The 54,984-nt window shown below is 73.6% G+C and carries 57 protein-coding genes, 2 tRNA genes, 1 other RNA gene, 2 pseudogenes and 1 riboswitch (2 of these 63 only partly in view); of the genes and pseudogenes, 40 read left to right on the top strand and 22 right to left on the bottom strand.

Annotated elements, in window-relative coordinates; translation table 11 throughout:
• The 4 genes from ACVJO7_RS14770 to ACVJO7_RS14755 form a co-directional block, all read right to left on the bottom strand.
• Positions 1 to 387: the 5' end (the start) of a prephenate dehydrogenase gene (locus tag ACVJO7_RS14770; RefSeq protein ID WP_491673348.1), read on the bottom strand. It extends 564 nt beyond the left edge of the window; the window shows 387 of its 951 coding nt (coding positions 1-387); the start codon lies at positions 385 to 387; its stop codon lies beyond the left edge, outside the window.
• A gap of 35 nt (positions 388 to 422) precedes the next feature.
• A complete protein-coding gene (locus ACVJO7_RS14765; protein WP_491673347.1) occupies positions 423 to 1,001 on the bottom strand; it encodes a hypothetical protein in 579 nt (192 codons plus the stop codon).
• Entirely contained in the window at positions 998 to 2,329 is a 1,332-nt protein-coding gene (locus ACVJO7_RS14760) for an amidase (protein WP_491673346.1), read from the bottom strand. The genes ACVJO7_RS14765 and ACVJO7_RS14760 overlap by 4 nt, the downstream gene beginning before the upstream one ends.
• A gap of 408 nt (positions 2,330 to 2,737) precedes the next feature.
• Positions 2,738 to 3,949: a M20 metallopeptidase family protein gene (locus ACVJO7_RS14755; protein WP_491673345.1), complete on the bottom strand. Its 1,212-nt coding sequence runs from the start codon at positions 3,947 to 3,949 to the stop codon at positions 2,738 to 2,740.
• Positions 3,950 to 4,060: 111 nt separating this feature from the next.
• On the opposite strand from ACVJO7_RS14755, the gene ACVJO7_RS14750 reads away from it, so the two are divergent.
• The 4 genes from ACVJO7_RS14750 to ACVJO7_RS14735 all read left to right on the top strand — a co-directional run bounded on the left by ACVJO7_RS14750 (position 4,061) and on the right by ACVJO7_RS14735 (position 5,987).
• Positions 4,061 to 4,576 (top strand): tRNA adenosine deaminase-associated protein, encoded by a 516-nt coding sequence (locus ACVJO7_RS14750; RefSeq protein ID WP_344023117.1) that lies wholly within the window; start codon positions 4,061 to 4,063, stop codon positions 4,574 to 4,576.
• A 2-nt stretch (positions 4,577 to 4,578) separates the two neighbouring features.
• Complete coding sequence (locus tag ACVJO7_RS14745; protein ID WP_491673344.1) at positions 4,579 to 5,040, top strand: nucleoside deaminase; 462 nt, start codon at positions 4,579 to 4,581, stop codon at positions 5,038 to 5,040.
• 44 nt (positions 5,041 to 5,084) lie between these two features.
• Positions 5,085 to 5,172 (top strand) — tRNA-Ser (locus ACVJO7_RS14740).
• Between the two features lie 497 nt (positions 5,173 to 5,669).
• A complete protein-coding gene (locus tag ACVJO7_RS14735) occupies positions 5,670 to 5,987 on the top strand; it encodes a helix-turn-helix domain-containing protein (protein WP_491673343.1) in 318 nt (105 codons plus the stop codon).
• A gap of 17 nt (positions 5,988 to 6,004) precedes the next feature.
• On the opposite strand, the gene ACVJO7_RS14730 is transcribed toward ACVJO7_RS14735, so the two are convergent.
• From ACVJO7_RS14730 to ACVJO7_RS14710, 5 genes are all read right to left on the bottom strand, one after another.
• Positions 6,005 to 7,507 carry a class I adenylate-forming enzyme family protein gene (locus tag ACVJO7_RS14730; protein ID WP_491673342.1) on the bottom strand — a complete coding sequence of 501 codons (1,503 nt, stop codon included), beginning with the start codon at positions 7,505 to 7,507 and terminating at the stop codon, positions 6,005 to 6,007.
• Positions 7,508 to 7,535: 28 nt separating this feature from the next.
• Complete coding sequence (locus ACVJO7_RS14725; protein ID WP_491673341.1) at positions 7,536 to 8,489, bottom strand: MBL fold metallo-hydrolase; 954 nt, start codon at positions 8,487 to 8,489, stop codon at positions 7,536 to 7,538.
• Between the two features lie 26 nt (positions 8,490 to 8,515).
• Complete coding sequence (locus ACVJO7_RS14720) at positions 8,516 to 8,728, bottom strand: ferredoxin (RefSeq protein WP_491673340.1); 213 nt, start codon at positions 8,726 to 8,728, stop codon at positions 8,516 to 8,518.
• Positions 8,725 to 9,927, bottom strand: coding sequence for a cytochrome P450 (locus ACVJO7_RS14715; protein ID WP_491673339.1), 1,203 nt, complete (start codon positions 9,925 to 9,927; stop codon positions 8,725 to 8,727). Before ACVJO7_RS14715 ends, ACVJO7_RS14720 begins: the two co-directional genes overlap by 4 nt.
• 120 nt (positions 9,928 to 10,047) lie before the next feature.
• On the bottom strand, positions 10,048 to 10,971 hold the full coding sequence (locus tag ACVJO7_RS14710; RefSeq protein WP_491673338.1) for a fumarylacetoacetate hydrolase family protein: 924 nt from the start codon (positions 10,969 to 10,971) through the stop codon (positions 10,048 to 10,050).
• A 179-nt stretch (positions 10,972 to 11,150) separates the two neighbouring features.
• Here ACVJO7_RS14710 and ACVJO7_RS14705 point away from each other — a divergent pair, with 179 nt between their 5' ends.
• The 7 genes from ACVJO7_RS14705 (at position 11,151) to ACVJO7_RS14675 (ending at position 19,068) form a co-directional block, all read left to right on the top strand.
• The gene (locus ACVJO7_RS14705) at positions 11,151 to 11,765 is read left to right on the top strand and encodes a TetR/AcrR family transcriptional regulator (protein ID WP_344023152.1); all 615 of its coding nucleotides are present in this window, start codon (positions 11,151 to 11,153) and stop codon (positions 11,763 to 11,765) included.
• A gap of 131 nt (positions 11,766 to 11,896) precedes the next feature.
• A complete protein-coding gene (locus ACVJO7_RS14700; RefSeq protein ID WP_491673337.1) occupies positions 11,897 to 12,265 on the top strand; it encodes a hypothetical protein in 369 nt (122 codons plus the stop codon).
• Between the two features lie 317 nt (positions 12,266 to 12,582).
• Positions 12,583 to 14,907 carry a molybdopterin cofactor-binding domain-containing protein gene (locus tag ACVJO7_RS14695; protein ID WP_491673336.1) on the top strand — a complete coding sequence of 775 codons (2,325 nt, stop codon included), beginning with the start codon at positions 12,583 to 12,585 and terminating at the stop codon, positions 14,905 to 14,907.
• A 31-nt stretch (positions 14,908 to 14,938) separates the two neighbouring features.
• Positions 14,939 to 15,409, top strand: a complete 471-nt coding sequence (locus ACVJO7_RS14690) for a (2Fe-2S)-binding protein (protein ID WP_491673335.1) — start codon at positions 14,939 to 14,941, stop codon at positions 15,407 to 15,409.
• A gap of 404 nt (positions 15,410 to 15,813) precedes the next feature.
• Positions 15,814 to 18,168: a molybdopterin cofactor-binding domain-containing protein gene (locus ACVJO7_RS14685; protein ID WP_491673334.1), complete on the top strand. Its 2,355-nt coding sequence runs from the start codon at positions 15,814 to 15,816 to the stop codon at positions 18,166 to 18,168.
• 16 nt (positions 18,169 to 18,184) lie between these two features.
• Positions 18,185 to 18,655, top strand: a complete 471-nt coding sequence (locus ACVJO7_RS14680) for a (2Fe-2S)-binding protein (protein WP_491673333.1) — start codon at positions 18,185 to 18,187, stop codon at positions 18,653 to 18,655.
• Positions 18,656 to 18,741: 86 nt separating this feature from the next.
• Complete coding sequence (locus tag ACVJO7_RS14675; protein WP_491673332.1) at positions 18,742 to 19,068, top strand: hypothetical protein; 327 nt, start codon at positions 18,742 to 18,744, stop codon at positions 19,066 to 19,068.
• A gap of 115 nt (positions 19,069 to 19,183) precedes the next feature.
• On the opposite strand, the gene ACVJO7_RS14670 is transcribed toward ACVJO7_RS14675, so the two are convergent.
• Complete coding sequence (locus ACVJO7_RS14670) at positions 19,184 to 19,498, bottom strand: DMT family transporter (RefSeq protein ID WP_344023166.1); 315 nt, start codon at positions 19,496 to 19,498, stop codon at positions 19,184 to 19,186.
• A 19-nt stretch (positions 19,499 to 19,517) separates the two neighbouring features.
• Positions 19,518 to 19,581, bottom strand: a riboswitch (guanidine-III (ykkC-III) riboswitch).
• A 95-nt stretch (positions 19,582 to 19,676) separates the two neighbouring features.
• Here ACVJO7_RS14670 and ACVJO7_RS14665 point away from each other — a divergent pair.
• From ACVJO7_RS14665 to ACVJO7_RS14645, 5 genes are read left to right on the top strand one after another with little or no spacing between them, the layout of a single operon-like run.
• A complete protein-coding gene (locus tag ACVJO7_RS14665; RefSeq protein ID WP_491673331.1) occupies positions 19,677 to 20,447 on the top strand; it encodes a hypothetical protein in 771 nt (256 codons plus the stop codon).
• Positions 20,448 to 20,470: 23 nt separating this feature from the next.
• On the top strand, positions 20,471 to 21,493 hold the full coding sequence (locus tag ACVJO7_RS14660) for an iron-siderophore ABC transporter substrate-binding protein (RefSeq protein ID WP_491673330.1): 1,023 nt from the start codon (positions 20,471 to 20,473) through the stop codon (positions 21,491 to 21,493).
• A 52-nt stretch (positions 21,494 to 21,545) separates the two neighbouring features.
• On the top strand, positions 21,546 to 22,490 hold the full coding sequence (locus ACVJO7_RS14655; RefSeq protein WP_491673329.1) for a metal ABC transporter substrate-binding protein: 945 nt from the start codon (positions 21,546 to 21,548) through the stop codon (positions 22,488 to 22,490).
• Positions 22,487 to 23,224, top strand: coding sequence for a metal ABC transporter ATP-binding protein (locus tag ACVJO7_RS14650; protein WP_344023174.1), 738 nt, complete (start codon positions 22,487 to 22,489; stop codon positions 23,222 to 23,224). Before ACVJO7_RS14655 ends, ACVJO7_RS14650 begins: the two co-directional genes overlap by 4 nt.
• Entirely contained in the window at positions 23,221 to 24,081 is an 861-nt protein-coding gene (locus tag ACVJO7_RS14645; protein ID WP_491673328.1) for a metal ABC transporter permease, read from the top strand. The genes ACVJO7_RS14650 and ACVJO7_RS14645 overlap by 4 nt, the downstream gene beginning before the upstream one ends.
• Before the next feature lie 16 nt (positions 24,082 to 24,097).
• On the opposite strand, the gene ACVJO7_RS14640 is transcribed toward ACVJO7_RS14645, so the two are convergent.
• Together ACVJO7_RS14640 and ACVJO7_RS14635 are read right to left on the bottom strand one after the other, a co-directional pair.
• The gene (locus ACVJO7_RS14640) at positions 24,098 to 24,454 is read right to left on the bottom strand and encodes an STAS domain-containing protein (protein WP_491673327.1); all 357 of its coding nucleotides are present in this window, start codon (positions 24,452 to 24,454) and stop codon (positions 24,098 to 24,100) included.
• Between the two features lie 213 nt (positions 24,455 to 24,667).
• On the bottom strand, positions 24,668 to 25,015 hold the full coding sequence (locus ACVJO7_RS14635) for a hypothetical protein (RefSeq protein WP_491673326.1): 348 nt from the start codon (positions 25,013 to 25,015) through the stop codon (positions 24,668 to 24,670).
• 312 nt (positions 25,016 to 25,327) lie between these two features.
• Between ACVJO7_RS14635 and ACVJO7_RS14630 the strand changes: the two are divergent.
• The 5 genes and pseudogenes from ACVJO7_RS14630 (at position 25,328) to ACVJO7_RS14610 (ending at position 27,131) form a co-directional block, all read left to right on the top strand.
• Positions 25,328 to 25,791, top strand: a pseudogene (locus tag ACVJO7_RS14630) (helix-turn-helix transcriptional regulator).
• 10 nt (positions 25,792 to 25,801) lie between these two features.
• The gene (locus tag ACVJO7_RS14625; RefSeq protein ID WP_491673325.1) at positions 25,802 to 26,212 is read left to right on the top strand and encodes a VOC family protein; all 411 of its coding nucleotides are present in this window, start codon (positions 25,802 to 25,804) and stop codon (positions 26,210 to 26,212) included.
• A gap of 40 nt (positions 26,213 to 26,252) precedes the next feature.
• Positions 26,253 to 26,783, top strand: coding sequence for a DUF6886 family protein (locus tag ACVJO7_RS14620; RefSeq protein WP_491673324.1), 531 nt, complete (start codon positions 26,253 to 26,255; stop codon positions 26,781 to 26,783).
• A 16-nt stretch (positions 26,784 to 26,799) separates the two neighbouring features.
• Positions 26,800 to 26,910 (top strand): annotated as a pseudogene (locus tag ACVJO7_RS14615) (VOC family protein); the annotation flags it as partial.
• A gap of 89 nt (positions 26,911 to 26,999) precedes the next feature.
• Entirely contained in the window at positions 27,000 to 27,131 is a 132-nt protein-coding gene (locus ACVJO7_RS14610; RefSeq protein WP_491673323.1) for a VOC family protein, read from the top strand.
• A 36-nt stretch (positions 27,132 to 27,167) separates the two neighbouring features.
• Here ACVJO7_RS14610 and ACVJO7_RS14605 read toward each other — a convergent pair whose 3' ends face one another.
• On the bottom strand, positions 27,168 to 28,040 hold the full coding sequence (locus tag ACVJO7_RS14605; RefSeq protein ID WP_491673322.1) for a bifunctional 5,10-methylenetetrahydrofolate dehydrogenase/5,10-methenyltetrahydrofolate cyclohydrolase: 873 nt from the start codon (positions 28,038 to 28,040) through the stop codon (positions 27,168 to 27,170).
• A gap of 208 nt (positions 28,041 to 28,248) precedes the next feature.
• On the opposite strand from ACVJO7_RS14605, the gene ACVJO7_RS14600 reads away from it, so the two are divergent.
• On the top strand, positions 28,249 to 28,713 hold the full coding sequence (locus ACVJO7_RS14600) for a hypothetical protein (RefSeq protein WP_491673321.1): 465 nt from the start codon (positions 28,249 to 28,251) through the stop codon (positions 28,711 to 28,713).
• Positions 28,710 to 29,045 (top strand): winged helix-turn-helix domain-containing protein, encoded by a 336-nt coding sequence (locus ACVJO7_RS14595; RefSeq protein ID WP_491673320.1) that lies wholly within the window; start codon positions 28,710 to 28,712, stop codon positions 29,043 to 29,045. The genes ACVJO7_RS14600 and ACVJO7_RS14595 overlap by 4 nt, the downstream gene beginning before the upstream one ends.
• Before the next feature lie 19 nt (positions 29,046 to 29,064).
• Here the strand turns inward: ACVJO7_RS14595 and ACVJO7_RS14590 are convergent, their stop codons facing one another.
• The 3 genes from ACVJO7_RS14590 to ACVJO7_RS14580 all read right to left on the bottom strand — a co-directional run bounded on the left by ACVJO7_RS14590 (position 29,065) and on the right by ACVJO7_RS14580 (position 29,984).
• Entirely contained in the window at positions 29,065 to 29,247 is a 183-nt protein-coding gene (locus tag ACVJO7_RS14590; protein ID WP_491673319.1) for a DapH/DapD/GlmU-related protein, read from the bottom strand.
• 44 nt (positions 29,248 to 29,291) lie between these two features.
• Positions 29,292 to 29,567 carry an LbetaH domain-containing protein gene (locus ACVJO7_RS14585; protein ID WP_491673318.1) on the bottom strand — a complete coding sequence of 92 codons (276 nt, stop codon included), beginning with the start codon at positions 29,565 to 29,567 and terminating at the stop codon, positions 29,292 to 29,294.
• A gap of 329 nt (positions 29,568 to 29,896) precedes the next feature.
• Positions 29,897 to 29,984: transfer RNA gene (locus ACVJO7_RS14580), tRNA-Ser, on the bottom strand.
• 79 nt (positions 29,985 to 30,063) lie between these two features.
• Between ACVJO7_RS14580 and ffs the strand changes: the two genes are divergently transcribed.
• Positions 30,064 to 30,158, top strand: an RNA gene (ffs, locus tag ACVJO7_RS14575) — signal recognition particle sRNA small type.
• Positions 30,159 to 30,228: 70 nt separating this feature from the next.
• Positions 30,229 to 32,841, top strand: coding sequence for a DNA polymerase III subunit gamma and tau (locus ACVJO7_RS14570; protein ID WP_491673317.1), 2,613 nt, complete (start codon positions 30,229 to 30,231; stop codon positions 32,839 to 32,841).
• Positions 32,842 to 32,851: 10 nt separating this feature from the next.
• Here the strand turns inward: ACVJO7_RS14570 and ACVJO7_RS14565 are convergent, their stop codons facing one another.
• Positions 32,852 to 33,631: an N-acetylmuramoyl-L-alanine amidase gene (locus ACVJO7_RS14565; protein ID WP_491673316.1), complete on the bottom strand. Its 780-nt coding sequence runs from the start codon at positions 33,629 to 33,631 to the stop codon at positions 32,852 to 32,854.
• A 128-nt stretch (positions 33,632 to 33,759) separates the two neighbouring features.
• Here ACVJO7_RS14565 and ACVJO7_RS14560 point away from each other — a divergent pair, with 128 nt between their 5' ends.
• Both ACVJO7_RS14560 and recR read left to right on the top strand, forming a co-directional pair.
• The gene (locus ACVJO7_RS14560; RefSeq protein ID WP_344023306.1) at positions 33,760 to 34,074 is read left to right on the top strand and encodes a YbaB/EbfC family nucleoid-associated protein; all 315 of its coding nucleotides are present in this window, start codon (positions 33,760 to 33,762) and stop codon (positions 34,072 to 34,074) included.
• Position 34,075: 1 nt separating this feature from the next.
• The gene (gene recR, locus ACVJO7_RS14555) at positions 34,076 to 34,693 is read left to right on the top strand and encodes a recombination mediator RecR (RefSeq protein ID WP_491673315.1); all 618 of its coding nucleotides are present in this window, start codon (positions 34,076 to 34,078) and stop codon (positions 34,691 to 34,693) included.
• Positions 34,694 to 34,887: 194 nt separating this feature from the next.
• On the opposite strand, the gene ACVJO7_RS14550 is transcribed toward recR, so the two are convergent.
• A complete protein-coding gene (locus ACVJO7_RS14550) occupies positions 34,888 to 35,091 on the bottom strand; it encodes a hypothetical protein (RefSeq protein ID WP_491673314.1) in 204 nt (67 codons plus the stop codon).
• Positions 35,092 to 35,432: 341 nt separating this feature from the next.
• On the opposite strand from ACVJO7_RS14550, the gene ACVJO7_RS14545 reads away from it, so the two are divergent.
• The 7 genes from ACVJO7_RS14545 to ACVJO7_RS14515 all read left to right on the top strand — a co-directional run bounded on the left by ACVJO7_RS14545 (position 35,433) and on the right by ACVJO7_RS14515 (position 43,189).
• A complete protein-coding gene (locus ACVJO7_RS14545; protein ID WP_344023207.1) occupies positions 35,433 to 36,329 on the top strand; it encodes a helix-turn-helix domain-containing protein in 897 nt (298 codons plus the stop codon).
• Positions 36,330 to 36,396: 67 nt separating this feature from the next.
• A complete protein-coding gene (locus ACVJO7_RS14540; protein ID WP_491673313.1) occupies positions 36,397 to 37,314 on the top strand; it encodes an ABC transporter substrate-binding protein in 918 nt (305 codons plus the stop codon).
• A gap of 132 nt (positions 37,315 to 37,446) precedes the next feature.
• A complete protein-coding gene (locus tag ACVJO7_RS14535; RefSeq protein WP_491673312.1) occupies positions 37,447 to 39,111 on the top strand; it encodes an ABC transporter substrate-binding protein in 1,665 nt (554 codons plus the stop codon).
• Positions 39,112 to 39,184: 73 nt separating this feature from the next.
• Positions 39,185 to 40,189, top strand: a complete 1,005-nt coding sequence (locus ACVJO7_RS14530; protein WP_491673311.1) for an ABC transporter permease — start codon at positions 39,185 to 39,187, stop codon at positions 40,187 to 40,189.
• A complete protein-coding gene (locus tag ACVJO7_RS14525; protein ID WP_491673310.1) occupies positions 40,186 to 41,109 on the top strand; it encodes an ABC transporter permease in 924 nt (307 codons plus the stop codon). The genes ACVJO7_RS14530 and ACVJO7_RS14525 overlap by 4 nt, the downstream gene beginning before the upstream one ends.
• Complete coding sequence (locus ACVJO7_RS14520) at positions 41,106 to 42,098, top strand: ABC transporter ATP-binding protein (protein ID WP_491673309.1); 993 nt, start codon at positions 41,106 to 41,108, stop codon at positions 42,096 to 42,098. The genes ACVJO7_RS14525 and ACVJO7_RS14520 overlap by 4 nt, the downstream gene beginning before the upstream one ends.
• A complete protein-coding gene (locus ACVJO7_RS14515; RefSeq protein ID WP_491673308.1) occupies positions 42,095 to 43,189 on the top strand; it encodes an ABC transporter ATP-binding protein in 1,095 nt (364 codons plus the stop codon). The genes ACVJO7_RS14520 and ACVJO7_RS14515 overlap by 4 nt, the downstream gene beginning before the upstream one ends.
• 3 nt (positions 43,190 to 43,192) lie before the next feature.
• Here ACVJO7_RS14515 and leuA read toward each other — a convergent pair whose 3' ends face one another.
• Entirely contained in the window at positions 43,193 to 44,989 is a 1,797-nt protein-coding gene (gene leuA / locus ACVJO7_RS14510) for a 2-isopropylmalate synthase (protein WP_358480610.1), read from the bottom strand.
• Positions 44,990 to 45,323: 334 nt separating this feature from the next.
• Here leuA and ACVJO7_RS14505 point away from each other — a divergent pair, with 334 nt between their 5' ends.
• The 4 genes from ACVJO7_RS14505 to ACVJO7_RS14490 all read left to right on the top strand — a co-directional run bounded on the left by ACVJO7_RS14505 (position 45,324) and on the right by ACVJO7_RS14490 (position 48,923).
• The gene (locus ACVJO7_RS14505) at positions 45,324 to 45,629 is read left to right on the top strand and encodes a hypothetical protein (protein ID WP_344023222.1); all 306 of its coding nucleotides are present in this window, start codon (positions 45,324 to 45,326) and stop codon (positions 45,627 to 45,629) included.
• A gap of 169 nt (positions 45,630 to 45,798) precedes the next feature.
• Entirely contained in the window at positions 45,799 to 46,326 is a 528-nt protein-coding gene (locus ACVJO7_RS14500; RefSeq protein WP_491673307.1) for a CGNR zinc finger domain-containing protein, read from the top strand.
• Positions 46,327 to 46,577: 251 nt separating this feature from the next.
• Positions 46,578 to 47,843 (top strand): aspartate kinase, encoded by a 1,266-nt coding sequence (locus ACVJO7_RS14495; protein ID WP_344023226.1) that lies wholly within the window; start codon positions 46,578 to 46,580, stop codon positions 47,841 to 47,843.
• Positions 47,844 to 47,849: 6 nt separating this feature from the next.
• Positions 47,850 to 48,923 (top strand): aspartate-semialdehyde dehydrogenase, encoded by a 1,074-nt coding sequence (locus ACVJO7_RS14490; protein ID WP_491673306.1) that lies wholly within the window; start codon positions 47,850 to 47,852, stop codon positions 48,921 to 48,923.
• 76 nt (positions 48,924 to 48,999) lie between these two features.
• On the opposite strand, the gene ACVJO7_RS14485 is transcribed toward ACVJO7_RS14490, so the two are convergent.
• Both ACVJO7_RS14485 and ACVJO7_RS14480 read right to left on the bottom strand, forming a co-directional pair.
• A complete protein-coding gene (locus tag ACVJO7_RS14485; RefSeq protein ID WP_491673305.1) occupies positions 49,000 to 50,031 on the bottom strand; it encodes an endonuclease/exonuclease/phosphatase family protein in 1,032 nt (343 codons plus the stop codon).
• Between the two features lie 77 nt (positions 50,032 to 50,108).
• On the bottom strand, positions 50,109 to 51,371 hold the full coding sequence (locus ACVJO7_RS14480; protein ID WP_491673304.1) for an MFS transporter: 1,263 nt from the start codon (positions 51,369 to 51,371) through the stop codon (positions 50,109 to 50,111).
• Between the two features lie 111 nt (positions 51,372 to 51,482).
• Here ACVJO7_RS14480 and ACVJO7_RS14475 point away from each other — a divergent pair, with 111 nt between their 5' ends.
• Both ACVJO7_RS14475 and arsC read left to right on the top strand, forming a co-directional pair.
• Positions 51,483 to 52,934, top strand: a complete 1,452-nt coding sequence (locus tag ACVJO7_RS14475) for a catalase (RefSeq protein WP_491673303.1) — start codon at positions 51,483 to 51,485, stop codon at positions 52,932 to 52,934.
• Positions 52,935 to 52,943: 9 nt separating this feature from the next.
• Positions 52,944 to 53,294 carry an arsenate reductase (glutaredoxin) gene (gene arsC / locus ACVJO7_RS14470; protein WP_491673302.1) on the top strand — a complete coding sequence of 117 codons (351 nt, stop codon included), beginning with the start codon at positions 52,944 to 52,946 and terminating at the stop codon, positions 53,292 to 53,294.
• Positions 53,295 to 53,340: 46 nt separating this feature from the next.
• On the opposite strand, the gene ACVJO7_RS14465 is transcribed toward arsC, so the two are convergent.
• Positions 53,341 to 54,984, bottom strand: the 3' portion of a protein-coding gene (locus ACVJO7_RS14465; RefSeq protein WP_491673301.1) for a S9 family peptidase. Its footprint extends 207 nt past the window's final position; only the last 1,644 of its 1,851 coding nucleotides appear in the window; its start codon lies off the right edge, out of view; the stop codon is at positions 53,341 to 53,343.

Raw genomic sequence — 54,984 nt, 5'->3', positions numbered from 1 at the left:
GGCCGCCCAGCCGGACTCCGCGGTCCCGGCCATCGGGTGGCCGCCCACGTAGCGGGCGCGCGGCGCGAACTCGGCGACCGCGTCGGCGACGGCGACCTTCACGCTGGCCGCGTCGGTGAGCCGGCAGGTGGGGGCGACGGCGTCGATCCGGCGCAGCACCGGTTCGAGCGCGGTCAGCGGGACCGCGACGACGACCAGCGCGTCGGCCGCGGCGGCCCGGGCCAGCGCGGCGTCGGTGTCGGTGGTGACGTCGAACCCGTCCGCGACGGCCGCGGCGGCGGTCGCGTCGGAGGCCGCGGTGCCCCAGACCTCGCGTCCGGCGCGCGCCGCGGCACGCATCAGCGACCCGCCGATCAGTCCGGTCCCCAGCACGCACACCGCTCGCATGCGTCCGGAGGGTAGAGGCCCCCGGGTCGGGCGCCTCAGCGGCCCGTCGCCAGGAAGGCCGCGCCGCGCGGCGAGATCCGGTACCCGGTCTCCAGGCTCTCGGTCAGCCCCAGGTTCTTGAGCTTCCGGACGTCGAGCTTCAGCGGGTCCCGCTCCCGCCCGAGCCGGCCCGCCAGGTCGGCGGCCCGCTCACCGGGGTACTCGGCGACGCAGCGCAGGGTGTCCCTGGTCCACGGGCCGTGCCGGGACGCCCGGTCCAGCCGGTCCAGCCGCCGGACCAGCTCGTCCAGCTCGTCCGGGCCGGTGGGCGAGGTGTCACGCAGCGCCACCCGCGGATCGGCCCCGGCGGCGCGCAGCCGGATCCGGAACACCGGGTCGCCGGGGTCGCCGCGGAACGCCCGGCGGACGGCCGCCGCGGAGCCGGCTCCTGCCGCGCGGGCGTCGTCGTCGGTGATCGAGGACGGATCGATCTCGTCCACCGCGACGATCTCGACGACGCCGGCCGCGGTGCGCAGCGTCGAGCCCGCGCGGACCCGGGCGCTCGTCCAGCGGCGGTAGGCGCGGTCGATCCCGCCGTCGGCGACCCCGCGGGCGACCGCGACCGGGAGGATCATCGCAGTGCCCGTTCGACGGCGCCGGCCAGGTCGAGCAGTACGTCGTCGCCGATCGTGACGCCCACCAGCTGGACGCCCGCCGGGAGCCCCGGGACCGGGACCGGCAGCGCCACCACCGGCAGGTCCAGCAGGTTGAACGGCGAGGTGGTCTCCAGCAGCGCGGGGCGCACCGCGATCTCACCGTCCGGTGTGGACACGGTGCCGGCGCCGATCGGGGTGGCCCGCAGCCGGGTGGTGGGGCAGAGCAGGACGTCGCAGCCGAGATGCCCGGTCAGTGCGGCGGCGAGCCGGCGCCGGGTCCGCTGCGCGTCGACGTAGGCGTGCGCCGGGACGTCGGCGTGCGGGGCGAGGCGCTCGGCGGTGGCGGGCTGGTACTCGTCGCGGCGTCGGGCGAACCACTCGCGGTGCGTCGCGAACGCCTCGGCGCCGGTGATCACCGGGTAGGTCGCGGCCAGCTCGTCGACGCCGGGGGTGTCCTGTTCGGACACGTCCGCGCCGAGCCCGGCGAGGGTGCCGGCGACGGTCCGGACCGCGTCGGTGATCGCCGGGTCGTGCGGCCGCCACCAGGGGCCGGTCGCCACCCCGATCCGGTACGGCCGGGCGGTCGCGGGCCCCGGGCCGGCGGGCACGGCGCCGGCGAGCGCGGCGCCGGCGAGCGCGGCCCGGGCGAGCGTGAGCGAGGCGGCGTCGGCGGCGAGCAGGCCGACCGTGTCGAACGACTCCGCCAGCGGGAACACCCCGCCCCCGGGCAGGGTGCCGCGGCGCGGCTTCCAGCCGGCCACCCCGCACAGCGCGGCCGGGGTGCGCACGCTCGCCCCGGTGTCGGTGCCGACGGTGAGCGGCAGGTGCCCGGCCGCGACCGCCGCCGCCGGGCCGGATGACGAGCCGCCGGTGATCCGGCCGAGATCGTGCGGGTTGCGGGCGGGCCCGGTCGCCGCGACGTCGCCGACCGGGCCGTAGGCGAACTCGTGGGTGTGCAGCTTCCCGACGACGACCGCGCCCGCGGCCCGGAGCATCGCCACCACCGGGGCGTCGGCCCGGGCGGGCGGGGCGTCGCCGAGCAGGCGTGAGCCGCAGCGGGTCGGCAGCCCGGCGACGTCGACGAGGTCCTTGATCCCGACCGTCACCCCGTGCAGCGGGCCGATCCGCTCGCCGCGGAGCGCGAGCGCCGTCAGCTCGGCGGCCCGGGCGCGGGCCCGCTCGCGGTCGAGGACGATGACGCTGCCGGTGCGGTCGGCGTCGAGCCGGGCCAGGACGTCGTCGAGGTGCTCGGTGGGGGAGAGCTCGCCGGAGTCCAGGGCCCGCACCAGATCGGGGAGCGGAAGCACGTCGTCCAGCGTGCCGTCCGGTGGCGGTTCAGGCCAGTGCGTCCTCGCACCCTTGGCGGGGCCGCGCACCCTTGGCGGGGCGTCGTCCCTCGGCGCAATGCAGCATCCCTGCCCGTCGTCGCACCCCGGGTCCCGCCTCGCACCCCTGGTTCGGCGCCGCACCGGTTCCGAGGGGTGCGGCGTCGCGCCAGGGGTGCGACCGAGCGCGGGTAGGGGTGCGATGTCGGGCCAGGGGTGCGGTGCGCCGCGCGCCGAACCGACAAAGCCCTGGCCCGCCCACGGCTGACGCCGGGCCGTGGTTGACGCCGGGCCATGGCCGGCATCGGGCCCGCGGCCGACATCGCACCCGCCGCCGACGTCGAGCCCCCGGCCGGCACCGCCCCCGCGGCCGACGCGCTCGCGGCCGGCTCAGGTCAGCGCGGCCAGCGCGAGGGCCGCGTAGACGGCGACCCCGGCGGGGAACGCGGCCTCGTCGAACACCACCCGGTTCGAGTGGTTCGGCGGCGCGTCCGCGGCGGCGACCCCGGGTGGCCGCGCCCCGAGGAACGCCAGCGATCCCGGCACCCGCGCCAGGACGTAGGAGAAGTCCTCGGCGCCCATCAACGGGTTCGCCATCGGCACGCAGGCGCCCTCGCCCAGCACCTGCTCGCCGACCCGGACCAGCGCCGAGGTCGCCGGGCCGTCGTTCACCGTGACCGGGTAGCCGGTGGTGATCCGGACCTCGGCGGTGCAGCCGTGGGCCAGCGCCAGGTGCCGGCAGTGCTGCTCGATCTCGTTGTGCAGCAACGCCCGGACCGGCTCGGACAGCGTCCGCAGGGTGCCGGTCAGCTCGGCCGTCTCGGGGATGACGTTGTCGGTCGTCCCGGCCTGGATCCGGGCGACCGTGAGCACGGCAGCGTCGTGCGGGGCGACCCGCCGGCCCAGCAGTGTCTGCAGCCCGCCGACCATGGCCGCGGCCGCCGGAACCGGGTCGCAGGCGTCCTGCGGTGCGGACGCGTGCCCGCCGCGGCCGGTCACCGTGACCGTCAGCACGTCGGCCGCCGCCATGATCGGTCCGGGCCGGTGGTGCAGCTCCCCGCTGGGCACGGTCGAGGAGATGTGCAGGGCGTAGGCGAGCTCCGGGCCGTCGTCGAGCAGTCCCTCGTCGATCATGTGCCGGGCCCCGTGGAACCCTTCCTCGCCCGGCTGGAACATCAGTAGCACCCGACCGGCGATCCGGTCCCGGTGACCGGCCAGCAGGCGGGCCGCCGACGCCAGCATCGCCGTGTGCGTGTCGTGCCCGCAGGCGTGCATCGCGCCGTCGGTCCCGGACGCGAAGTCCAGTCCGGTGTCCTCCTGCAGCGGCAGCGCGTCCATGTCCCCGCGCAGCAGCACCGTCGGCCCGGGCCGCGTTCCCTCCAGGACGGCCACCACCGAGCTGCACGACCGGCCGGTCCGGATCGTCAGCGGCAGGTCCCGCAGGGCGGCGAGGACGGCGTCGCGGGTGCGCGGCAGATCGAGGCCCAGCTCGGGCGCCCGGTGCAGCTCACGGCGCAGCGCCACGGTCCGCGGCTGGAGCGTGCGCGCCTGCGCGATCAGCCCGTCGGGCAGGCGGGACACCGACGCGTGGGTGATGGGCATGGACCGATCGTCGTCCACCGTCGTCCGCCGGGCGACCCGCCGGACCGATGTGACCACGCATACCTGGTCGTGGCGTGGCTCACACGACGTTCTGGACGTACCGTTGTCGACGTGCCAACCCAGAGCGTCGAGGCAGCCCCGGACACCCGGGGTGCCGCCCTGCCCGGATTCGCGGTCGCCGCGATCCGCGAGGAGGGGCGGTGGCGCTGTGTCCGGCTCGATGCCGAGGCGCTGGTCGATCTCGACGCGGCGATCACCGCGCTGCGCGCGCAGCGGTCCACCGGGGCGGTGCTCGGCCTGCTCGACGTCGACGACGAGTTCTTCGTCCTGCTGCGCCCGTCCGCGGGCGGCGTGCGGCTGCTGATCTCCGACGCGGTCGCCGCGCTGGACTACGACGTCGCCGCCGACGTCCTGGACCTGCTGCGGGTCGAGCTCCCGCCGGACGACGACGTGCTCGACGACCCCTGGCCGGAGGGCGACCTCGGCATCCTGGCCGATCTCGGCCTGCCCGCCGACGAGCTGGAGGTCCTGGTCTCGGACCTGGAGCTCTACCCGGACGAGCAGCTCGACACGATCGCCCGGCGCTGTGGCTTCGCCGGCCAGCTGGACGAGATCGTCAACTCCTGAGCGTGTTCCGGCCCGCCGACGAGGCAGCTGTCGTCCGCGCGCTGCAGGTGGCGCGGGCGGCGACGGCGACCGGTGACGTCCCGATCGGCGCGGTCGTGCTGGCCGCCGACGGCTCCGAGCTGGCCGCCGCGTGCAACGCCCGCGAGGCGCTCGGCGATCCCACCGCGCACGCCGAGGTGCTCGCGCTGCGCGCCGCCGCGCAGGTCGTCGGCTCCTGGCGGCTCACCGGCGCGACGCTCGCGGTGACCGTCGAACCGTGCACGATGTGCGCCGGCGCGATTGCCCTCGCCCGGATCGAGCGGGTGGTGTTCGGCGCCTGGGAACCGAAGACCGGCGCCGCCGGCTCGCTGTGGGACGTGCTGCGGGACCGCAGGCTGACGCACCGACCGGAGGTCGTCGGGGGGATCCGGGAGGGCGAGGCGGCGGCCCTGCTGGAGTCGTTCTTCGCCGATCACCGGGGCTGACCCCCCGCCCGATTCGCGCGGGGCCGTCTAGTAGCCTTCTCGGCGGTAGCGTGTCCGAGCGGCCGAAGGAGCGCGCCTCGAAAGCGCGTGAGGTTCACGCCTCCGTGGGTTCAAATCCCACCGCTACCGCCAGGTCAGAGGGCCGGATCCCCGAGTCGGGGGTCCGGCCTCTGTCGTTGGTTGCTGCGCCCGGTGGAGCGCTCCCGCCCGTCACCGTCCGCACGGGTTCGTCGCATCCGCACGGGATCCGATCCCGTGCGAACAAGCCGGACCCGTGCGGATCTCGTCATGAGGGGCGGACGCCCGGCTCCGGTGCCGCGATGCAGTGCGGGCACAGCGGTCCGGGCGGGGTAACCAGTGCACACAGCCTGATCTGCGCCCCGCACACGACCGGGACGATCTCGATCCGCGCGGCCAGAGCCGCGCCGTAGTCGAGGTCCGTGGCGTAGTGGGTCCGCCGATCGGCCGCCGACATCAGCTCGACGCGCCCGCCGGACCGTCCGCACGGATCGAGGTCCCGCCGGTCGGTGCTTCGTGGTCTCCGCACCGCGCCGAGCGTGGCGCCCCGTCCCGGGGGCCGGGCAGAGTGTCCGCGTAGACACCGTCCGGACTACACCGGGAGACCACAGGTGACCAGGCGCGCGGAGTTCGCCGCGGAGCTGGCCCGCCTGCGCGCGGCGTCCGGCCGGTCGCTGGCCGACGTCGCCGACGCCGCGCACGTGAACCGCACCCATCTCAGTCACGTCGAGCACCTGCGCCGTTGGCCGTCGCGGCCGGTGGTCGAGGCGCTCGACGTCGCACTCGGCGCCGACGGCAACCTCCTCGGCCGGTGGCTCGACGCCGAGCGGGCCGGCGCGGCGCCGCCGATCCTCGCGACGGCCACCGATCCCGATCCGATCCCGTGCGAACGGCCCGATCCCGTGCGAACACCGGCGGGGGTGCCGTAGGCCGCCGAGCAGCGGGGTCAGTGCGGCGGGACGGTTTCGGTGCCCAGCACGTCCTTCCGGATCTTCCCGATGGTCGTGCGGGGCAGCTCCGAGCGCACCAGCACCCGCTCCGGGACCTTGAACCGGGACAGCCGCTCCCGGCACCAGGCGATCAGCTCCTCCCGCCCGGCCTCGTGCCCGTCCCGGAGCACGACGTGCGCGACGACGATCTCGTCGTACACCGGATCGGGCATCCCGTGCACGGCGCTCTCCAGCACCGCCGGGTGCCCGCCGAGCACCTGCTCGACCTCGCCGGTCGACACGTTCTCCCCGGCCCGTTTGACCAGGTCACCGGCCCGGTCGACGAAGTAGGCGCGGCCGGTGTCGTCCAGCCGGACGAGATCGCCGGTGCGCAGCCAGCCGTCGTCGAACAGGGCGGCGGTGGCGTCGGGACGGCCGTCGTAGCCGGGGGTCAGGTCGACGCCGGGGGTCCCGCCGATCTGCAGCTCGCCGGGGGTGCCGGGCGGCACCGGGGCGCCGTCGGCGTCGACGACCCGGACCTGCACGCCGGGCAGCGGCAATCCGATCGAGTCCCAGCGGCGCCGCTCGTCGAGCGGGTTCACCAGCGGCGGGACGACGGTCTCGGTCATCCCGTAGAGCTGGACCAGCGGGGCGCCGAACCGGGCCTCGAACGCGGCGGCCTGGGAGCCGGACAGGTTCTGCGCGAACAGCACCAGGCGCAGCGCGTTGGCCGCGTCCGCCGGGTCGGGCTCGGAGCGGGCGAGCAGCATCCGGATCGGCGCGGCGAACAGGCTGGCCAGGGTCGGTTCCAGCACCCGGGCCTGGCGCGGCCAGCCGGTCGCGGAGAACCGCGGCGTGAGCGCGATCGAACCGCCCGCGACCAGCGCGGACATCAGGCAGTAGTACTGGGCGTTGCCGTGGAACAGCGGCAGCGTGACCAGCCACCGGTCCTCGGCGGTGACGCCCAGGTGCGCGGCGACGGCCCGGCCGGCCCGCAGGTAGTTGGCCGGGGTGACCTGCACGCCCTTCGGGGCGCTGGTGGTGCCGGAGGTGAACATGATCGCCGCGGTCGCGGCGGGCCGGTGCGGCGGCGGTGGCGGCGCGTCGGCCCGGCGGGCCGGCAGCTCGTCGGCGTCCAGCACGGGCAGGTCACCGGCCGCGGCGACGACCGTGGCTCGCAGCTGCGGATCGGCGACCGACAGCGTCGCGTGCGAGTCGGTGAGCTGGTGCGCGACCTCGGCGGTGGTGGACAGCGGGTTCACCGGCACGACGACGGCGCCGAGCCGGGCGCAGCCGAACCAGACGTCCAGGAACTCCGGCCGGTTCGCCGTGATCAGGTGCACCCGGTCACCGGCGCCCACCCCGAGCCCGGCGAGCAGGCCCGCGGTCGCGTCCGCCCGCCGGACCTGCTCGGCGTAGCCGATCCGGACCGGCCCGTCGTCGCCGTCGAACAGCAGGAACGGCGCGTCCGGCCGGGCGGTCGCGGTGGCCGTGAGCAGGTCGTACGCGTCGTGGATCATCGCGGGAGCGTCCTCCGGGGTGGTCGGGTCAGAGGGTGCCGGGGAAGCCCTCCAGTGCGGCGATCTTCGTCAGCACGGTGAGCCGCTCCGGTCGCTCGACGGTCGGGTCGAGGTGCTGGTAGGTGTTCAGCACGTTCTGCGCGAGCCGCCCGGACTCCGGCAGCTCGGCGAACCGGCCGAGATCGATCGAGGCGACCGCCTCGTCCACCCCGATACCGTCCTCGTACCGCTTCCGCGCCTCGGCCTCGACGAATACCAGGTACTCGCGCATGTCCGCGACCTCGGGCTTCCCGCTGACCGGGCCGTGCCCCGGCACCACGGTGTCGATCTCCATGTCCAGGATCAGGTCCAGCGCCGCCACCCAGCGCTCGATCGGCCCGGCCCAGGCGATCGGCGTGCCCCCGACGAAGACGACGTCGCCGGCGTAGAGCAACCGGGCGTCCGGCACGTGCACCAGCGCGTCACCCGGGGTGTGTGCCGGGCCGACCTGGATCAGCCGGACCTCGCGGCCGCCGACGTCGACGCTCTCCTCCCCGGTGAAGGTGCGGTCCGGCCCGGTCATCGTGATGCCGTCGAGATCGAAGGGCCCGAAGATGTGCCGGGCGAAGTCGCCGAGCGCGCCGTCCAGCTGCTTCACCCCGGTGACGGCGTCGGCCGCCTCCTGGGTCATCAGCGCGGCGGCCGCGGCGGTGGCGACGATCTCGACGTCGCGGGCGGCGAGCAGCTCGTTGCCGAAGGTGTGGTCCGGATCGTGGTGGGTGTTGACCAGGGTGCGCAGCGGGAACTCGTCGACGACCGGGGCGATGCCGTCGAGCATCGCCCGGGTGAGCGTCAGGTCGAACAGGGTGTCGACCATCAGCGACGTCCCGGAGCCGGTGACCAGGCCGGCGTTGCTCCAGCCCCAGCTGCCGTCCGGCTGCAGCCAGGCGTGGCAGCCGCGACCCAGGTCGTGCAGCCCCCGGCGGTAGTCCGATGTGCTCATGGTGCTCCTCATCGTCGGTGGGTGCCTCAGCCGACCGGATCGCCGTGCTCGTCGAGCACCTCGATCGCGGCGAGCGGGCAGGCGTCGCGGGCCTCGAGCAGTGCGGCGGCCCGCTCCGGCCCGGGGTGGCTGTCGAGCAGCTCCACCCAGCCCCGGCCGTCCAGGCCGAACACGGTGGGCGCGGCCCGGGCGCAGGCGCCGCTCCCGGCGCAGAACTCCGGATGGACGACCGGGATCACAGGATCACCGGCCGGCTCTCCCAGCCGCGGGCGACCGAGTTGGTGGTGCGGCGGACCGCCGGCACGGTGCCGGGCCGGGCGTCCGGGAAGGACCGCAGGATGCTCTCGAACACGACCTGGCCCTCCAGCCGGGCCAGCGGTGCGCCGACGCAGAAGTGCACCCCGTGGTAGAAGGCCAGGTGCTTGTTGTCCTCGCGGGGGACCAGGAAGGTGTCCGGCGCGTCGAACCGGCGTGGGTCCCGGTTGGCCGCGGCGGGGCTGGGGAACAGCATCGTCCCGGCCGGGAGCGTGCGGTCGCCGATCTCGACGTCGGCGGTGGTCTTGCGGATCACCAGGTGCAGCGGCGGGTCGATCCGCAGCATCTCCTCGATCGCCGCGGGCAGCAGCGACATGTCCGCCTCGATCCGCCCGCGGACCTCGGGGTGGTCGAACAGCAGGGTCAGGCCGGCGCCGATCAGGGTGGTCGTCGTCTCGTTGCCGGCGACCAGCAGCAGCGCCAGCTGGGCGAGCAGCTCGATGTCGCCGAGGGTGTCGCCGTCGATCGTCTCGGTCTGCACGAGGGTGCTGATCAGGTCGTCGCGGGGCTCGGCTCGGCGCGCCGCGACCAGCTCGCCGAGATAGTCGAACAGTTCCAGCGAGGTGGCGATCGCCCGGTCCCGGCGCGGTCCCTGGACGACCGGGTCGAACGTGGACGCGTAGGCGTAGGACCAGTCCCGGAACCGCGGGCGCATCTCGTCGGGCACACCGAGGATCGCGGCGATCACCGCGACCGGCACGTCCGCGGCGAAGCCGGGCATGATGTCGAACTCCTCGCCGCGCGGGTAGCGGTCGATCAGCTCCGCGGTGACCCGCTCCACCAGCGGGCGCCAGCGCTGCACGGCCTGCGCGGTGAAGACGTGCCGGAAGGTCGACCGGATCCGGGTGTGCACCGGCGGATCGGCGAACATGAACAGCCGCGACGCCGCGTCCAGGAAGCGCAGGTGCTCCGGGTCGGACGGGTCGTGCATGCTCGGGGCGGCGTCGTGGAAGACGTCGCTGGAGAAGAGCTTCGGGTCGGCCCCGATCCGCCGGACATCGGCGTAGCGGGTGACCACGTAGGCGCCCAGCACGTCGGACCAGTGGACACCGTCGCCGGTCTCGCGCAGCTCGGCGTAGAGCGGGTAGGGATCGGCGAGCCCGCCGAGGAACAGCGACTCCACGGGGGCGGACGCCTGCGGGGCAGGGGTTCCGGCGGGGGGTGGGACAACGGACACGAGGTCCTCCGTCTTCGTTGACGTCGGGTGATGGGGGGTGGGCGGGGTCGAGCTCGGTGCCGGAACTCAGTGCCCGGAACTCAGGGGCACCGGTGGTACGGCCGGGCGGACGGTCTGCCGGGTCTCGCCCAGCGCCGTCGCGGAGAGCACGACCTCGTCGCCGGGGGCGAGCCACCCGGTGAAGGCCCCGAGATCGGGCGTGTCGACGTGTTCGAGCAGGCAGCCGCCGGGCACGGTGCCGGACCCGATCACGTCGCCGGGCACCAGGTCGGTGCCGCGGGAGAGGAACGCGAGCAGCTCGCCCCAGCTCCAGTCCATGCCGGACAGCGAGCCGCGGGCGATCTCCCGGCCGTTCACGGCGGCGGCGACCTCGAACCCGGGCGGCACCTCGTCGGCGGTGACCAGCGCCGGGCCGAGGGTGATCGCGCTGTCCTTCGACTTGCCCATCCCGATGCCCTGCGCCATGTCGCGCAGCTGGTGGTCGCGGGCGGTCCAGTCGTTGTAGAAGGTGTAGCCGACGATGTGCCGCGCGGCGGTGTCCGGGTGCAGATCACGGCCACCCCGGCCGACGACGGCGCCGACCTCCAGCTCGAAGTCGAACCAGCGCGATCCGGGGGCGATCGGGACGTCGTCGTGCGGGCCGATCACGGCGGCCGGGTTCCCGAAGTAGAAGGCGGGGGTCTGCGACCAGGCCGGGTGCAGGTCGGCGGGCCGTCCGAGGGCCCGGTAGCAGCCGCGCAGGTGGTCCAGGAAGCACAGACCGTCCCGGACCGAGGGGGGTCGCGGGATGGGTGCCAGCAGCCGGACGCCGGCCAGCGGATGCACCTCGGCGGGCGCCGACCGGGCGGTGGCACCGGCGTCGGCGAGCCGCTCGCCGTCGTCGCCGAGAAGTCCGAGCAGGGTGACGCCGGCGGGCAGGCCGCGGACCGTCTCCCCGTCCAGCAGCCCGGCGCGCGGGCCGGACCCGGCGTCGTAGGTCACCCACCTCATGGGTTCGCCCGTCGGAGCACGTCCCGGATGGTCGTCGTTGATGCCACGGTGCACCGTCCCTCTCGCCTGCGAAGCCGTACTCAAGTACAGATTCGGTGTGGCCGAAGGTAGGCCCGGAGCCGCGACGAAGCAAGACCCGAGTACAACTTCGTCCGTCGAGCTGTGCTGTACTGAACCGGATGGAGTCCACCGCGGTGCACGCCCCGCCGCCGCTGACCCGGCGCACCCGCAAGCGCAACGAGCGCCGGGACCGGGTGTACGCCGCGGCCGTCGAGTTGTTCGTCGAGCAGGGTTTCGACGCGACCTCGATGGACGAGATCGCGCTCCGCTCCGGGGTCGCCCGGACGACGGTGTTCAACCACTTCCCGCGCAAGGCGCTGTTCCTCGACGAGTGGGCCCGCCGGCGCCGGGAGGCGGCGGCCCGTTCGCTGGACGCCGCCGATCCCGCCGGACGGTCGCTGCGCGAGCTGCTCGGCGGCTACCTCGCCGCGCTCGCCGCGCTCAACGTCGCGACCCGCGGCGAGACGACGGCGCTGATGGAGGTGGCCCTGCGCAACAGCAACACACTGCTCGGGCACGACCTGGGCGAGGAGCTGGCCGAGCTGATCGCGGCCGGTGGGGCGCGGTTGCGTCCCTCGGCGGACCCGACCCGGGTCGGCCGCCTGCTCTCGCTGGGCTACTACTCGGCCGTGGTGCGCTGGATCCACGTCGAGCCGCCCCCGTTCGATCTCGCGGCGGAGCTGGCGGCGCTGCTGGACACCGTGCTCGACGGCGCGCTGGCCGACCGGGGCTGAGCCCCGGCACCCCGGCGTCCGACCACGGTCCGACGCGCACGATCCGTCCCTGCTCCGATGCCCCGTACCCCGGCCCCGGGAGACGCTGTGGACACGGCGCCGGAACCCGGCGCGGAACGGAGGAGCAGGAGATGACCACCATGACGACCGACCCGACCGGCCCGGCCCCGCGCAGCGCGGGCGACCCGGACGCCTACCCCGTGCTGACCGTGCTGATGCTGATGCTGGGCGGCTTCGTGCTGCCGGTCGTCGGCTGGCTGGCCGGCGTGGTGATGCTCTGGACCGGCCGGGCGTGGACGGTCGGCGAGAAGTGGCTGGGCACGCTGGTGTGGCCGGCGGTCGTCATCGTGCCGGCGGCGCTGCCGGTGCTCGGCGTGCTGTCCGGTGCGGGCGGGGCGCCGGCCTGGACGATCGCGATCGGGCTCGTGCTGGCCGCGGTCGCCGTGCTCGTCGTGCTGCCGTGGACCTTCGTCCGGCTGCTGAGGGCCGGCCGCCGCTGACGCCGGAACGGGCGTCTACCCACCGAAGGAGGTGGCCACGCTCACACGAACAGGTCATCGCGAAATCCGCCACGCAACGTGTTAATGCGGATTAACATGACGAATGTCATCCGCATCTGCGGAATCGTGAGATTCGACGGTGGCCGATCTAGCTGCGAGAACCCGGCGGATGACCGCACGTGCTGCGGAGAAGTACCCCGGATCGGGGTCGAACCGCTGCGCGCATCCCTGCGAACGGGCCCTCGTTTCGCCCTCGACGGACTCCGGCGAGCGGCTCCCCTGCATCACAGTCGCCGGAGGTGATGGAGAGGACGACGATGTCTGCCCCGACTCGTGCACGCACACCACGCAGCGACGTCAGCCGACGGCGCTTTCTCGGCTACCTGGTAGCCGCGCCCACCCTGGTCGTCGCGGCCGAGCTGGGTCGCCAGCAGCTGTTCGCCCCGCCCGGGGCGTCGGCCGCGGCGATCCCCTCGCCGCCCCAGGTCGCCGATGTCTACGACCTGCTCGACGCGGTCCGCGACTCCTCGCGGCCGACCGCGAACCTGGTCCGGGTCGAGGTCAACCGGGACGGCACGGTGTCGTTCCAGCTGCCCCGCTCGGACAACGGCCAGGGCATCGTCACCTCGACCGCGATGATCATCGCCGAGGAGATGGACCTGGAACCCGAGCAGGTGATCGTCACGCTCGCCGACTCCCGGCCGGAACTGGTGTTCAACCAGCTCACCGGTGGTTCGAGCACGACGTTCTCCACCTTCACCCCGATCCGGGTCGCCGCGGCGCTCGCCAAGGGCAGGCTGCTCGACGCGGCCGCGCACATCCTCGGGCAGGACGTCGACACGCTCACCAGCCGTGCCGGCCTGATCACCGGTGCCGGCGGCAGCGCGATCCCGTTCGGCGAGCTCACCGAGGCCGCGGCCAGCGACGTCACCCGCGAGGTCCAGGTCGCGCTGAAGCCGCGTGAGGACTTCCGGGTGATCGGCACCCCGCGGACCAAGAACGACGCCCGGGCGATCGTCACCGGCAAGAAGGAGTTCATCGCCGACCTGAAGATCCCGGACGCGCTGCCGACGCTGATCTGCCGCGGCCCGAACCTGAACTCCGCACCGCTCGGCGTCGCGAACGCCGACGAGGTCCGGGACATGCCGGGGATCACCGACGTCGTCGAGGTCAGCACCGGGGTCGCGGTCCGCGCGCACACCTACGGCCAGGCCGTCGACGCCGTCAACGCGCTTCGCGTGCGCTGGGACGCCGGGACGATCGAGGGCGAGGACGACGAGTCGATCCTGGCGAAGGTCCGCGCCGCGGAGCTCCCGCTCGCCGTGCCGTCCGTTCCCGGCGAGACCGTCGAGGGCGAGTTCGCCTTCTACTTCCGCAGCAGCTCGGCGTTGGAGACGAACACCGCGATCGCCGACGTCCGCGACGGCAAGGCGACGATCTGGACCTCGCTGAAGATCCCGATCACCGTGCAGTACGACATCGCCGAGCAGCTGGGCCTGCCGGTCAACGCGGTGACGATCCACATCGTCCAGGGCGGCGGCTCGTTCGGCCGCAGGCTGTTCGGCGACGCGGCCAAGGAGGCCGCCGAGATCTCGCAGAAGATCGGCAAGCCGGTCAAGCTGATCTGGAGCCGGGCCGACGATTCCCGGCAGGGCCGGGTACACCCGCTCGCCACCTCGCGGATCCGCGCGGTCGTCGCCGGTGAGTCGGTGGTCAGCTTCGAGCAGCGGCACACCAGCGTGGCCTGCGACTTCGGGCACGGCTTCGGCGACGCGGTCACCGCCGCCGCGGCCAAGGCGCCGCTCGGCCAGGTCGGCGTCGCGGAGGCGATCTGGGAGCTCACCCAGAACACGCCGTACGACTTCGGTGTGCAGACCCGCACGCTGTCCGAGGTGGACATGCGGTTCAACACCGGATCGATGCGCAACGTGTACTCACCGGACGTCGGCACCGCGCGCGACCTGATCGTCGACCAGATCGCCGCGAAGATGGGCAAGGACCCGTACGAGTTCCGCCGCGAGTTCCTGCGCAACGACGCGATGCGCGCGGTCCTCGACAAGGTCGCCGAGGAGGGTGACTGGGGCCGGTCCATGAAGAACGGGACCGCCCAGGGCCTCGGGTTCCACGTCGAGTACAAGAGCTTCGCGGCCTGCCTGGTGGAGATCGACTGCCGGCCGGAGACGGTGGGCCGGGAGATCCGCGCCGCCCGCTCCGGGCCGCGGATCACCAAGGTCGTGTTTGCCAGCGACGGCGGTCTGGTGATCAACCCGCTCGGCTACAAGGCGCAGATCATGGGCGGCATCAACGACGCGATCGCGATGACGCTGACCTCCGGGCTGCACCTGGTCGACGGGCACTTCGTCGAGGCCAGCTGGGACAACTACTTCTACACCCGGCAGTGGAACACCCCGCCCGAGATGGACATCTTCATCGTCGACAGCGGGCGGCCCGAGCCGGGCGGCGTCGGCGAGCTCTCCGTCGCGCCGACCTGCGGGGCGATCGCGAACGCCTACGCCCGCGCGACCGGGACGGTGCCGCAGTACTTCCCGATCATGCACAAGGACCCGCTGCCGTTCGAGCCGTACCCGACCGTCCCCCCGATCCCGCCCTCGCCGACCAACGGTCTCGAGCTGGCCCGTTGACGCGTCGCCCGATCTGAGGAGCTCCCACCACATGTCCACACACACCTTCACGCTCAACGGCGAGCGCGTCTCGGTCGAGGTCGCCGACGACGTCCGCCTGCTGTGGGTCCTGCGCGACCTGCTCGGGGTGACCGGGCCGAAGTACGGCTGCGGCATCAACGTCTGCAAGGCCTGCACCAGCCACATCAACGGCAAGGCGTTCAACCCGTGCGCGACGCCGGTGGGCGCGCTGTCGGAGTCCGACGAGGTCACGACGATCGAGGGTCTGGCCGACGGTGACGAGCTGCATCCGATGCAGCAGGCGTGGATCGACAACGACGTGGCGCAGTGCGGTTACTGCCAGCCGGGTCAGATCATGGCTGCGGTGTCGTTGGTGCGGCGGTGCAAGGAGGAGGGTCGCAAGATCGACGACGCGGCCCTGGACGAGATCCGCAACATCTGCCGGTGCGGGACCTACAACCGGATCCGCGAGGCGATCAGGGCCGGCGCCGACGCCATGTGAGACGCCCACGGTGACGCGCCGGGGTCGTCGCGTCCGCCGCCAGGGCTCCCGGCGGCGGACGTGACCCCCTTCGGACGACACCCCCTCAGCGGTTCGGTGTCAATCAGCGACCCTCACCCGGACGGGTGGTTCACCTCACAGGGCGAAACGGCGGTCGTGCGGGGCCGCGGAGGGTTTTTTCTCCGCAGATGCGGGTAAGGCTCCCCTGAGTGGCACCTCGTTGACCTGCGAAGAACGTGATCGGCCGCGAGCGGACGCGCGGATTCGATCGACACCGGAAGGGCCTACCGGCGCGTAACCGTCGAACGATCGGCCTCGTTGCCTGCCCCGAGAGCCCATGGCGCCCCCGCTCCCCGCACGCGGGGCGCCACGTGGGTCACCGCAGCACCCTGGAGAGGACAACGATGCCCGCTCATCGCGCCCCCGCCCCCGAGCGTCCGGCGTCCGACGGCCCCCGGTCGAACGTCAGCCGACGCCGCTTCCTCGGCTACCTCGTCGCGGCGCCGACCCTCGTGGTCGCCGCCGAGATGGGCCGGCAGACCCTGTTCGGTGGCGGCGTGCCGCAGGCCAGCGCCGCGGCGATCCCGTCGCCGCCGCTGCCCGCCGAGGTCTACGACCTGCTCGACGCCGTCCGCGACGCGGCCCGGCCGACCGCGAACCTGATCCGGATCGAGGTCAACCGGGACGGGACGGTCTCGTTCGCGCTGCCCCGCTCGGACAACGGCCAGGGCATCATCACGTCCACCCAGATGATCATCGCCGAGGAGATGAACCTGGACCCGGACCAGGTCGTCGTCACCCTCGCCGACGCCCGCCCCGAGCTGGTGTTCAACCAGCTCACCGGCGGCTCGGCGACGACGTTCTCCACCTACACCCCGATCCGGGTCGCCGCCGCGCTGGCCCAGGGCAGGCTGCTCGACGCCGCCGCCGCGCAGCTGGGCCAGGAGAAGAGCGTCCTCACCAGCCGGACCGGCCTGATCCTCGGCCAGAACGGCGAGGAGCTGCCGTTCGGCGAGCTCACCGAGCTCGCCGCGAGCCCGGTGGACGACGCCGTCGAGGTCGTGCTCAAGCCGCGCGAGGAGTTCACCGTCATCGGCACGCCGCGGACCAAGTCCGACGCGCGGGCGATGGTCACCGGCCGGAAGAAGTTCCTCACCGACCTGCAGATCCCGGACGCGCTGCCGACCGTGATCTGCCGCGGCCCGAACCTCAACTCCGCCCCGACCGGCGTGAACAACCTCGACGAGGTCCGGAACATGCCGGGCGTCACCGACGTCGAGCAGGTCCGCACCGGCGTCGCGGTCCGCGCGGTCACCTTCGGCCAGGCCGTCGATGCGGTCAACGCGCTCGACGTGAGCTGGGACGGCGGCACCGTCGAGGGCGAGGACGACGAGTCGATCCTGGCCGCGGTGCGCCGCGCCGAGCTGCCGCTGGCCGTGCCGCAGGCGCCCGGCGAGACCGTCGAGGGCGACTTCGTCTTCTACTTCCGCAGCAACTCCGCACTGGAGACCAACTGCGCGATCGCCGACGTCCGCAGCGGCTCGGCCGAGCTGTGGGGCCCGTCCAAGAGCCCGATCGCGGCCCAGGCCGAGATCGCCCAGGAGCTGGGGCTGCCGCAGAACGCGGTCACCATCCACGTCACCGAGGGCGGCGGCTCGTTCGGCAGGCGGCTGTTCTTCGACGCGCTGCAGGAGGCCGCCGAGGTCTCCCAGGTGATGGGCAAGCCGGTCAAGCTCATGTGGACCCGGGCCGACGACTCCCGGCAGGGCCGTGTGCACCCGCTGGCCACCACCCGGGTGCGCGCGCAGGTCACCGGCGAGTCGGTCTCCAGCTTCGAGATCCGGCACACCAGCGTGTCGACCGAGGTGAACCCCGGCTTCTCCGAGGGGATCACCGCCGCGGTCGCGAAGCTCCCGCTCGGGAACTACTCGGTCTCCCAGGCCATCTACCTGACCACGCAGTCCAACCCGTACAACGTCGGCGTCGCGACCTCACTGCTCAACGAGGTCGACATGCGCTTCAACACCTGCTCGATGCGCAACATCTACTCGCCGGACACGGCCACCGCCCGCGAGCTGATGATCGACCAGGTCGCCGCGAAGCTCGGCAAGGACCCGTACGAGTTCCGGTCCGGCTTCGTGAAGCTCGACCGGTTCAAGAAGGTCGTGGACCGGGCCGCCGAGGAGGCGGACTGGGGGAAGTCGATGCCGGAGGGCACCGCCCAGGGCATCGCCATCCACCAGGAGTACAAGGGGATCGCCTGCGCGGTCGTCGAGCTCGACTGCCGCCCGGAGACGGTGAACCGCCGGATCCGCGAGGCCCGGACCGGGCCGCGGGTCACCAAGGTGACCTACGTCGTCGACATCGGCCTGGTGATCAACCCGCGCGGGCTCGAGGCGCAGATGATGGGCGGCATCAACGACGGCATCGCGATGACGCTGACCTCCGGGCTGCACCTGGTCGACGGGCACTTCGTCGAGGCCAGCTGGGACAACTACTTCTACACCCGGCAGTGGAACACCCCGCCCGAGATGAACATCGTGATCATCGACGACTCCGAGGCCCCGGAGCCCGGCGGCGCGGGCGAGTTCGGCGTCGCCGCCACCTGCGGGGCGATCGCCTGCGCCTACGCCCGCGCGACCGGGACGGTGCCGCAGTACTTCCCGATCATGCACAAGGACCCGCTGCCGTTCGAGCCGTACCCGACGATCCCGCCGGTGCCGCCCGCCCCCACCAACGGCCTCGAGCTGGCCCGCTGAGAGCAGGAGCTTCCCCATGCCCACACACACCTTCACGCTCAACGGCGAGCGCGTCTCGGTCGAGGTCGAGGACGACGTCCGTCTGCTCTGGGTGCTCCGCGACGTCCTCGGGGTGACCGGGCCGAAGTACGGCTGCGGCATCAACGTCTGCAAGGCGTGCACGTCGCACGTGAACGGCAAGGCGTTCAACCCGTGCGCGACGCCGGTGGGCGCGCTGTCGGAGTCCGACGAGGTCACGACGATCGAGGGTCTGGCCGACGGTGACGAGCTGCATCCGATGCAGCAGGCGTGGATCGAGAACGACGTGGCGCAGTGCGGGTACTGCCAGCCGGGTCAGATCATGGCTGCGGTGTCGTTGGTGCGGCGGTGCAAGGAGGAGGGTCGCAAGATCGACGACGCGGCCCTGGACGAGATCCGCAACATCTGCCGGTGCGGGACCTACAACCGGATCCGCGAGGCCATCAAGACCGGCGCGGACAACATGTGATCGTCGTGCGGCGTGGTCCATACGCCGCACGTCACTAGGCCGTTAGAGTGACGGCCTGCTCGCTCCCCAGACGAAGGACGGATTCGATGAAGAACCGGATGCGACGCTCGCTGATCGCCGTCGGCGCCCTGGGCGCCGTGGCCTTCCCGCTCGCCGGGATCGCCGCGGCCGACGAGGGCGCGGAGGACGCCACCACCGGCTTCCCGAGCACCCAGAGCCCGACCCAGGCGATCGACGCCGTCGGCTCGCTGGTTGACACCGCGCAGTTCGGCTTCGTCGATGCCGCGGACAGCTACCTGCCGAGCAACCGCCCGGACGGCGTCAACGGGACCGAGACCGAGTTCCCGGCGATCACCCCCGGCTACGTCGAGGGGCCGGTCGGCGGGCTCATCAAGAACGGACCCTTCGAGTAAAGGGGCTCCCCGGTCGGCGGGGCCGCATCCCACACGGGGTGCGGCCCCGCCGTCGTTCCCGGGCCGCCCGGTCCTTCAGTACTGATTTCAGTACTGATCCTTCAGGGCCGGTCCTTCAGTGCAGGACCTTCAGGCCCACCACGCCGGCGACGATCGCCAGCAGGCACAGCAGCCGCGCCGTCGTTGCGGGCTCGCCGAGCGCCACCATCCCGTAGATCGCGGTGCCGACCGCACCGATCCCGACCCACACCGCGTACGCGGTCCCGACCGGCAGCTCCCGCAGGGCCAGCGCCAGACCGCCCATGCTCAGGAACAGCGCGCCGCCGAACAGCAGCGACGGCCCGAGCCGGGAGAAACCCCGGCTCTGCGACAGCGCCGCCGCCCACACCGTCTCCAGCACACCCGAGACCACCAGGTAGATCCACGCCATGACGCACGTCCTCCCGAAGGGTGCGTCGTCTTGGCGGTCCGGGTACGGCGCGTCTCGTCCGGGGTGCCGCCGTGCGGCGGTCCGGGACCCAGCATGCCGGACCGGCCCGCCCGGGGGACCCGATGGTGACCGATCGGACCGGGCCGGCCGGGACGCGGGTTCGTGCGACCCTGGTGCCATGACCGACACCGGCCCCGGCGGACCGATGGCCGAGCTCCGCGAGTGCTGCGCGCCGCTGGCGTTCGCCCCGCTCCCCGGGTTCGCGACCGCGCCGCCCACCGGCCCCGGCTGGGTCCCGCTGGCCCGGATCGCCGATCCCGGCGACCCGATCCTGGACCGGCTGCTCGACGCCCGCCGCGACGCACCGCCCGGCCCGCGCGCCGTGCACACCCTGCGCGACCTGGTCCGCGAGCTGGTCTTCGCGACGGCGGGCTCGGTGTACCTGTCCGGGACCGCCCCTGCGCCGTCGCCGCAGCGCTACCTCTGCCGGGTCGAGTCCGGCGCCGTCACCGGGCGGGTCCTGGTGGTGGACGGCGCTCCGGCCGCCGATCGCGAGCTGGCCCCCGCGTTCGTCGGCACCCTCGCCCCGCTCGTCGGGTTGCTGGGGGAGCGGACCCGGGTGGGCTCGCGGACACTGTGGAGCTACGTCGTCGACATGCTCCACTTCGGGATGATGAACGTGGCCCGTCAGCTCGGCAGGGAGCGCGCACCGGCCTGGCGGCGGGCCGAGACGCTGGCCGGGCACCTGTTCGAGGCCGGGCTGCCGCGCCGCTCGGTGCCGGCCCTGGTCCGCTACGGCGCCACCGACGACCAGGTGTGGGGCGTCCGCGGCGCCTGCTGCCTGGACTTCACCGACGGCGTGCACGGGATGTGCCTGACCTGCCCGGTGCTCGACGCCGGGGAGCGGGCCCGGAAGTGGGCCGCCTCCGACCTCGCTGGACGGAAGTAGGGCTCACCTCTACCGTCCGAATCGTGCTGCTCGCGCCGGACCGCCCCCGCACCGTGACCGCCCGTCCGCGCTCCGCCCTGGACCGGCGGGGCTTCCTCGCCGCCGGCGCGCTCGCCGGTCTGGCCGCCGCGGCCGGGTGCTCGCCCGCCGCCCCGGCCGGTGACGCCCCGGACGGCGGCCGGACGGTCGAGCATCCACTGGGGACGGCGCAGGTGCCGGTGGCGCCGCAGCGGATCGTGTCGCTGGACAGCAACGGCGGCCTGCAGGTCGCGCTCGAGGCCGGGGTGCCGCTGATCGCCTCCGAGACGTTGCAGGGCGCCGCCCCGGTGCCGCCCTACCTGCCGGCGCCGGCGGCGGACTTCACCCCGCTCGGGTTCAACCAGCTCAACCTGGAGCAGCTGGTCGCGATCGGCCCGGATCTCATCATCGGCAACACCCAGCGGATCGAGGAGCACTACGACCGGCTCGCCGCGATCGCGCCGACCGTCGCCTACGAGAACGCCGGGCGCGGCGCCGTCTGGCAGGAGGCGGTACGCACCATCGGCGACGTGCTCGGCGCGGGCGAGGAGATCGAGCGGCGGCTGGCGGCCTACGCCGAACGCCTGGACCAGGTGCGGTCGGCGCACACCGGGGTGATCGACCGGTACACCGTCGCACTGCTCCGGTTCACCACCGACGAGCTGCGGATCGTGCGCGGCCAGATCTTCGGATCCGCCGTCCTGGCCGACGCCGGGCTGACCCGTCCGCCGTCCACCGACCTGCCCTCGCCGCAGCAGACGCACGTGCCGATCGGCGACGAGTCGGTCGGTGTGCTCGCCGACGCCGACGTGCTCCTCTACTTCCTCGGGGGCGGCGGCCTGGTCGACGAGGCGGACGCGACCTTCGAGCGCTACACCGCCGGCGGGCTGTGGGAGCAGCTGCCCGCGGTGCGGGCCGGCCGGGTGGCGCAGGTCGATCCGCTCGCCTGGTGGGACGGGTACTCGGTCTCCGCCGGGCTGGCCTGCCTCGACGAGCTGGATCGCGTGCTCGGCGGGCTCCGCACCTGATCTCAATCTCCTGTCCTTGCCGTGTGGCGGCTCGTGCCACATAGTGTTCGCCATGCCTAACTCGCGCTGGCTGCCGCGGCGAACTTCGGCGCTCGCGGCGGTCCTGCTCGCGGTCGCGGTGCTGGCCGGCGCGTGCGGCCAGGGGCCGGCCCCGGGCGCCGCCGACGACGACCCGCGGCCGGTGGTGCTGGCGACCTTCACGGTGATCGCCGACATGGCCCGCGAGGTCGGCGGCGACCGGGTCCGGGTCGAGTCGATCACCCGGCCGGGCGCGGAGATCCACGACTACGAGCCGGTGCCCGGGGACCTGGTCCGCGGGGCCGGGGCGGATCTGGTGCTGGACAACGGCCTGGGCCTGGAGCGCTGGTTCGAGCAGTTCGTCGACCGCTCCGAGGCCACCTCGGTGACCGTCAGCGAGGGCGTCGAGGTGCTGCCGATCGTGGCCGGCGAGTACCGCGACCGGCCGAACCCGCACGCCTGGATGTCGCCGGTGGCGGGGGAGCGATACGTGCAGAACATCCGGGACGCGCTGATCGAGCTCGATCCGGCGGGCCGCGACGTCTACACCGCGAACGCCGAGCGCTACGCCGCCGAGATCCGCCGGGTCGGCGAGGACCTGCGGACCGAGCTCGGCGCCCTGCCCGAGACCCAGCGGGCCCTGGTGACCTGCGAGGGCGCCTTCTCCTACCTGGCCCGCGATCTCGGCCTGCGCGAGGCGTACCTCTGGCCGGTGAACAGCGACGCCGAGGGCACCCCGGACCAGATCGCGAGCACGATCGGCTTCGTCCGGGACAACGCCGTCCCCGCGGTGTTCTGCGAGAGCACCGTCAACGACTCCGCGCAGCGCCAGGTCGCGGCCGAGACCGGGGTCCGCCTCGCCGGCCCGCTCTACGTGGACTCGTTGTCCGAACCGGACGGTCCGGTGCCCAGCTACCTGGAGCTGCTCCGGCACGACGCCCGGGTGATCGCCGACGGGCTCACCGGGGGTGTCCGGTGACGGTGCTCGACGTCCGCGGGGTCTCGGTCCGCTACGGCGAGGTGACCGCGCTCGACGCGGTCGACCTGCAGCTCGGCACGGGCACCGTGTGCGGCCTGCTCGGGGCCAACGGCTCCGGCAAGTCCACCCTGTTCAAGGCCACGATGGGCCTGCTCCGGCCGTACGCGGGCACCGTCCGGATCCTCGGCGGCGACGTCCGGTCGGCCCGCCGGTCCGCCGCGATCGCCTACATGCCGCAGGCCGAGGCGATCGACCCGGACTTCCCGGTCACCGCCCGCGAGGTCGTCCTGACCGGGCGCTTCGGCCGGATGGGGATCGCCCGCCGGGCCCGCGCCGCGGACCGGGCGGCCGTCGACGACGCGCTCGCCCGGGTCGGGCTGGCCGATCTCGCGGGCCGCCAGATCGGTCGGCTGTCCGGCGGGCAGCGCAAGCGCGTGTTCCTGGCCAGGGCGATCGCCCAGGACGCCCCGCTGCTGCTGCTCGACGAGCCGTTCGCCGGGGTCGACCGCGGCACCCAGGAGGCCATGACGACGGTGCTGCACGAGCTGCGCGACGACGGCCGGACCGTGCTGGTGTCCACGCACGACATCGCGGGCGTCGACACGCTGTGCGACCGGGCGGTGCTGCTGGCCGGCCGGCTGCTGGCCGACGGCCCGCCGTCCGCCGTCGTCACACCGGAGGTGCTCGGCCGGGTGTTCGGCATCCCGCCGGTCCGCGAGGGGGAGGCCCGATGATCGCCTGGATGCTGGAGCCGCTGCAGTTCGGGTTCATGCAGCGGGCGCTGCTGGTCGCCGTCGTGGCGGGCACGGTCGGCGCGCTGCTGTCCTGCTGGCTGACCCTGGTCGGATGGTCGCTGATGGGGGACGCGGTGTCGCACGCGGTGCTGCCCGGGGTGGTGCTGTCCTACATCGTCGGCATCCCGTTCGGCGTCGGCGCGTTCGTCTTCGGGGCCGGCGCGGTCGGGCTGATCGGGCTGGTGCGCCGCACCTCGCGGGTCAAGGAGGACGCCGCGATCGGCGTCGTGTTCACCGGGCTGTTCGCGCTCGGGCTGGTGCTGATCTCGCGTACGCCCAGCGACACCGACCTGTCGCACATCCTGTTCGGCAACCTGCTGGGGCTCTCCACCGGTGACGTCGTGCAGATCGTCGTGCTCGGGCTGGTCACCGTCGCGGTGGTGCTGCTGCGGCACCGCGACTTCACCCTCGTCGCCTTCGACCGGGTGCACGCGCACGCGATCGGGATCGATCCGCGCCGGGTCGAGGCGCTGCTGCTCGGGCTGCTCGCGCTGGCCGTCGTGGTCGCTCTGCAGGCGGTGGGGATCGTGCTGGTCGTCGCCGTGCTGATCATCCCGGGGGCGACCGCGTACCTGCTGACCGACCGGATGGAGCCGATGCTGGCGGTCGCCGTCGCGGTGGCCGTGCTGTCCGGGGTGGTGGGCAGCTACGTCAGTTACTACGTGAACGTCTCCACCGGCGGATCGGTCGTGCTCAGCCTCGCCGTCGCGTTCGTGCTGGCCTACCTGTTCGGGCCGCGGCACGGGATGATCGCCCGGTACCGCGGCGCGCGTCGGCCGGTGCCGGCGGGCAGCTGAGCGGCCCGGGCCCTGCTCAGCCGTCCTCCAGGACGGTCAGCGCGCCGCTACCGGCCAGCGCCCGGTGTACGTCCCGGGTCCGTCCGCGGCGGATCCGGACCCGGATGCCGTCCCGGCCGACCGCGACGAGGGTCTCGATCGCGGCGGTGCTGAGGTGCTCGACGCCGGACAGGTCCAGCACCACGCAGGGGACCGGCCCGGTCAGCTCCCGCAGGAAGCTGCCGAGGGCGGCGGCGGACGCGCCGTCGACCGCGCCCAGGCAGCACACCACCAGACGGCCACCCGGCCGGTGGAAAGCCGTCGCGCACAACGCGCCGGTGGCCAGCCGGTACGTGGGGCAGGTGCCGGTCGCGGTGGTCTCGGGCAGGGGCATCGTTCGTCACCGTCACCGGGTCGAGGCGGGCGGGGCGGTGGCGGGACCTCATGGCGGTGCGGTCCCGCCACCGATCGCTGGGACACCGCCGCGGCTGATTCGTCACGCCGACGAGATATCGCCCACAGCGGGGCAACCCGCGCAGGAAGGGCCCCGGGGCGTGTTCGCCCCGGGGCCCTTCCTGGTGTCCGCGAATGCGGACCTCGTCAGCTGTCAGCCGATGCTGTCGCCAGCCCCGGAGGACTGGGCGCAGGCGTCGGACTGGTCGGTGACCGAGTCGCCGCTCTTGGCCGAGGCGCTGCCCAGGATGCCGAGGGCACCGGTCAGGCCGTTGCCCGCCGCCGCGTCCTCGATCGGAACCTGGACACCCAGCACGTTGACCGGCACGTTGTTGTTGCAGACCTGGACCGGCACGTTGACATTGTTGCCGTTCAGACCCGCGATGAGGCCCTTGGCGTCCTTGTCGATCTCGCTGCCGCCGTCCGAGGCGAACGCCATCGGGCTGATGGCGAGCAGGGCCGCCGCCGATGCCGCAACGACGATTCCAGCCTTCTTCAGCACAGTTTGCTCCTGATGTGTTGTGGCCGTGCCCGAGAGCCCGCCCCTCCGTGTCGGCACAACGAACAGGTGGGAGCCCGTACCGACTGCCGAGAATGATCGCGATCCGTTGGCCTGCAATGCAATGCGCGCAACCCCATCGGGGTAATGAATCACCGTCGGTGCCGATACTCGCTGAATTGAGTGAAATTATTCGGCCGGAATGCGACCGGAACGGGAGATTCCGGCGACCCGGGGTGACGGGATCCCCGATCGGGAGATGTCGAACGAGCGACAGCTTCCGGTCACGGAGGGTGCGGTCCCGCCCGTGGCACGATGACGGGCATGGGCGGGGGCCGGACGGAGGAGCAGCGGCTGCGCGACATCGTCGTCCTCCGGCGGGTGCGCGACCGGATCGACCGGGAGTACGCCCGGCCGCTGAACGTCGAGGCGCTGGCCCGCGGGGCGCACATGTCGGTCGGTCACCTGAGCCGCGAGTTCCGCCGCGTCTACGGCGAGTCGGTGTACTCCTACCTGATGACCCGGCGGATCGAGCGGGCGATGACCCTGCTGCGCCGCGGGGACCTTACCGTCACCGAGGTCTGCTTCGCGGTGGGCTCGTCGTCGCTGGGCACTTCAGCACCCGGTTCACCGAGCTGGTCGGTGTGTCCCCGAGCGTCTACCGGCGCGACCACTCGCAGGCCGCCGAGGGCATCCCGCCGTGCCTGGCGAAGCAGGTGACGAGGCCGGTCCGGCACCGGTCAGGAATCGAGAAGCCCGGACCGGACGACCGTCCCTAGGGTCGTCGCCATGAGCCTCAGCATCCACTACGCCTTCCTCCCGCACACCGACGCCGACGCCGCCATCGGCTTCTACCGCGACACGCTCGGCTTCGAGATTCGGCAGGACGTCGGCTACCAGGACATGCGCTGGATCACCGTCGGCCCGACCGGCGGGGCCGGCACCTCGATCGTGCTGCACCCACCGGCGGCCGATCCCGGGGTCACCGACGCCGAGCGCAGCACGATCCTGGAGCTGATCGCGAAGGGCGCCTACACCGCCGTCACGCTGGCCACCGACGATCTCGACGGGCTGTTCGAGCGGCTGCAGGCCGCCGGCGCCGACGTCGTCCAGGAACCCATCGACCAGGACTACGGCGTGCGCGACTGCGCCTTCCGCGACCCGGCCGGGAACCTGATCCGGGTCAACCAGGTCGGCTGAGCCCGGGGACCCGCGGCCCCGGCTGCGGGACGATGGGGTGATGCGTCCCGACGCCGGACAGGTGCTGCACTTCTCCGAGGACCCGACGATCACCGTGTTCGCGCCGCACGTCGCCCGGACCTCCCGGCAGGCGGCCGCCTACGGGTGGGCCGTCGACGCCGAGCGGGCACCGGCCTACTGGTTCCCGCGACAGTGCCCCCGGGCGATGGCCTGGACCACGCCGCGCACGACGACCGCCGACGCCGCGCACATCATCGGCCCCGGCGCGGGCTCGCGCGTGCACGCCGTCGAGTACGCGTGGCTGGACCGGATCCGGAGCGTCGAGCTGTTCGCCTACCGGCTGCCCGCGGAGCCGTTCACGCCGCTCGGGGAGCCGGAGCCGCACGCGCACGTCGCGACCGCGACGGTCCGGCCGCTCGGGCCGCCGGAACCGGTCGGCGACCTGCTCGCGCTGCACGAGGCGGCCGGGATCGGGCTGCGGGTGCTGCCCCGGATCGGCGCGTTCTGGGCGGCCGTCGCGGCGAGCACGCTCGGGTTCAGCGGGATCCGGCTGGGCAACGCGCAGGCCTAACCCCTACCGTCCGCCGGTGTTCTTCTCCTGGGAAGCGCTGACCGTGGACGCCCGGGACCCGCGGGCCTGCGCCCGCTGGTGGGCCGAGACCCTCGGCTGGGAGGTCGCTCCGGACGGGCTCGAGGTGCGTCCGCCGGACGGACGGCGTCCGAGCCTCTTCTTCGAACCGGCCGCCGAGGCAAGACGACGAAGAACCGTCTGCACCTCGATCTCCGTGTGCAGGACCGGGCCGCTGCGGTCGAGCTCCTGGAGGCCCGCGGTGCGACGCGCGTCGACATCGGACAGGGCGAGGCCGCCGAGTGGATCGTCATGCGGGATCCGGAGGGCAACGAGTTCTGCCTGCTGTAGTCGCGAGCCGGGAGATCCGCGGGCCGGTGCGCAGCGTCAGGCCGCCGCAGACTCCGCGGCGTCGACGGTGTTCCGGAACAGCATCGCGACCGTCGTCGGTCCGACGCCGCCGACCCGTGGGGTGATCGCCCCGGCCGTCCCGGCGCAGGACTCGTCGACGTCGGGCAGCAGCCGTCGTCCGTCGTAGCGCACCCCACCGCCGATGACGACGGCACCGGGCCGGGCGTGCTCGGGCCGGACGATCCCCGGCGCCCCGGCGGCGGCGACCAGGATGTCGGCGGCCCGGGTGTGGGCGCCCCAGTCCGGCACCCCGGTGTGCACGACCGTGACGGCGGCGTCGGCGGTCTCCCGCTTCTGCGACAGCAGGATCGACAGCGGCCGGCCCAGCGTCGCGCCCCGGCCGAGCACCACGACGTGCCGTCCGCGGACCGGGATGTCGTAGTGGTCGAGCAGCGCCTCGATCCCGGCCGGCGTGCACGGCGTCGGTGCCGGGAGCCCGGCCGCCAGCCGGCCCAGGTTGACCGGGTGCATGCCGTCGACGTCCTTGTCCGGGTCGACGACGGCGAGCGCCGCGCCGTGGTCCAGGTGCGCCGGGAGCGGGTGCTGGACGAGGACGCCGTGCACGCTCGGGTCGTCGTTGAGGGCGCGGATCGCGTCGTGCAGCTGCTGCTGTGTGGTGTCGGCGGGCAGGTGCACGTGCGGGGAGCGGAAACCGAGCGCGGCGGCCCGGCGCTGCTTGATCCGGATGTAGCCGGCGCTCGCGTCGTCGTCGCCGACCAGGATCGTCGCGAGTGAGGGGACGGTGCCGCGCTCGCGGAGCGCCCGGGCCCGGGCCGTCACGGACGCGAGCACCGCCTCGGCGACGGGTGCGCCGGGCAGCAGGCGCGCGGGGGAGGGGGAGATCGTCATGGGACCGCCTCGGCGGGCACCCAGGCGGTCGGCACCCGCGATCCGGCTTCCCGATGGTTCCCCATCCTCGTCCCGCCAGTCGCGCTGCCACCCACCATGCCCGACCGGTCGCGCCCCGTCGAGTGCGCGATGACCTGCCCGGTTGACCGGTCCTGTTGAACTCGCATACACTTTCCATATCGAAAATTGATGCAGACGGGAGAACGACATGTCCGAGACCCCCGAGCTCGACCAGGTCGCCGAGGCGCGCCGCAGGCTCTCCGTGCACGCCGAGCTCCCGCGGACCTACTGGGCCCTCTACGGGATCGCGCTCGTGCTGATCGCGGGAATCCCGATCTGGGCGTCGTACCTGCCCGGCGGGCTCCCGGGCGTCCAGTGGGCCCTGCTCGTGGTGGCCCTGGCCGCGGCCGCCCACGCGGTGATCGGCCGCCGCCGGTCCGGGGTGTACCTCCCGCGCCGGATCGGCGCCTACCCCGGCGCCCGGCGGCTGTGGCTCGCCGTCCTCGTCGTCACCGTCGCCGGGCTCGTCGCTATCCAGCTCCTGGTCGGGAACGGGCTCCGGCCGGCCGCGCTGGCCCTGCTGGTGGTCGTCGCCGTGGCCGTCTTCCTGGGGCAGGTCCGGATCCGTGCCCGGATGCGCGACGACATCGCGGCCGGCCGGGTCACGCCGTGAGCGGTGACGCCGACGACACGGTCGCGGGCGAACGGCACGCGATCTTCGAGACCGGCCCCCGGCTGGCTCTGTGCGCACTGCTCCAGGGCGCGGACTGGGTCGAGTTCGGCACCGTCCGCGATCTCGTCGGGGTCAGCGACTCCGCCGTCTCCAAGCACAGCCGGACCCTGGAGGAGGCCGGCCACCTCGAGGTCCGCAAGGGCTCGGTCGGTCGGCGGCCGCGGACCTGGCTGCGCCTCACCCCGGCCGGTCGCGCGGCCCTGCGGGGTCACCTCGCCTGGCTGGACGGGCTGCGCAGCGCCATCGACAGCCCACCGCCGGCAGGTTCCTGAGCGGCGGACGGCAGGTCCGTCAGTCGATGACCTTGATGACCCGGGCCGGGACGCCACCCACCACGGTCCGCTCAGGTACGTCGCGGGTGACGACGGCTCCGGCTGCGACCACCGCGTCGTCGCCCACGCACACGCCCTGCATGATCATCGCCGAGGCGCCGACCCACACGTTGCGTCCGATCCGGATCGCCCTCGTGGTCACCCCGGTCCGCCGCTCCTCCGGGCTCACGGGGTGGCCGGAGGAGATCAGGCTGACGCCGGGCCGAGCATCACGTCGTCACCGATCTCGATGCCGCCGAGATCATTGAAGCGACAGTTCTGATTGATGAAGACGTTCCGGCCGACCCGAATTCCGACCCCGCGGTCCGAGTAGACCGGCGGTATCAGGTGGAACGAGTCGTCGACCGCCTGGCCTGTGAGATTGCTCCAGGCCTCGCGAATCTCCTGCTGGTCCGCATAGCGGAGGGAGTTCAGGTCCTCGGTGCGGGCAATTGCACGTCGGACCTTGTCGGCGAAGCTCACTCGTCCTCCTGTGCTGACCGCGTCGATCGGACCGGATCGCAGTTCACCAGGTCGCACCACGACGAAGAAGTGCCGGTCCCGGGAATCGACTCCGACGAAGGGCGCCAGGCGCGGCGCGATGCTACCGGCGCCGGCCCTGGCGGGCCGGGTGCCACTCCGCCCTGAGGCACCAACCACGTCGCGTGCCGGACGGCCGGGGCGGGGCCGCCCGGATCGGGGGTCTCCGGTGGGAGCCGGCGGCGCCGGGTCCCGGGCTGACGGCCGTCTCGCAACAACGCCGAACGCCGGGCCGCCCACGAGGGGCTGCCCGGCGTTCTGCCTGCTTCGGCTGGCGGAGGATACGGGATTTGAACCCGTGAGGGATTGCTCCCAACACGCTTTCCAAGCGTGCGCCCTAGGCCACTAGGCGAATCCTCCGCGGAGAAGGCTACCTGCCGTCTCTCCCGAACCGTCACCGCCCCCTCGCGCTGCGGGGTCCCCGGCGTGGCACACTGTCCGTGGACCCCGTGCGGCGTCCATCCTGTGAACTCCCCCAGGGCCGGAAGGCAGCAAGGGTCAACAGGCTCTGGCGGGTGCGCGGGGTCCCCTCATGTTCCGGGCCGGTGTCGCGGCCGGTCCCGCGCCTCGAGGACTGTCGGACCCCCTCGGTAGCCTCGCGGCCGTGGCTCTGGCTCTGTACCGCAAGTACCGCCCGGCCAAGCTGGCCGACGTCGTGGGGCAGGAGCACGTCACCGAGCCCCTGTCGACGGCGCTGACCGCGGGCCGCATCAACCATGCGTACCTGTTCTCCGGCCCGCGCGGCTGCGGGAAGACGTCGTCGGCAAGGATCCTGGCGCGCTCGCTGAACTGCGTGCAGGGGCCGACGCCGGACCCCTGCGGCGAGTGCTCCTCGTGCGTGGCACTGGCCCCGGAGGGGCCGGGCAACATCGACGTCGTCGAGCTCGACGCGGCGTCGCACGGTGGCGTCGAGGATGCCCGGGAGCTGCGCGACCGCGCGTTCTACGCGCCGGCCGAGTCGCGCTACCGGGTGTTCGTGGTCGACGAGGCGCACATGGTCACCAACCAGGGCTTCAACGCGCTCCTCAAGATCGTCGAGGAGCCGCCGGAGCACCTGGTGTTCGTGTTCGCCACCACCGAGCCGGAGAAGGTCCTGCCGACCATCCGCTCGCGGACGCACCACTACCCGTTCCGGCTGATCCCGCCGGGCACCATGCGCTCGCTGCTGGAGCGGATCTGCGGCGAGGAGGAGGTGACCGTCGCCCCGCCGGTGTTCCCGCTGGTCATCCGGGCCGGTGGCGGCTCGGCCCGGGACACGCTGTCGGTGCTCGACCAGCTCCTGGCGGGCGCCGGTCCGCAGGGGGTGACCTACGAGCGGGCGGTCGCGCTGCTCGGTGTCACCGATGCGGGGCTCATCGACGACACGGTGGACGCGCTGGCCGCGGCCGACGGCGCCGCCGTCTACGGCGCGGTGGACCGGCTGGTCGAGGCCGGTCACGATCCGCGCCGCTTCGCCTCGGACCTGCTGCAGCGCTTCCGCGACCTGATGCTCGTCCAGGCGGTGCCCGACGCCGCCGAGCAGGGCCTGGTCGACGGCGCCGCCGACGAGCTGTCCCGGATGGCGGACCAGGCGGCCCGGGTCGGCCCGGCGACGCTGACCCGCTACGGCGAGATCCTGCACCAGGGCCTGATCGAGATGCGCGGGGCGACCGCGCCGCGGCTGCTCCTGGAGCTGCTGTGCGCGCGGATGCTGCTGCCCGCGGCGACCACCTCCGACGGCGGCCTGCTGGAACGGCTGGAGCGGATCGAGCGGCGGAACGCGATCGTCTCCGATGCCGCCGTCGTCGGCCCCGGCCCCGGCCCCGGCGCCGACGACGGCGGCCGGGCCCGGCAGTTCGTGCGGCCCAGCGAGCGGCCCGCCGAGCCGGGTCCCGCGGCGGGATCCCGGCCCGCGCCCGCCGCACGCGACGACGGTGCTGCGCAGTCCCGGCCCGAGGGGGCCGGTTCCGCTGCACCGGAGCCGATCACCGGACCGGGCGCGGCGCGTTCCGCGGAACCGGCTGCCGGGGATGCCGGCGGCTCGGGCGCCGCGCGTTCCGCGGAACCGACCGCTGCCGGGCCGGCCGGCCGTGGCACCGGTGACCCCGCCGGACCGGGCGCTGCGCGTTCCGCGGGACCGACCGGAGCGGGGCCGGGCACGGGCGAGCCCGCCGGACCGGGCGCTGCGCGTTCCGCGGAACCGACCGGCGCCGGGCAGGCCGTACCGGGCGCGGGCGATCCCACCGGGCCGGGCGCGGTCGACCCGGCCGCGGGCGACCCCACCCGGCCGGGCGCTGGCGATCCCACCCGGCCGGGCGCAGGCGATCCCACCGGGCCGGGCGCGGGTGACGCCGCCGGACCGGGTGCGGCGCGTTCCGCGGAACCGGCTCCGGACGGACCCAGCGAGCAGGTCCCCCCGACCCCACCGGCGATCACCCCGGCCCCGCCGCGGGACGGGGCACCGCCGGACGCCGTGCCGCCGGCGTCCGCGCAGCCCGCCCCGATGGCGGCCTCGCTGGACGCCACCGCCGTCCGGCGGGTCTGGCCGGAGATCCTCGCCGCGGTCCGCAAGCGCAGCCGCAGCACCGAGGCGCTGTTGGTCAACGCGACCGTCCGGGCCGTCGACGGGGACACCCTGGTGCTCGCGATCGGGGCGCCGCCGCTGGCCAGGCGGCTCTCCGAGCAGCGCAACACCGACGTGATCGGTGACGCGCTCCGGGCCGTCCTCGGCGTGCAGTGGCAGGTCCGCTGCGACCAGGGCGAGGCCACCGCCGCCCGCAACCGGCCGGCCGCCGAGCGCCCGCAACGCCCGATCCCGCAGCGCCCGTCCCAGCGGCCCGGCGGCAGCGTCCAACAGGGCGGTGACCAACAGGGCGGTGACCAACAGGGCAGTGACCAACAGGGCAGTGACCAACAGGGCAGTGACCAACAGGGCAGTGACCAGCAGCGCGGCGGCCGTCCGGCCCGGCGCCTGACCGGACCGGACTCCGACATCCCGCTGCCGCCCGAGCCGCCCCCGGACGACGCCCCGCCCGACCCGAGCGAGACCGGCGGCCGGTCCGGCGGTGCGGCCCGCCCGGCCCGGCCGGGGCCTGTCAGCGAGGCCGAGGTGGAGGAGTCGATGCTCGCCGAGGCCGCGGCCGAGGCGGCGACGCCCGGCGTTCGGCGGGACCCGGAGGCGGCGGCACTGGAGATCCTCACCACCCACCTGGGCGCGCGCACGATCGACCCGAAGTGACCGGCGGCCCTCAGCGCCCGAGGTACCCGAGCACCCCGGCGCTGACCGCCTCCGCGTACCGCTCCCGGCCCTCCGGGGTCGACAGCACCCGTGCCTCCGCGGCGTTGCGCATGTTCCCGGCCTCGACCAACGCCGTCGGCACGGTCGAGTGGTTCAGCCCGGCGAGATCGGGGCGGCCGTCCAGCCCGTCCTGCCCGATGTAGCCGGCCGGGGTGAAACCCCCGGCCCGCAGCGCGTCGCGCAGGGTGGTGGCGAGCCGCAACGCCTCCGGGCCGGTGCCGTGCACCGGCGGATCGGCGTGCGCCACGTGGAACCCGGCCGCGGCCGGCGCCGCGCCGTCGGCGTGCAGCGACACCACCGCCGCGGCCCCGGCCCGGCCACCCGCCGCGCCGCGCTCGTCGACGCAGGGGCCGACGCCGTCGTCGTCCGGCCGGGTCAGCACCACCCGCACGCCCGCGGCCTCCAGCCGCTGCCGGACCCGCTCGGCGAGGTCCCAGTTGAAGGCGTGCTCGGGGTAGCCGTCGTCCGTGGCGGTCCCGGTGGTGTTGCAGGCCTTCGTCCCGCCCCGGCCGTCCGGCACCGGACGGTTGATCGCGGCCGGGTCCGCGGCGTTGCCGCCGTTGTGCCCGGGATCGAGCACGACCACCGGCGGCGGCGCGGGCGGGACGGGTTCCGGGGTGCCGGACGGGGTGACCGGGGCGGCCGGGGCGGCCGGGGCGGCTCCGGCGCACGCCGCGCAGAGCGCGACCGCGGCCAGGACGACGGCGACGGGACGGATCGGGGCGTGCACGGTCGGAGAGCCTGACACGGCTACCCTGGTGTGCGGAGACGTCCGCGCCGGCCGTGTCGGGGGATTCCCCCGTGACCGCGAGCCGGGAGCAACAGCGAGGGGTACGCGTGCAACCCGGTCAGCCCGACATGCAGATGATCCTGCAGCAGGCCCAGAAGATGCAGCAGCAGCTGCAGGAGGCACAGGCCGAGCTCGCCGCCGCCGAGGTGACCGGCCAGGCCGGCAACGGCCTCGTCGAGGTCACCGTGACCGCCGGCCTCGAGCCGCGCTCGGTGAAGATCGACCCGAAGGTGGTCGACCCGGACGACGTGGAGACGCTGCAGGACCTGGTCGCCGGTGCGCTCGCCGACGCCGTCCGCCGCGCCCAGGAGCTGCAGCAGCAGAAGATGGGCCCGCTCGCCGGCGGTCTGGACATGGGCGGCCTGGGCCTCCCGGGCGCCTGAGGTGTTCGAGGGGCCGGTCCAGGACCTGATCGACGAGCTGGGCCGGCTGCCCGGCGTCGGCCCGAAGAGCGCCCAGCGGATCGCGTTCCACCTGCTGGCGGCCGACCCGGCGGACATCGCCCGGCTCCAGGAGGTCCTGCAGACGGTCAAGCAGGGCGTCGCGTTCTGCGAGGTCTGCGGCAACGTCTCGGCGGACACCCGCTGCCGGTACTGCTCCGACGCGCGCCGCGACCCGACGCTGGTGTGCGTGGTCGAGGAGCCCAAGGACGTCCTGGCCGTGGAACGGACCCGGGAGTTCAAGGGGCGCTACCACGTGCTCGGCGGCGCGCTGGATCCGCTGGCCGGGATCGGACCGGACACGTTGCGCGTCCGGGAGCTGCTCGCCCGGCTCGGCGGCACCGGCCCCGCGTCCGACGAGACCGCGATCGCCGAGGTCATCATCGCCACCGACCCCAACACCGAGGGGGAGGCGACCGCCACCTACCTGGTCCGGCTGCTGCGCGACTTCCCGGGTCTCACCGTGACCCGGCTCGCGTCCGGGCTACCGATGGGGGGCGACCTGGAGTTCGCCGACGAGATGACGCTCGGCCGGGCGCTCGCCGGCCGCCGGGCGCTCTAGCACCCGCAGAGCAACTGCACGGCAGCCGCACAGCAGCCGCACAGCAGCCGCACAGCAGCCGCACAGCAGCCGCACAGCCCGCAGAGCACCTGCACGGCCCCGGACACGACGACGGCCGGTCTCGCCGGGTACGCCCCGGACGCGACCGGCCCCGGCGCGCCGGCCCCCACCGGGCGCGCCGTCCTGCCGACCCGTCAGTCGGTGTCCTCGTCACCCCAGGCGTCGACCTCGTACGGGCCGCCGTGCAGCTGCCGCTGCCGCCGCTCCCACGCCAGCCGCCGCTCGGCGGCGATTCGCCTGCGGGCCCCGGCCCGCCTGGAGTCGATCACGCCGATCACGATCGCGGTGATCCCGAGCACCACGATCCCGACCGCGGCCAGCATCACCAGTGCGGTCATGGCGTCCACCGCCCCGCGCCGGCCCGCGGCCACCCCACCCGTGCCGTGCCGATCGAAGCCGTGCCGATCGAAGCCGTGCCGATCGAGAATGTGCCGATCATGTTCCTCCCCCTTGGTGTGTGTGCTGGTCGTCCCTCCCGGCCGTCGTACGTTTCCGAACTGTGCTGTGTGTCACTTTCAGCACCTCCCAGGGTGCCCGACCTCCCGCCCCTGTGCAATTGCATTCTCGATGAAAGTTGCACGGCGCGGCGGATTGCACGAGCCGGAGGTGTGCAGTGCACTGACAGCGGGCGCCCTCCGACGACACCGACAGCGGCTGGCCCCGACGACAGGAGGACGAGGTGGAGCAGGAGCCCACCGGCGCCCGGCGCCGGCTCGGCGCGGAGCTGCGCCGCCTGCGGCTCAACGCCGGGTTGAAGCTCGAGGACGCCGCCCGCGGGCTGCGGTGCTCGGCGTCAAAGATCAGCCGGCTGGAGAACGGGAAGGGCGTGCCCCGCCCCGTCGACGTCGACGCCCTGCTGGCCCTCTACGGCGGCGTCGAGGGCATGGAGGCGGAGATGCTCCGCCGGCTCGTCGCGCAGAGCCGCACCCGCGGCTGGTGGGAACCCTTCACCGAGGGCCTGCGCACCGAGCGCTACGTGCTGCCCGCCCCCGGCCGGTACGCCGCCGTCGAGACCGACGCGACCGGCGTCGACGCGTTCGACCTGTCGGTGCTGCACGGCCTGCTGCAGACCCCGGACTACGCCCGCGCGGTGCTCGCCGCGCGGCTCCCCGGCCACGACGGCTGGGAGATCGACCAGCTGGTGCACCTGCGCCGCCGCCGGCACGAGGCCCTCACCTCGGACCCGCCGCTGCGGCTGCGCTCGGTGATCGACGAGTCGGTGCTGGCGCGGGCGACCGGCGGGCCGTCGGTGATGGCCGACCAGCTCGACCGGCTGCTGGAGCTGTCCCGGCTGCCCAACGTGATCCTGCTGGTCCTGCCGTTCTCGGCGGGCGTGCAGCGGGCGCACGCCGGGCGGTTCTCGGTGCTCGCGATCCCGGACGAGCTGGGCTCGGACCTGGTGCACACCGAGGGCCACGCCGGCGAGTCGTTCCTCGACACGGCGCGGGACCTGGAGACCTACCGCCGGGTGCTGGCCGACGCGCGGGCGGACGCGCTGGAGCCGGAGGCGTCCCGGGCGCTGATCGCGCACCACCGCGACCGGCACCGCGCCGCCGCGGTCGCCGCCGCCGGCTGATCATGACGATCGCCGCACCGGCAAGGTGAGGCTTGCCGAACCCGTGGCGCCTTGATTCACTCCGCCGGTGACCGTACGTCCGCTTCGTCCCGTCCTGTTCCTGCTCGCCGCGGCCCTGCTCGCCGGCTGCTCCGCGGCCCCCGGCGAACAGCCGGCGCCGGATCCGGGCGGGCGCGAGATCGCGCACGCGATGGGCACGACCACCGTCCCGGAGTCGCCGGCGCGGGTCGTCGTGCTGGACAGTCAGGAGCTCGACGTGGCGCTGTCGCTGGGCGTCGAGCCGGTCGGGGTGGCGAGTGCCGCGGCGGACGGTGCGCTGCCGTCCTACCTGGAGGTCCCGGACGGGATCACCGTGGTCGGCCCGATGGCGATCCCCGACCTGGAGGCGATCGCCGCGCTCGCGCCGGACCTGATCCTGTCCTCGAAGCTGCGGCACGAGGCGCTGTACCCGCAGCTGTCGGCGATCGCGCCGACCGTGTTCGCCGAGCGCACCGGCGACGCCTGGAAGGAGAACCTGGCGCTCTACGCAGGCGCGCTGAACCGCGAGCAGCAGGGCCGCGACCTGCTGGACGCGCACACCGCCCGGGCCGCCGAGGTGGGCGACCGGCTCGGCGCGGCCGATCGCACGGTGAGCGTGGTGCGCTTCCTGCCCGGGGAGATCCGGCTCTACGGCCCGCGCTCGTTCGTCGGCTCGGTGCTCGCCGACGCCGGCTTCCCGCAGCCGGAGATCGTCCGCGACGAGCCGGACATCGCGGTCCGCATCGGCCCGGAGCAGATCGGGTCCGCCGACGCCGACGTCGTCTACGTGACCTCCTACGGGCTCGCCGACGACCAGCCGTTCGCGCAGGTCGCGCCGCTCTGGGAGACGCTGCCCGCGGTGCGGGAGGGCCGCGCCTTCACCGTCGACGACGACGCCTGGATGCTCGCGATCGGCCCCACCGGCGCCGGGCTGATCCTCGACGACCTGGAGCGGACCCTGGGCTGAACGGGCCCCGCGCACCGCCCGGACCCGACCTGGTACGCCCGTGCCAGTTCGTAGCACGATCGTGACGCAACGATCTACCGTTGAGTAACGCAACGCTATAGGTTCCCCAGTCATCCGATGACTGGGGGATGGATGCGAGCCAGACGGTGGAGTACCGCGGTCACCGCGGGTCTGCTGGCGCTGACGATGGCGGCCTGTGCGACGTCGGAGCGCGGGGACGCAGCCGGCGAGGCGGGCGCGACCGGGGGCACGTTCGTCTTCGGCGCCGCCGGCGCGCCGAAGAACTTCGACCCGATCTTCAACGACGACGGCGAGAGCTTCCGGCCCGCCCGGCAGATGTTCGACACGCTGATCACCTACAAGCCGGGCAGCACCGAGCTGGAGCCCGGGCTCGCGACCGCGTGGGAGTCCTCGCCGGACGGCCGGACCTGGACCTTCACCCTGCGCGACGGCGTGACGTTCCACGACGGCACCCCGTTCGACGCGGCCGCCGTCTGCGCGAACTTCGACCGCTGGTTCACCATGAAGGGCGCCGCCGCGCAGAGCCAGATGATCTACTACGGCGACGTCTTCGGCGGCTTCGAGCAGAACGAGGGCGACGCCTCGGGCGATCCGGTCTACAAGTCCTGCACCGCCGAGAACCCGACCACCGCGGTGCTGTCGCTGAACACCTTCAAGGGTGCGTTCCCGGCGGCGTTCGGACTGACCTCGCTGTCGATCTCCAGCCCGACCGCGCTGGAGCGCTACGACGCCGACAACGTCAGCCAGAGCGGCGACTCGTTCACCTATCCCGCCTACGCCACCGAACACCCGACCGGTACCGGACCGTTCCGGTTCGAGGGTTTCGACAAGGCGAACGGCACCATCACGCTGGTCCGCAACGACGACTACTGGGGCGAGAAGGCCAAGGTCGACCGGCTGATCTTCAAGATCATCCCGGATGAGAACGCGCGCAAGCAGGAGCTCGCCGCCGGCACCATCGACGGCTACGACTACCCCTCGCCCGCGGACTACGGCACGTTGACCGAGCAGGGCAACCAGGTCCTCATCCGGGACCCGTTCTCGATCCTCTACCTCGGTATCAACACCACGAACAACCCGGCGCTGGCCGACGTCCGGGTGCGCCAGGCGATCGCGCACGCGATCGACCGGGAGTCCCTGGTCCGCACCAAGATGCCGGAGGGTTCCGCGGTCGCGAAGGAGTTCGTGCCGCCGACCGTCGCCGGATACGCCGACGACGTCACCGAGTACCCCTACGACCCGGAGCGCGCCAAGCAGCTGCTCGCCGAGGCCGGGGCGCAGAACCTGACCCTCAACTTCTACTACCCGACCGAGGTGACCCGGCCCTACATGCCGAACCCGGCCGACCTGTTCTCGGCGATGTCGGCGAACCTGCAGGCCGTCGGGATCACCGTGAACCCGGTCGCCCGGCCGTGGAACGGCGGCTACAAGGACGACGTCCAGAAGGCCGGCAAGCACGACCTGCACATGCTCGGCTGGACCGGCGACTACAACGACGCCGGCAACTTCGTCGGCACGTTCTTCGGCCGCGAGAAGGCCGAGTTCGGCCCGCAGGACCCGGCGATGTACGGCGCGCTCGCCGCCGCCGACTCGATCCCGGACCCGGCCGGGCACGCCGCCGCGTACCAGCAGGTCAACCGGGACATCATGGCGCGCTACCTGCCCGCCGTCCCGATCCTGACCACCGGCCCGGCGATCGTCGTGAAGGACGGCGTGCAGGGCCTCGTCCCGTCGCCGCTGACCGACGAGCGCTTCTCGACCGTCACCAAGAACTGACGTCCGCACCCGGGTGCCGCGACGACCTCGCGGCACCCGGGCCCGTGCCCTCCCACCACGAGGACCTCCCCGCATGCTGCGTTTCGTCGCGCGCCGCCTGCTCCAGGTGATCCCGACGCTGCTGATCCTGTCCCTGCTGCTGTTCGCCTGGCTGCGCTCGCTGCCCGGCGGGCCGGCCGGGGCGCTGCTCGGCGACAAGGCCACCCCGGAGTCGATCGCGGCGCTCAACCGCACGCTCGGCCTGGACCAGCCGATCCCGGTCCAGTACCTGCGCTATCTCGGCCGCGCGGTCACCGGCGACTTCGGTGCGTCGCTGGTCAGCGGCGATCCGGTGCTCGGCGAGCTGGGGCGCTCGCTGCCCGCGACCGTCGAGCTGGCCGTCTGCGCCCTGCTGCTGGCGGTGCTCGCCGGCATCCCGCTCGGCTACCTGGCCGCCCGCCACCGGGGCAGGCCCTGGGACAACGTGACGATCGTCGGGACCCTGGTCGGGGTCGCCGTCCCGGTGTTCTTCCTCGGCTACGTGCTCAAGCAGGTCTTCGCCGTCGAGCTGGGCTGGTTCCCGCCGTCCGGGCTGCAGGCCACCGGGATCGACGCCACCACGGTCACCGGCTTCCCGACCCTCGACGGCCTGCTCACCCGCGAGTTCGACGCCAGCTGGGACGCGCTCACCCACCTGGTGCTGCCCGCCGTCACCCTGGCGACGATCCCGCTCGCGGTGATCGTCCGGATCACCCGGGCCTCGGTGCTCGACGTGCTGGAGTCCGACTTCGTGCGCACCGCGAACGCCAAGGGGCTGGCCCCCGGCACCGTCCGCGGCCGGCACGTGCTGCGCAACGCGCTGCTCCCGGTCTCGACGACGATCGGCCTGCAGACCGGCCTGCTGCTCGCCGGCGCGGTGCTCACCGAGAAGGTGTTCAACCGGCCCGGCATCGGCACCCTGGTCGCCGAGGGCATCGAGCGCCGCGACTATCCCCGGCTGCAGGCCGTGGTGCTGCTCGGCGCGCTGATCTACGTGCTGGTGAACCTGCTCGTCGACCTCTCCTACGCCGTCATCGACCCGCGGGTCAGGCTGCGGTGAGCACCACGACATGGGCGCGCCGGCGCCGCGAGCGGATCGACGACACCGCCGGGCGCAGTCTCGGCGCCGACGCGCTGCGCCGGTTGCGCCGCAGCCCCACCGCGATCGTCGGCGCGCTGATCGTCGGGCTGTTCGTGCTGGTCTCGGTGCTCGCGCCGGTGCTGGCGCCGCACGATCCGGCGCAGGCGTTCCCGGAGCTGCTCGACGAGCTGCGCCCCGGCTCGATCCCCGGCCCGCAGGACGGGTTCCCGCTCGGCAGCGATCAGAACGGACGCGACGAGTTCTCCCGGATGCTGCTGGCCTCCCGGCAGACCCTGCTCGTCGGCGTGCTCGCGACGCTGCTCGGGCTGGCCGCCGGGGCGCTGATCGGCGGCGTCGCCGGCGCGCTCGGCGGCTGGGCCGACACGGTGCTCATGCGGGTCACCGACGTGTTGCTGTCCATCCCGTCGCTGCTGCTCGCGATCTCGGTCGCGGCGCTCGCCGCCCGGCCCAGCCAGACCACCGTGATCATCGCGGTGGCACTGGTGAACGTGCCGATCTTCGCCCGGCTGCTGCGCGGCTCGATGCTCGCCCAGCGGGAGTCCGATCACGTGCTGGCGGCCACCGCGCTCGGCGTCCGGCGCCGGGCGATCGTGCTGCGGCACATGCTCCCCAACGCGATCGGCCCGGTGATCGTGCAGGCCACGCTGACCCTGGCCACCTCGATCCTGGACGCCGCCGCGCTGTCCTTCCTGGGCCTCGGCGACGCCGACCCGGCCCGCGCCGAGTGGGGCCTGATGCTCGCCTCCGCGCAGCCCTACCTGGACATCCGGCCCGCGCTGGCGATCTACCCGGCGGTCGCGATCATCGTCGTCGCGCTCGGGTTCACGCTGCTCGGCGAGTCGCTGCGCGAGGCACTCGACCCGAAGGGGCGCCGGTGAACCCGCTGCTGTCCGTGCAGGACCTGTCGGTCCGGTTCGTCCGCCGGGGCGAGCCCGACGTCGTCGCCGTGGACGGGGTGTCGTTCGACGTCCGGCCGGGCGAGGTCGTCGGGCTGGTCGGCGAGTCCGGCTGCGGCAAGTCGGTGACCTCGCTGGCGATCATGGGCCTGCTGCCCGGGCGCACCCCCCGGGTGTCCGGCTCGGTGCTGCTCGACGGGAGCCCGCCGGTCGACCTGCTCACCCTCTCCGACGCCGGGTTGCGGCAGCGGCGCGGCCGCGACATCGGGATGGTGTTCCAGGACCCGCTGTCGTCGTTGAACCCGGTCGTGCCGGTCGGCGTGCAGATCACCGAGGCGCTCACCCGGCACCGCGGGATGGACCGCAGGGCGGCCCGCGACGAGGCGGTCGCCCTGCTGGACCGGGTCGGCATCCCCGATCCGGTGCGCCGGCTGCGGGCCTACCCGCACCAGATGTCGGGCGGCATGCGGCAGCGCGCGCTGATCGCGATCGCGCTGGCCTGCCGCCCCCGGCTGCTGATCGCCGACGAGCCGACGACGGCGCTGGACGTCACGATCCAGGCGCAGATCCTGGAGCTGCTGCGCGAGCTCGTCGCCGAGACCGGGACGGCGCTGGTGATGATCACGCACGATCTCGGCGTCGTCGCCGGGCTCTGCGACCGGGTGAACGTGCTCTACGGCGGCCGGGTCGTCGAGCGGGCCGACCGGCACGCGCTGTTCGCCGGTCCGCGGCACCCGTACACCGCCGGGCTGATCCACTCGATCCCGCGGCTGGACTCCGACCCGGCCGACGAGCTGCCGGCGATCACCGGCTCGGTGGCCGACAACCTGCCGTGGGAGCACGCCTGCGCGTTCGCGCCGCGCTGCCCGCGCGCCCTGGACACCTGCACCGAGCGCACCCCGGCGGCCGCGGTCGGCGCCGGCGGGCTGCTGCGCTGCCACAATCCGGAGCCGATCGGAGCCGACGCATGAGCGCACTGCTGGAGGTCGACGATCTCGAGGTGCACTTCCCGATCACCCGGGGCGTGCTGGTGTCGCGCACCGTCGGGCACGTCCGGGCCGTCGACAGGGTGTCCCTGCGGATCCCGCGCGGCGAGACCTACGGGCTGGTGGGGGAGTCCGGCTGCGGCAAGTCCACGCTGGGCCGGGCGGTGCTGAAGCTGACCGCCCCGACCGCCGGCTCGGTCCGGTTCGACGGGACCGACGTCGCGTCGCTGTCCGGGGAGCCGCTGCGCCGGATGCGGCGCCGGTTCCAGATGGTGTTCCAGGACCCGCTGTCCAGCCTGGACCCGCGGCAGTCGGTCGGGTCGATGCTCCGGGAGGGCATGGCGGCGCACGGGCTGCCGGTCACCGCGGAGCGGCTGCGCGAGCTGATGGGCGCGGTCGGGCTGCCGCCGGCCGCGCTGAACCGCTACCCGCACGAGTTCTCCGGCGGGCAGCGGCAGCGGATCGGGATCGCCAGGGCGCTCTGCGTCGGGCCGGACCTGGTCGTCGCCGACGAGCCGGTGTCCGCACTGGACGTGTCGGTGCAGGCCCAGGTGCTGAACCTGCTGCGGGCGCTGCAGCGCGAGCTCGGCCTGACCTACCTGGTGATCGCGCACGACCTGGCCGTGGTCCGGCACGTCTCGGACCGGGTCGGCGTGATGTACCTGGGCTCGATCGTCGAGGAGGGGCCGGCGCGGGACCTCTACCAGCGGCCGCTGCACCCCTACACCCGGGCGCTGCTGTCCGCGGTGCCGCAGCCGGACCCGGCCACCGAGGACGCCCGGGAGCGGATCCTGCTCACCGGCGACCTGCCCTCGCCCGCGGCGCCGCCGCCCGGGTGCCGCTTCCACACCCGCTGCCCGTGGCGGCAGGCCGACCGGTGCGACACCGAGCGGCCGGTGCTGCGCGAGATCGGGCCCGGGCACCGGGTGGCCTGCCACCACGCCGAGGCGATCCGGGACGGCCGGATCGCCGCGCACGAGGTGACCCCGCAGGCGGCGGATCCGGCGGCCGGCCCGGACGCCGGCCCGGAGCTGCCCGGGCCGGCCCTGTCGGTCACCGACGCGATCGGCCGCTGAACCTCAGCGCAGCGCGCGGTTGATCGCGCTGACCACGGCCTTCAGGCTGGCGCTGGTGATCGAGCTGTCGATCCCGACGCCCCAGAACACCTTCTCCTCGACGGCGCACTCGACGTAGGCGGCGGCGCGGGCGTCGTCCCCGCCGCCCATCGCGTGCTCGTGGTAGTCGAGCACCCGGACGTCGAACCCGATCCCGGCCAGCGCGTCGACGAACGCGGCGATCGGGCCGTTGCCGGAGCCGGTGATCTCGTGCAGGTCGGACTCCACCCGGACGGTCGCGACGATCTCGTCCCGGCCCTCGCCGTCGCTGGTGATCCGGTGCCGGACCAGCTTGAGCGGCGTCTCCCGGCCCAGGTACTCGACGTCGAACGCGTCGCGCATGGCCTTCGGCTCGACCTCGCCGCCCTCGGTGTCGGTGTAGGCCTGGATGACGTGGCTGAACTCGATCTGCAGCCGGCGCGGCAGGTCCATCTGGTGCTCGGTCTTCATGATGTAGGCGATGCCGCCCTTGCCGGACTGCGAGTTCACCCGGATCACGGCCTCGTACGTGCGGCCGATGTCGCGCGGGTCGACGGGCAGGTAGGGCACCTCCCACGGGTGGTCGTCGACCGGCCGGCCGGCCTCGGCGGCGTCGGCCTGCATGGCCGCGAAGCCCTTGTTGATCGCGTCCTGGTGCGAGCCGGAGAACGCCGTGTACACGAGGTCGCCGCCCCACGGGTGGCGCTCGGGCACCGGCAGCTGGTTGCAGTACTCGACGGTGCGCCGGATCTCGTCGATGTCGGAGAAGTCGATCTGCGGGTCGACGCCCTGGGTGAACAGGTTCATCCCGAGCGCGACCAGGTCGACGTTGCCGGTGCGCTCGCCGTTGCCGAACAGGCAGCCCTCGATCCGGTCGGCGCCCGCCTGGTAGCCCAGCTCGGCGGCGGCGATGCCGGAGCCGCGGTCGTTGTGCGGGTGCAGCGAGAGCACCAGCGCGTCGCGGCGGGCCAGCCGGCGGTGCATCCACTCGATGGAGTCGGCGTAGACGTTCGGGGTCGCCATCTCCACCGTCGCGGGCAGGTTGACGATCATCGGGTGCTCCGGCGTCGGCTCCCAGACCGCGCTGACCGCGTCGCAGATCTCGACCGCGTACTCCAGCTCGGTGCCGGTGTAGGACTCCGGCGAGTACTGGAACGTCCAGTCCGTGCTCGGGTACTTCTCGGCGATCCGCCGGACGTGCTCCGCGCCGTCGGTGGCGATCTTGGTGATGCCCGGGCGGTCGGACCGGAACACCACCCGGCGCTGCAGGATCGAGGTCGAGTTGTAGAGGTGGACGATCGCCGAGTGCGCGCCCTCACAGGCCGCGAAGGTGCGCTCGATCAGCTCCGGCCGCGCCTGGGTGAGGACCTGGATCTGCACGTCGTCCGGGATCGCACCCTGCTCGATGATCTCCCGGACGAAGTCGAAGTCGGTCTGGCTCGCCGCCGGGAAGCCGACCTCGATCTGCTTGTAGCCCATGCGTACCAGCAGGTCGAACATGCGCCGCTTGCGCAGCGGGCTCATCGGGTCGATCAGCGCCTGGTTGCCGTCGCGCAGGTCCACCGCGCACCACAGCGGCGCGGTGTCGATCACCTTGTCCGGCCAGGTGCGGTCGGGCAGCGAGACCGGCTCGACCAGCTGATGGAACGGCTTGTACCGGTGGAACGGCAGCTGTGAGCCGCGCTGGCGGTTCCACGCGGGCTGCCCGTCGTGCGGTGCGCCCTGCGGGGTGCGGACGTTGCTGCGGGCGCGGGACTCGAAGGCGTCGGGAGACGTGGTCACGGGAAGGTGCTCCTGATGTGTCGCAGTGTGGCGATGTCGCTGTGTTCGCCGGACGGCCGTGGCGACCGGCGGACACGCGAGACCCCGCGACGAGGGGCCGGTCGGTCAGACCCCGCCGCGGCGGCGAAGGAGCAGGCGCGCCATGCGTCCACCGTAGCCCGGTACCCCCGTTGCGCGGCAACCCGGTGACCGGGTGGATCTCGGGCGGATCTCGGCCGGGGCGATGTGCGGTCGCAACGAAGAGATCACAACCGGCCGCCGCCCGCGTCGTTGAAGGGGTGGCGAGGGCGCCCGGATGGGACCATGGCGTCCGTCACGACGGGAGAGGTGTGCGATGGCGGCAACCGTGGGAACGACCCTGCGACAGGGGCTCGGCATCATCGCGACGATCGTGCGCGTGGTCGGGCTGGTGATCGTCGGCATCCTGGTCGCCCACATCGTCCTGACGCTGCTCGACGCGAACCCGGCGAACTTCCTCACCGAGTTCGTCGCGGGCTGGGCCGCGCAGTTCAACCTGGGCCTGGGCGACCTGTTCACGCCCGAGCAGCCGAAGCTGGCGGTGACCCTGAACTACGGCGTCGCCGCGGTCCTCTGGCTGGTGCTGACGACCGTCGTCGTCCGGCTGCTGCGCCGGGTCTGACCCGGCAGCACGACCGCCGGCGGCACGTCGCCGCCCGGCTCGATCCGCCATGCGCCGCACCGGCACCGCCGGTAGCGGACGGTCCCGTCCGACGTGCGGTGCCGGGACACCGTCTCCCACTCGTGATCCAGGGGTGTGCTCACCCGTCCGACCCTGCTGTAATGGCTTGGTGCACATCAACCCTTACGGCCGCGATCCGGTGCTGCTGGCCGCCGACCTGGCGAACGACCCGCCGTCGTCGGTGGCCGAGCTCGCCGACCGCTGCGTCGCCGCGGGGCTGGCCCGGGAGTGGACGCCGCAGCCGGCTGATCTCGGCGCCGTCACGGCCTTCCTGGCCCGCTGGGCCGAGGTGGTCGACGCGCCGGCGGCCGGTGCGCGGGCGGAGCTGCTGAACGCGCTGCTCGCCGAGGGGGCCGGCCCCCCGCGGCTGACCGACCACGACGGGCACTGGCACCTGCACCACCGCGACGACGGCCTGGGGCTGGCCGCGGTGCTGCACGCGCTGATCGCGATCGGCACCGCGACGCACCTGGCGACCCGGGGGATGGACCGGCTCGGCCGATGCGCCGCGCCGGGCTGCGACCGGATCTTCGCCGATGTGTCGCGCAACGGCAGGCAGCGCTACTGCAGTGCCCGCTGCGGCAACACCGACGCGGTCCGCAGGCACCGGCTCCGCCAGTCCGGGCGGGCCGCCTGACGGCCCCGCCCGGTGGGCCGGGCGGGGCATCATCATCCGTGGCCGCGCGCGCTGCGGGATACCGGACGGGCGCGCCGGTGACACGCCCGTGTGTCCTGAGTCATCGACGGCCGGTCAGAGCCTGAAATCGGATGCCGTCCGCCGGTAGTGTGCCTTTCCGACCAGCGCCGCGGGCGTTCCACCCACGCTCGCCCGCGGCCGAAGAGAGCACCCGACGGCTTCGAGAAGCGGAGCCAGGACAGGAGGTCGGCGTGGCCCTCGTCGTGCAGAAGTACGGCGGATCGTCGGTCGAGAGCGCAGAGCGCATCAAGAAGGTCGCCGAGCGGATCGTCCGTACCCGCAAGGAGGGACACGACGTCGTCGTCGTCGTGTCCGCCATGGGGGACACCACCGACGAACTGACCGACCTCGCCGAGCAGATCTCCCCGAAACCCCCGGCCCGCGAGATGGACATGCTCCTCACCGCGGGTGAGCGCATCTCGAACGCGCTGGTGGCCATGGCCATCCACTCCCTCGGGGCCGAGGCGCGGTCGTTCACCGGCTCCCAGGCCGGGATGCTGACCACCTCGCGGCACGGTGACGCGCGGATCACCGAGGTGAACCCGTACCGGCTCCGCGAGGCCCTGGACGAGGGCTACATCGTGCTCGTCGCCGGCTTCCAGGGGATGAGCGCCGACTCCAAGGACATCACCACGCTGGGCCGCGGCGGATCGGACACGACCGCCGTCGCGCTGGCCGCGGCGCTGAACGCCGACGTCTGCGAGATCTACTCCGACGTCGACGGCGTCTACTCGGCCGATCCCCGGATCGTCCCCCGGGCCAGCCTGCTCGAGACCGTCACCTACGAGGAGATGCTCGAGCTCGCCGCCTCCGGCGCGAAGGTGCTGCACCTTCGCGCCGTCGAGTACGCCCGCCGCTACGGCGTGCCGTTGCGGGTGCGCAGTTCCTACAACGACAAGCCGGGCACGCTGGTCTCCGGCTCGATCGAGGAGATCCCGTTGGAGAATCCGATCATCACCGGCGTCGCGCACGACCGGTCCGAGGGCAAGATCACCGTCACCGGCGTGCCGGACACCCCCGGCATGGCGGCGAAGATCTTCCGCACGGTCGCCGACGCGGAGATCAACATCGACATGGTGCTGCAGAACATCTCCAACGTGTCGGACAAGAAGACCGACATCACGTTCTCGCTGCCCCGCACCGACGGCGACACCGCCGTCGCGGCGCTGGAGCGCGCGAAGGGCGAGATCGGCTTCTCCGAGCTGATCTACGACAACGACATCGGCAAGGTGTCGCTGGTCGGCGCCGGCATGCGCAACCACCCGGGCGTCACCGCGACGTTCTGCGAGGCGCTGTCCAACGCCGGGATCAACATCGAGACGATGAACACCTCCGAGATCCGGATCTCGGTCATCTGCCGGTCGGACCAGCTGGACGACGCGGTGCAGGCGCTGCACGAGGCGTTCGGGCTGGGCGCCGAGGACGACGCGGTGGTCGCCGCGGGAACGGGCCGGTGAGCTGAGATGGCCATGAACAAGCCCGTTCTCGCGCTGGTCGGCGCCACCGGCGCCGTCGGCACGACCATGATCGACATCATCGGCTCCCGCGAGTCGGTGCCGTGGGGCGAGGTCCGGCTGATCGCCTCGGCCCGCAGCGCCGGCAAGGTGCTGCAGGTGCGCGGCGAGGACGTCACCGTCCTCGAGCTCAAGCCCGAGGTGTTCGACGGCGTCGACATCGCCATGTTCGACGTCCCGGACGAGATCAGCGCCGAGTGGGCGCCGGTCGCAGCGGCCCGCGGCGCGGTCGCGGTCGACAACTCCGGTGCGTTCCGGATGGATCCCGACGTCCCGCTCGTCGTGCCCGAGGTCAACGCCGACAAGGTGACCGAGCGCCCGAAGGGCATCATCGCGAACCCGAACTGCACGACGCTGTCGATGATGGCGGCGATGGGCGCGCTGCACCGCGAGTTCGGCCTGGAGGCGCTCGTCGTCTCCTCGTACCAGGCCGCCTCCGGCGCCGGCCAGCCCGGCGTCGACCAGCTCTACGCCGAGATCGAGGCGCTGGCCGGCAAGCAGGTCGGGAGCGTCTCCGGCGACGTCGCCGACGCGCTGAAGGCGGCGGGCGTCCCGGTCGGCGACGGCTCCCCGTTCCCGGCGCCGCTGGCGCTGAACGTCGTCCCCTGGGCCGGCTCGCTGAAGGACGACGGCTGGTCGTCCGAGGAGCTGAAGGTCCGCAACGAGTCCCGCAAGATCCTCGGCATCCCGGACCTGAAGGTCTCCGCGACCTGCGTGCGCGTCCCGGTGGTCACCACGCACGCGCTGGCGATCCACGCGACCTTCTCCCGCGACGTGCCGGTCGAGGCGGCCCGCAAGGTGCTGTCCGCGCAGCCGACGATCGTGGTGAAGGACGACCCAGCCGCAGGCGAGTGGCCGACCCCGGCCGACGCCGTCGGCGGGGACCCGACCGTGGTGGGCCGGATCCGGCAGTCGCTGGACTTCCCGAACACCCTGGAGCTGTTCGTCTGCGGCGACAACCTGCGCAAGGGCGCCGCGCTGAACACCTACGAGGTCGCCGAGGCGGTCGCCGCCGCGGGCTGATTCCCGCGCACGGCAGCACGACGACGACGGCCGCCGCCCCGCATCCCGGGGCGGCGGCCGTCGCCGTTCCGCCCGCTCAGGACGCCGGCAGCCGCAGCGTCGCGACGATCGCGCGGTGGTCCGAGCCCGGCACCAGCCGCGTCTCGAACGACTCCGCGGTGATCGGTGCGGTCGCGAGGACGTGGTCGATCTGCGGGCCCAGCCACTGCGGCGCCCAGGTCGGCCAGGTGCCGGCCAGCCCGTTGCCGGTCTGCGCCGCGGCGTCGCCGCAGCCGGCGATGGTGTCCCGGAAGACCGAGTGGTCGAGGGTGGCGTTGAAGTCGCCGGCGATGATCGCCGGGGACCCGCTGGAGCACCACTTCTGCACCTCGGACAGGTCGGACCGCCAGGTCGCGACCGAGCGCGGCACCGGGGCGACCGAGTGGAAGGCCACGAAGCGCAGCTCGCCGAGCCCGCCGCCGGTGATCTCCACGTACGGGAACCGGGTGTCCTCGCCGATCCGGGTCCGCACGTCACCGAGCCGGTCGGCCCAGACCACCGTGTTGCCGGTGACGTCGCGCTCCCACGGCCCGACGCTGGCGGCGGTCCGGTAGCCCATCGGTTCCAGCAGCGGCGCCAGCTCGGACTCGTAGTTCGCGCCGGACTCGGGGATCGAGACCACGTCCGGGTCCTCGGCCTCGATCAGCGCGGCGAGCGAGTCGGCGTCGGCCCGGCCCTCGTACACGTTGGCCGCGAGCACCTTCAACGTCGGCCCGCCGGCCGTGGGCGTCGTCGTGACCGGGACGGTGCGCGGCAGCACGAGCGCGGCGCCGATCAGCGCCACCACCGCCAGCGCCACCGGCACCGGCCAGAACCGGCGGGCGAACACGGTGATCAGTGCGCCCAGCACGACGAGCACCAGCAGCCCGGCCACCATCAGCGGGCGGAACGCGATGACCTGTGCGAACGGCGAGCGGGTGTCCAGGCCGACCTGGTCGGGCAGGACCGCGAGGGCCGCCCCAGCGGCGAGCAGCAGCGCGAACGCCCAGCGGACTGCGCCGACCCGGCGGCGGGGCCGTTCGCGGCGGATCGGCTGGGTCTCGGCGTCGGGGTGGGGCGGCGCGCTCACGAGAGTCAAGTCTGCCCGAGCCGGAGGTGCCGCCGCCGGGATCGGCGGTGTGATGCGCCGATCGCCTGTGGAGCCTCTCAGCCACCGGCTTGCGCGATCGGCCGTTCGCCGTCCCCGCCCGGCCGTCCGGTCCCGGCGGCGGATCGTCCACCGCCGCGCATCAGCAGCCCGGCGACACCGGCGAGCACGGTCGCGACCGACCCGCACACGACGATCGCGACGGCGGGGGAGGCCACGTCGACCAGGAACCCGGACAGCGGCCCGGCGACGGCGACCCCGATCATCGTCGCCGAGCCCTGCAGCCCGGTGACCAGCCCGCGGACCCGGTCCGGGGCGAGCCCGCCGATCGCGTCGCTGCCGGCGGCCAGCGTCGGCGCGGTCACCAGGCCGGCGGGTACCAGCAGGAACAGCAGGCTCCACCACGACCAGGCCAGCGCGGCAGGCAGCGTCGCCAGGCCCAGCACGGCCAGCAGCAGCGGCAGCGGGACGGCGCGCCGGGCGGCGCCGTGGACGAAGCCGCCGACCAGCGACGCCAGGCCCCACCCGGCCAGCACGACCGGGATCGCCCACACCTGACCGGCGTCGGTGAGCGTCGCGATGAACGCGAACTCGGTGCCCATGATCGCGAGCACCGCCGCGGACACGGTGAGCAGCGCGCCGACCAGCGGGCGGGTCAGCCAGCTCCGCACCGGTGGCCGTCGTTCCCGGCCGGGGGCGCGGCCGTCCGACCGGACCGGCGGGTTCAGCCACCACAGGGCCAGCCCGGCGAGCACGAAACCGGCACCGACCACCCGCATCGCGACCGCGCTGCCCAGCCACAGCGTCAGCAGCGACCCGGCCGCCGGGCCGGTCATGTACGAGATCTCGACCGACATCGCGTCCAGCGCGAACGCCGGGCGGCGCCGCCCGGCCGGCACGATCGCCGCGATCACCTGCCGCACCAGCGAGAACACCGGCAGCGTCAGCACCCCGGCGACGAAGGCGGCACCCAGCAGCCCGGCGTAGCCGAGCAGCGGGGCGACCGACCAGAACGCCACCCCGGAGGTCATCGTCAGCAGCAGCACCGGGCGCAGCCCGTACCGGTCGATGACCGAGCCGAGCAGCGGGGCGCCGATCGCCATCCCGGTCGGGACGGCCGCTGCGACCAGCCCGGCGGCGGCGAAGCCGTGGCCGAGGGTCAGCACGGTGTGCAGGGTCAGGGTGACCGACACGGCCGTCGCCGGGATCCGGGCGGCCATCCCGATCGCAGTGACCGCGCGGACGCCGGGATGGCGCAGGAGGTCGGCGAAGGCGCCGAGCCCGGCGCGCGGCGGTCCGGTGGTGTGGGCGGCGTCGGGCACCCGTCCATCCTGCGTCGTGCCGTCCAGCGGTTTCCGGCGGGCACTTGTTTGGTTTGGGGGGGCACGGGAAACCAGCCGGGGACGCACCACTCACCACGAGGAGGCCCGGCAGTGACCAGCTCGCAGCCCAAGCCGACCACCACCGATTCCGGCAGCCCGGTCGCCAGTGACGAGCACTCGCTGACCGTCGGCCAGGACGGTCCGCTCCTGCTGAACGACCACTACCTGATCGAGCAGATGGCGAACTTCAACCGGGAGCGCATCCCGGAGCGCCAGCCGCACGCCAAGGGCGGCGGCGCGTTCCTGAGGTTCGAGACCACCGAGGACGTCAGCGCCTACACCCGGGCCGGCTTCCTGCAGCCCGGCGCGGAGACCCGCGGCGTCATCCGGTTCTCCACCGTGGCCGGTGAGCGGGGCAGCCCGGACACCTGGCGCGACCCGCGCGGGTTCTCGCTGAAGCTGTGGACCGACGAGGGCGTCTGGGACATGGTCGGCAACAACACGCCGGTGTTCTTCGTCCGCGATCCGATGAAGTTCCAGCACTTCATCCGCTCGCAGAAGCGCCGGGTCGCGAACAACCTGCGCGACCACGACATGCAGTGGGACTTCTGGACGCTGTCCCCGGAGTCGGCGCACCAGGTCACCTGGCTGATGGGGGACCGGGGCGTCCCGAAGACCTGGCGGCACATGAACGGCTACTCCAGCCACACCTACAGCTGGATCAACGCCGCGGGCGAGCTGTTCTGGGTGAAGTACCACTTCAAGACCGACCAGGGCGTCGAGTGCCTGACCCAGGAGGAGGCCGACCACCTCGCCGGTGCCGACGCCGACTACCACCAGCGCGACCTCTACGACCAGATCGAGGCCGGGAACCACCCGTCCTGGACGCTGCACGTGCAGGTCATGCCGTTCGCCGACGCGAAGACCTACCGGTTCAACCCGTTCGACCTGACCAAGGTGTGGCCGCACGCGGACTACCCGCTGATCAAGGTCGGGACGCTCACCCTGGACCGGAACGTCGAGGACTACCACGCGGAGATGGAGCAGGCCGCGTTCGAGCCGAACAACCTGGTGCCCGGGACCGGCCTGTCCCCGGACCGGATGCTGCTGGCCCGCGGCTTCTCCTACGCCGACGCGCACCGCGCCCGGCTCGGCGTGAACTACAAGCAGATCCCGGTCAACGCGCCGCGCTCGGAGGTGAACAACTACGCCAAGGACGGCGCGATGCGGATCACGAACTCGCGTGACCCGATCTACGCGCCGAACTCCTACGGCGGGCCGGAGGCCGACCCGAAGCGGGTCGCCGAGGCGCTCTGGCACGCCGACGGCGACATGGTCCGCACCGCGAACGTGCTGCACGAGCAGGACGACGACTGGGGCCAGGCCGGGACGATGGTCCGCGAGGTGTTCGACGACGCGGCCCGCGAGCGGTTCGTGAACAACGTCGCCGGGCACCTGGCCGACGGCGTGTCCGAGCCGATCCTGCAGCGCGCGTTCGAGTACTGGCGCAACGTCGACAAGGACATCGGCGACCGGATCGAGCAGGCGGTGCGCGCCTCCTAGGCTCGGGTCGTGGAGATCTGGCACAACCCGCGCTGTTCGAAGAGCCGCGCCACCCTCGCGCTGCTGCAGGAGCACGGCGTCGAACCGGTGGTCCGCCGCTACCTGGACGACCCGCCGTCGCGGGACGAGCTGGAGCGGGCGCTCGCCGAGCTCGGGACGGACGACCCGCTGGCGCTCACCCGGACCGGCGAGCCGGCGTTCCGCGAGCAGGGTCTCACGGAGGCCGACCGGGACACCCTGCTCGACGCGCTGGCCGCCGAGCCGCGGCTGATCGAGCGTCCGCTGGTGCGCTCCGGTGACCGGGCGGTGCTGGGCAGGCCGCCGGAGAACGTGCTGTCCCTGCTCGACGCCCGGTCGTGATCCGGGTCCCGGGAGCGCCCGCAGCGGCGCCCCCGGGACGCCCGGATCAGCCGAGCGCGCGCCGGACGAAGTCGACCTCGGTGGCGATCAGGTCCAGCTGGTCGGAGACGACCAGCGAGCCGTGCCCGGCGTCGAACCGGCTGACCTCGTAGGCGACCGGCTCGCCGCGGGCGGCCCGGGCGGCCAGCGCGTCGAGGTAGTTGTCGATCTGCCGGATCGGGCAGCGCGGGTCGTTCTCGCCGGCCAGCACCAGCACCGGCACCCGGACGTCGTCGACGTAGGTCAGCGGCGACGTCTCCCGGTAGAGGTCGGGCAGCTCGTCCGGGGACCCGCCGAACAGCGCCCGGTCGAACGCGCGCAGCTGCTCCATCTCGTCGGCGTAGGCGACGACGTAGTCGGCCACCGGCACCCCGGCGACGGCCGCCGCCCACCGCTGCGGCTGGGTCCCGGCGGCCAGCAGCGCCAGGTAGCCGCCCCAGGACCAGCCGTCGACGGCGCACCGGTCCGGATCGACGGTGCCGTCGGCGACCAGCGCGTCCTGCACCGCGGCGACGTCGGCGAGCTCGGTCAGCCCGGGCCGCCCCTCGATCGCGTCCCGCCACGCCGAGCCGTAGCCGGTGGAGCCGCGGTAGTTGACCTCGACGACGGTGAACCCGGCGTCCACCCAGGTCGCCCGGCCGGCGTCGAACCGGTCCTCGTCGGCCGCGTGCGGGCCGCCGTGCAGCACGAACACCGCAGGTGCCGGACGCCCGCCGGTCCCGGGGGCGACCGTGACCAGCGCGTGCACCGCGCCGCCCGGCCCGTCGGCCCACACGTCGCGGACCGGCAGCGAACCCGGCGGGCGCTCGCCCGGCGGGGTGAGGAGCACGTCGTCGGTGCCGTCCGGGCGCAGCACCCGGATCTGCGACGGGGTCGCCGCCGACGACGACGAGTACTCGACCGAGCCGTCCCGGCGGACGTCGGCGGAACCGACGCAGCCGGGCGCCGTGGGCAGATCGGTGAGCTCGCCGCCGGCCAGCTCGTAACGGTGCAGCCGGGTGCGGGCGGCGTGCGTGTGCGCGACCAGCAGCGCCGAGGCGTCCGGGTAGAAGCCGCCGACGAGCTCACCCGGCAGGTCGATCGCGAGCTCGGTGACCTCGCCGGTGACCGGGTTCCAGATCAGCAGCTCGTCGCGGCCTCGGCGCTCGTGCCCGACGAGCAGCCGCTGGTCCCCGGCGACCGGCGAGAACTCCAGCGCGTCCAGGCCGCGGCCGGGGCCGTCGTGCAGCTCGGCGACGGTGTTCCCGCTGTCGAGATCGAGCACCCGCAGCGACGGGTGCCGGGAGTCGCCGTGCTCGGAGTGCGAGATCGCGAGCAGCGTCTCGTCCTCGGACAGCGCGCCGACGGCGGCGTCCTCGGTGTGCCGGTAGACGATCCGGGCGTCGTCGGCGGCGCCGCGCTCGTCCACGAGCAGGGTGGTGCCGTCGTCGGTGGAGACGCCGACCGCGGTCCGGCGCCGCCCGATCTGCAGTCCGGCCGGGTAGCCGTCGCCGGCCCCGGGCACGGCGGGCCCGGTGGGTGCGCCGGGCACGGCGTCGTAGGGCTGGGTGACCCAGTGCCCGAACTCGTCGCCGTCGGTGTCGGCGAACCACCACACCTGCGCGCCGTCCGGCGGCAGCACCGCTGACGTCGTGCCGTTGCGGCGGTCGGT

This window comes from Pseudonocardia sp. DxW (genome assembly GCF_058448985.1).
Note: the sequence above shows the minus strand (reverse complement) of the source record. Positions and strands in the feature narration are given on the sequence as shown.

What these genes read in the sequence shown, in the direction of transcription:
- ACVJO7_RS14665 (WP_491673331.1), top strand. Translation starts at nt 19,677, where the DNA reads ATGACCGACACCGGCCCCGGCGGACCGATGGCCGAGCTCCGCGAGTGC.
- ACVJO7_RS14670 (WP_344023166.1), bottom strand. Translation starts at nt 19,498, where the DNA reads ATGGCGTGGATCTACCTGGTGGTCTCGGGTGTGCTGGAGACGGTGTGG.
- ACVJO7_RS14685 (WP_491673334.1), top strand. Translation starts at nt 15,814, where the DNA reads ATGCCCGCTCATCGCGCCCCCGCCCCCGAGCGTCCGGCGTCCGACGGC.
- ACVJO7_RS14535 (WP_491673312.1), top strand. Translation starts at nt 37,447, where the DNA reads ATGCGAGCCAGACGGTGGAGTACCGCGGTCACCGCGGGTCTGCTGGCG.
- ACVJO7_RS14655 (WP_491673329.1), top strand. Translation starts at nt 21,546, where the DNA reads ATGCCTAACTCGCGCTGGCTGCCGCGGCGAACTTCGGCGCTCGCGGCG.
- ACVJO7_RS14700 (WP_491673337.1), top strand. Translation starts at nt 11,897, where the DNA reads ATGACCACCATGACGACCGACCCGACCGGCCCGGCCCCGCGCAGCGCG.
- ACVJO7_RS14765 (WP_491673347.1), bottom strand. Translation starts at nt 1,001, where the DNA reads ATGATCCTCCCGGTCGCGGTCGCCCGCGGGGTCGCCGACGGCGGGATC.
- ACVJO7_RS14640 (WP_491673327.1), bottom strand. Translation starts at nt 24,454, where the DNA reads ATGCCCCTGCCCGAGACCACCGCGACCGGCACCTGCCCCACGTACCGG.
- ACVJO7_RS14705 (WP_344023152.1), top strand. Translation starts at nt 11,151, where the DNA reads ATGGAGTCCACCGCGGTGCACGCCCCGCCGCCGCTGACCCGGCGCACC.
- ACVJO7_RS14530 (WP_491673311.1), top strand. Translation starts at nt 39,185, where the DNA reads ATGCTGCGTTTCGTCGCGCGCCGCCTGCTCCAGGTGATCCCGACGCTG.
- ACVJO7_RS14725 (WP_491673341.1), bottom strand. Translation starts at nt 8,489, where the DNA reads ATGAGCACATCGGACTACCGCCGGGGGCTGCACGACCTGGGTCGCGGC.
- ACVJO7_RS14560 (WP_344023306.1), top strand. Translation starts at nt 33,760, where the DNA reads ATGCAGATGATCCTGCAGCAGGCCCAGAAGATGCAGCAGCAGCTGCAG.
- ACVJO7_RS14490 (WP_491673306.1), top strand. Translation starts at nt 47,850, where the DNA reads ATGGCCATGAACAAGCCCGTTCTCGCGCTGGTCGGCGCCACCGGCGCC.
- ACVJO7_RS14675 (WP_491673332.1), top strand. Translation starts at nt 18,742, where the DNA reads ATGAAGAACCGGATGCGACGCTCGCTGATCGCCGTCGGCGCCCTGGGC.
- ACVJO7_RS14680 (WP_491673333.1), top strand. Translation starts at nt 18,185, where the DNA reads ATGCCCACACACACCTTCACGCTCAACGGCGAGCGCGTCTCGGTCGAG.
- ACVJO7_RS14690 (WP_491673335.1), top strand. Translation starts at nt 14,939, where the DNA reads ATGTCCACACACACCTTCACGCTCAACGGCGAGCGCGTCTCGGTCGAG.
- ACVJO7_RS14620 (WP_491673324.1), top strand. Translation starts at nt 26,253, where the DNA reads ATGCGTCCCGACGCCGGACAGGTGCTGCACTTCTCCGAGGACCCGACG.
- ACVJO7_RS14505 (WP_344023222.1), top strand. Translation starts at nt 45,324, where the DNA reads ATGGCGGCAACCGTGGGAACGACCCTGCGACAGGGGCTCGGCATCATC.
- ACVJO7_RS14515 (WP_491673308.1), top strand. Translation starts at nt 42,095, where the DNA reads ATGAGCGCACTGCTGGAGGTCGACGATCTCGAGGTGCACTTCCCGATC.
- ACVJO7_RS14600 (WP_491673321.1), top strand. Translation starts at nt 28,249, where the DNA reads ATGTCCGAGACCCCCGAGCTCGACCAGGTCGCCGAGGCGCGCCGCAGG.
- ACVJO7_RS14645 (WP_491673328.1), top strand. Translation starts at nt 23,221, where the DNA reads ATGATCGCCTGGATGCTGGAGCCGCTGCAGTTCGGGTTCATGCAGCGG.
- ACVJO7_RS14695 (WP_491673336.1), top strand. Translation starts at nt 12,583, where the DNA reads ATGTCTGCCCCGACTCGTGCACGCACACCACGCAGCGACGTCAGCCGA.
- ACVJO7_RS14605 (WP_491673322.1), bottom strand. Translation starts at nt 28,040, where the DNA reads ATGACGATCTCCCCCTCCCCCGCGCGCCTGCTGCCCGGCGCACCCGTC.
- ACVJO7_RS14730 (WP_491673342.1), bottom strand. Translation starts at nt 7,507, where the DNA reads ATGATCCACGACGCGTACGACCTGCTCACGGCCACCGCGACCGCCCGG.
- ACVJO7_RS14550 (WP_491673314.1), bottom strand. Translation starts at nt 35,091, where the DNA reads ATGACCGCACTGGTGATGCTGGCCGCGGTCGGGATCGTGGTGCTCGGG.
- ACVJO7_RS14710 (WP_491673338.1), bottom strand. Translation starts at nt 10,971, where the DNA reads ATGAGGTGGGTGACCTACGACGCCGGGTCCGGCCCGCGCGCCGGGCTG.
- ACVJO7_RS14755 (WP_491673345.1), bottom strand. Translation starts at nt 3,949, where the DNA reads ATGCCCATCACCCACGCGTCGGTGTCCCGCCTGCCCGACGGGCTGATC.
- ACVJO7_RS14625 (WP_491673325.1), top strand. Translation starts at nt 25,802, where the DNA reads ATGAGCCTCAGCATCCACTACGCCTTCCTCCCGCACACCGACGCCGAC.